The sequence below is a fragment of the Streptomyces noursei ATCC 11455 genome, from assembly GCF_001704275.1.
In the GTDB taxonomy this organism is placed as follows: domain Bacteria; phylum Actinomycetota; class Actinomycetes; order Streptomycetales; family Streptomycetaceae; genus Streptomyces; species Streptomyces noursei.
This window is the reverse complement of record NZ_CP011533.1, coordinates 5,522,995-5,578,850: the sequence shown is the minus strand read 5'-3', so window position 1 is coordinate 5,578,850 and position 55,856 is coordinate 5,522,995. Positions and strand designations below refer to the sequence as shown.

The following is a 55,856-nucleotide window of genomic DNA, read 5'->3' as shown; positions in this document are numbered from 1 at the left end:
CGCACCCGCGCCCGGGCCCCCGGCGCGTGCTTGTGCACGTTGGTCAGCGCCTCCTGCACGACCCGGTAGACGGCCCGCTCCACCCGCGCCGCATAGCGCGGCCCGGCGTCGTCCGCCGTGACCGACTCCCCCTCGTCGCCCTGCACCGAGAGTTCCACCGCCATCCCGGCGGCCCGGGACTGCTCGACCAGTTCGCCCAGTTCCACCAGCCACGGCCCGTCCGCCGCGGGCTCCACGGCGCCCGCCGGCGCACCGGCCGGGCCCGCCCCCGCGGCCGACTCCGCCGACTCCGGCGCGGCGCCCCCGGCCGCCTGCCGCGACACCCGCGAGGCCACCGCCGCCAACCGCTCCGGCTCGTCCGAACCCGCCGACCCGCGCCCCACCGCGCCCTCCGCGGTGCGCAGCACCCCGAGCATCTCCCGCAGCTCGGTCAGCGCCTGCCGCCCCATGTCCCCCACCAGGGCGGCGTTCCGCGACGCCTTCTCCGGGTCCTTCAACGCCACCGCCTGCAACGCCGCGGCATGCACCACCATCAGGCTCACCCGGTGGGCGACCACGTCGTGCATCTCCCGCGCGATCCGGGTCCGCTCCTCGTTACGGGCCCACTCAGCCCGTTCCTCGGCCCGGTCCGCCAGCAGCGACAGCTCCCGCTCCAGGCCGTCCGCCCGCTCCCGCAGGCTCTCCACCAGTCGCCGCCGCGCGCCGACGTACAGGCCCCACAGCACCGGCGGGGCGGTCAGCACCAGCCCGACCGCCAGCGCCATCACGACCACGAACCACACCGGCGGATGGAACTCCGGCTGCACCAGGACGTCCTGGCGCATGCTGAAGAACGTCGACACCACCGTGCCGGCCGCCGACATCCCGGCCAGCAGCCCGACGATCCGCCGCGGCACGTGCGACGCCGCGAGGGTGTAGAGCCCGACGATGCTCAGCAGCGCGCCCATCTCCGCGGGGATCACCGCGATCGACGTCAGCACCACCACGACCGGCCAGCGGCGGCGCACCAGCAGCACCGGCCCGGCCACCAGGCCGAGCAGCACCCCGACGGCCACCGGCATCCCCGAGGTGTGCGCGAAGGGGATCCCCTCCGCCATGCACTCGACCGTGGACGCCAGCGCCAGCAGTACGTCCAGCACCGCGCTGCGCCGCCGCGCCCACCACCAGGGACCGCCCCCCGGCCTCCCTCGTGCGGCCACGTTCTCACTTGCCCCCGTTGCGGTCATACCGACCAGCGTACGGGCGCCGGCCGGGCTTTCCCGGGCGCGCTCCCGGCCCGCCTCCGGCCCGTCACCGACCCTCACCATCCGTCATCGCGGGGGCCGTGGAATCTCCCGCGCCGACGGCCCGACGACCGTTGCGCGGCCCGAGATTCGCGCAGTGATGATCCATACCGTCGCATCGAAGGCGGGTGGTACGGCATAGTGTTGGGTGTCGAGCGGCCAGCCTGACGGAATGTCCGGTTTGGCTGTCTTCGCACTCCCCTGTGGTGTAATCGGCAGCACTGAGGTTTTTGGTACCTTAAGTCCGGGTTCGAGTCCTGGCGGGGGAGCGCAGCACTGCACGGGTCCTGGCCAGCCGGTCGGGACCCGCCCTCGTTTCCCCCGCAAAACGCCCCGGTATCCTTCGGATGACCACCACCCGAAGTAGCCAAGAAGCCGAAGGGCATCCCGTGAGCGCCAACCGCCCGGCCGCCGTCGTCGTTCTCGCAGCGGGTGAGGGAACCCGCATGAAGTCGACGACCCCCAAGGTCCTGCACGCGATCTGCGGCCGATCCCTCGTCGGCCACGTCGTCGCCGCATCCCGCGAGCTGGACCCCGAGCACCTCGTCGTGGTCGTCGGCCACGCCCGTGAGCAGGTGCGGGAACACCTCGCCGCCATCGACCCCACCGCACGCACCGCCGTGCAGTACGAGCAGAACGGCACCGGCCACGCCGTCCGCACCGCGCTGGAGGAGCTGAGCGGCGACGGCATCACGCTGGACGGCACCGTCGTCGTGGTGTGCGGCGACACCCCGCTGCTGACCGGCGAGACGCTGCGCAGGCTCAGCGAGACGCACGCCGAGGACGGCAACGCCGTGACCGTGCTGTCGGCCGAGGTGCCGGACGCGACGGGCTACGGGCGGATCGTGCGGGACCCGGCGTCCGGCGCGGTGACCGAGATCGTCGAGCACAAGGACGCGACCGAGGACCAGCGGGCGATCCGGGAGATCAACTCCGGGGTGTTCGCGTTCGACGCGCGGCTGCTGGTCGACGCGCTGGGCAAGGTGCGCACGGACAACAGCCAGGGCGAGGAGTACCTGACGGACGTGCTGGGCATCGTCCGCGAGGCCGGACACCGGGTGGGTGCCGCGGTGGCGGCCGACCACCGGGAGATCCTCGGGATCAACAACCGCGTGCAACTGGCCGAGGCGCGGCGCCTGCTGAACGCGCGGCTGCTGGAGCAGGCGATGCTGGCCGGCGTGACGGTGGTCGATCCGGCCTCCACGTGGGTCGACGTGTCGGTGACGTTCGAGCAGGACGCGACGGTGCACCCGGGGACCCAGCTGCTGGGCTCCACGCATCTGGCGTCGGGCGCCGAGGTGGGGCCGCAGTCCCGGCTCAAGGACACGACCGTGGGCGCCGGGGCGACGGTGTCGTTCACGGTGGCGGACGGCGCGGAGGTCGGACCGGAGGCGACGGTGGGCCCGTACGCGTATCTGCGTCCGGGCGCGGTCCTGGGGCTGAAGTCGAAGGCCGGCACGTTCGTCGAGATGAAGAACTCGCAGATCGGCGAGGGCACCAAGGTGCCGCACCTGTCGTACGTCGGGGATGCGACGATCGGTGAGTACACCAACATCGGTGCGGCGAGCGTGTTCGTGAACTACGACGGCGAGGCCAAGCACCACACGACGGTCGGTTCGCACTGCAAGACGGGCTCGGACAACATGTTCGTGGCGCCCGTCACGATCGGGGACGGCGCGTACACCGCGGCCGGTTCGGTCATCACCAAGGATGTGCCCCCGGGTTCGCTGGCGGTCGCACGTGGCCAGCAGCGCAACATCGAGGGCTGGGTCGCGCGCAAGCGGCCCGGGAGCGCCGCCGCGCAGGCCGCTTCGTCCGCTCGTCCGGAATCGGAGTCGGGTCAGGGGTCTGGCCGGAAGCCCGAGGGCGAGCGGTGACTGTGCCGACGGGTACGCCGTGCGGGGCGTACCGTGATGAGCGCACGCAAACTGTGATGCAAGGAGATTTGCTGTGACCGGGATCAAGACGACCGGCGAGAAGAAGCTGATGCTCTTCTCCGGCCGCGCCCACCCCGAGCTTGCCGAGGAGGTCGCGCACCAGCTGGGTGTGGGCCTGGTCCCGACGAAGGCTTTCGACTTCGCCAACGGCGAGATCTACGTCCGCTACCAGGAGTCGGCGCGCGGCGCCGACTGCTTCCTGATCCAGAGCCACACGGCTCCGATCAACAAGTGGATCATGGAACAGCTGATCATGATCGATGCGCTGAAGCGGGCCTCGGCCCGGAGCATCACCGTGGTCGTGCCGTTCTACGGGTACGCGCGCCAGGACAAGAAGCACCGTGGGCGCGAGCCGATCTCGGCGCGGCTGATCGCGGACCTGATGAAGACCGCGGGCGCGGACCGCATCGTCACCGTGGACCTGCACACGGACCAGATCATGGGCTTCTTCGACGGCCCGGTGGACCACCTCTTCGCCCTGCCGGTGCTGGCGGACTACGTGGGCGCGAAGGTGGACCGCGACAAGCTGACGGTGGTCTCGCCGGACGCGGGTCGGGTGCGGGTGGCGGACCGCTGGTGCGACCGGCTGGGTGCGCCGCTGGCGATCGTCCACAAGCGCCGGGACAAGGACGTGGCGAACCAGGTCACCGTCCACGAGGTCGTCGGTGACGTCAAGGGCCGGGTCTGCGTCCTGGTCGACGACATGATCGACACCGGTGGCACGATCTGCGCGGCGGCCGAGGCGCTGTACGCCAACGGCGCGGCCGACGTGATCGTGACGGCGACGCACGGCGTGCTGTCCGGCCCGGCCGCGGACCGGCTGAAGAACTCCAAGGTCAGCGAGTTCGTGTTCACCAACACGCTGCCGACGCCTTCGGAGCTGGAGCTGGACAAGATCACGGTGCTGTCGATGGCGCCGACGATCGCGCGGGCGATCCGCGAGGTGTTCGAGGACGGCTCGGTGACGAGCCTGTTCGACGAGCAGTGAGCCGGCGGCCGGCGGTGGCCGGCTAGATCGACTTTGGGGCGGCCTTCCTGGCCGGGTAGACTCATCGAGTTGCTCGGCGAGGGAGGCCGCCTTCTCATGGCGGTGGTCCGTTATCGACGCGCTCTTCGTAGCAGGTCTGTCGTGGGCCGGGTGACGCCCCGCAGAGATTTCTTCCAGATACGAGGAGTGCGACATGGCCGAGATCAAGCTCGCCGCCGAGGCCCGGAACGACTTCGGCAAGGGCGCCGCGCGCCGCCTGCGCCGCGAGGCGAAGATTCCCGCGGTCGTCTACGGCCACGGCGCGGAGCCGAAGCACGTGGCGGTCGACAGCCACGCGCTGATGATGGCCCTGAAGACCCCGAACGCGCTGATCCGCCTTGAGGGCGAGGGCACCGACGAGCTGGTGATCCCGAAGGCCGTGCAGCGCGAGGCGATCCGTCGCTTCCTGGTCCACGTCGACTTCCTGGCCGTCAAGAAGGGCGAGAAGGTCGGCGTCGAGCTGCCGATCCAGACCGAGGGCGAGCTGGCCCCCGGCGGCAACCTGCTGGAGCACCTGCTCAACACCCTGCCGGTCGAGGCCGAGGCGACCCACATCCCCGAGTCCGTCACCGTGTCGATCGCGGGCCTGGACGCCGGTCACACCGTGCTCGCCAAGGACATCGAGCTGCCGGCCGGCGCGTCGCTGGCCGTCGACGGCGACACCCCGGTGCTGCAGGTCGTCGCCGCGCAGGCGGAGGCCCCGGCCGAGGCTGCCGAGGCCGAGGGCGCCGAGGGCTGAGCCCTCTCGCGGTAGTTTCTTCCCAACCGCTGTCGCGGCGCCGGGCGGCGCCGGGGCGGCGGTTGGGTCGTTTTTGAGGAGACGTGGACATGACCGATGCGGCGAGCCCCTGGCTCATCGTGGGGCTCGGCAATCCGGGCCCGGAGTACGCGGGCAACCGCCACAACGTGGGGTTCATGGTGGCGGATCTGCTGGCGGAGCGGATGGGGGGCCGTTTCAAGGCCCACAAGGCGCGGGCCCAGGTGGTGGAGGGGCGCATCGGTCCGCCGGGCCCGTCGAACCGTCGGGTGGTGGTGGCCAAGCCGTCGTCGTTCATGAACGTGTCGGGCGGGCCGACGACCGCGCTGCGGGACTTCTTCAAGGTGCCGGTGGCCAACGTCGTCGTGGTGCATGACGAGTTGGACATCGACTACGGCGCGCTGCGGTTGAAGCTGGGCGGCGGCGACAACGGGCACAACGGACTGAAGTCGATCACGAAGTCGTTGGGCGCGGAGTACCACCGGGTGCGGTTCGGGATCGGCCGGCCGCCGGGGCGGATGCAGGTGGCGGACTTCGTGTTGAAGGACTTCTCGTCGACCGAGCGCAAGGAGCTCGGGTACTTCGTGGACCGGGCGGCGGACGCGGTGGAGGCGTTGGTCGTGGAGGGTCTGGAGCGGGCGCAGAGCACCTACAACTCGTGAGCGGCGCCCCGACGTACGACGGCGGGCCCGTCCGGAGGTTTCTCCGGGCGGACCCGCCGTCGTACGTCGGGGCGGGGGCGGTCAGCCGGTGTTGCGGAGGCCGGCGGCCACGCCGTTGACGGTGAGGAGGAGGGCGCGGGAGAGCAGCGGGTCGGGCTGCTCCTCGGCCGCGGCGGCGTCGCGCTGGCGCTTGAGGAGAGTGACCTGGAGGTAGGAGATCGGGTCCAGGTAGGCGTCGCGGACGTGGAAGGTCTGCTGGAGCACCGGGTTGGAGTCGAGGAGTTCGGCCTCGCCGGTGACGCGCAGCACCTCGGCGACGGTCAGCTCGTGCTCGGCCCTGATGACGTCGAAGACGTGCCGGAGCTCGTCCGGGACGAGGGTGTCGACGTAGTGCTGGGCGATCCGCAGGTCGGTCTTGGCCAGCGTCATCTCGACGTTGGACAGGAAGTTGCGGAAGAAGTGCCAGTGCTCGTGCATCTCGTCGAGGACGGTGTCCAGGCCGGCCTCGCGGGCGGCCTTGAGGCCGGTGCCGACGCCGAACCAGCCGGGGACGATCTGCCGGGACTGGGTCCAGCCGAAGACCCACGGGATGGCGCGGAGGCCGTCGAGGCCGGCGCCGGAGTCGGGGCGGCGGGACGGGCGGGAGCCGAGGTGGAGCTCGGCGAGCTGGTCGACGGGGGTGGAGGCGAAGAAGTAGGCGGGCAGGTCGGGGTCCTCGACGAGCCGGCGGTAGGCGCCGTGGGCGGCTTCGGAGACGGTCTCCATCGCGGCGTCCCAGCGGGCCAGGGCCTCGTCGGACTGGCGGGGGGCGGTGTGCAGCGCGGACGCCTGGAGGGTCGCGGCGACCGTCAGCTCCAGGTTCTCCCGGGCGAGCGACGGCACGAGGTACTTGTCGGAGATGACCTCGCCCTGCTCGGTGACCTTGATCTCGCCTTCGAGGGTGCCGTAGGGCTGGGCGAGGATCGCGTCGTGGGAGGGGCCGCCGCCGCGGCCGACGGTGCCGCCGCGGCCGTGGAAGAGCCGCAGCCGGACGCCGTGCCGGTGGGCGACGTCGCGGAGCAGGCGCTGGGCGCGGTGGATCTCCCACTGGCTGGTGGTGATGCCGCCGAACTTGGAGGAGTCGGAGTAGCCGAGCATGACCTCCTGGACGTCGCCGCGCAGGGCGACCAGGCGGCGGTAGGAGGGGTCGGAGAGCATGTCGTCGAGGAGCTGGTCGGCGATCTTCAGCTCGTCGGTGGTCTCCAGCAGCGGGACGATGCCGATCTTGGCCCAGCCGGCGTGCAGGTCGATCAGACCGGCCTCGCGGGCGAGGACGGCGGCGGCGAAGACGTCGTCGGAGCCCTGGCACATCGAGATGATGTAGGACTCGATGACCTCGGGGCCGAAGGTCTTCTTGGCCTGGCGGATGGTGCGGAAGACGCCGAGGGTCTTGGCGCCGGCCTCGTCGAGGGGCGGCGGGGTGGGGGCGAGCGGCCGGCGGGAGCGGAGCTCCTTGGCGAGGAGCTTGCGGCGGTAGTCGCGCGGCATGTCCACGTAGCGCCAGGACTCCTCGCCGAGGCGGTCGAAGAGCTGGCCGAGGGCGTGGTGGTGGGCGTCGGCGTGCTCGCGGACGTCCATGGTGGCGAGCTGGAGGCCGAACGCGCCGATGGTGCGCAGGGTGCGCTCCAGGCGGCCGTCGGCGATCAGGCCGCCGCGGTGGGCGCGCAGCGAGGTCTGGATCAGGGTGAGGTCGTCGAGGAGTTCGCTGGTGCCGAGGTAGTCGCGGCCGGGGACGTGGGGGGTGTCGCTGGCCAGCCGCTCGCGGGTGTTGAGGAGCTTCTGGCGGATGCAGGTGGCCTTGAGGCGGTAGGGCTCTTCGCTGTTGAGGCGCTTGTAGCGGGGGCTGATCTCGGGGAGGAGGTCGAGGTCCCGCTGGAGGGAGGCGAGGAGTTCGTCGGTGGCGCCGCAGTTGCGGATGGAGTTGGAGAGGGCGCCGCGGAGTTCGTCGACGTGCTCCAGGGCGTCGGTGATGCCGTGCTCGTGCTGGAGGATCAGGACGTCCCAGGTGACCTGGGGGGTGACGTTGGGGTTGCCGTCGCGGTCGCCGCCGATCCAGGTGCCGAAGGTCAGCGGGCGGGTGCCGGCGGGCAGCTCGGTGCCGGCGCGTGCGAGTTCGGCGGCGAGGTCCTCCAGAACGTCGCCGACCGCGCCGCGGCCGAGCTCGTCGAGGTAGTAGATGGCGTTCCGGGCCTCGTCGGTGGGCTCGGGGCGGGCCACCCGCAGCTCGTCGGTCTGCCAGATGAGGTCGATGTTCTCGGCGAGGCGGAGATCCACCCGGCGGCGGTCGGCGGCGTCGATGCGGTCCAGCAGCTCGGCGATCTTGCGGAGCTTGGTGAGGACGGAGCGGCGGGCGGCCTCGGTGGGGTGGGCGGTGAAGACCGGGCGGACGCCGAGGTTGCGGGCGGTCTCCCGCAGGTGCTCGGGGTCGGCGTCCTTGAGCATGTCGGCGGTGCGGGCGAGGATGCTGCCCTCGGCGGCGCGCCGGGCGCGCAGCTCGCGACCGCGGTGGACCTGCTCGGTGACGTTCGCCAGGTGGAAGTAGGTGGAGAAGGCGCGGACCAGCTTGGCGGCGGTGGCCAGGTCGGTCTCGCCGAGGAGCCGGGCGGCGGCCTCGCCGTCGGTGCGGGTCAGGGCGCGGACCTGTTCGACGAGGTCGAGGAGGTCCTGACCTTCCTGCCGGACGAGGGTCTCGCCGAGGAGGTCGCCGAGGCGGCGGATGTCGGCGCGCAGGGCACCGTTGTCACCGCTGGTGCCCTGGGGAGTTCCGGAGGTGGCGGGCTCGGCGGGGGTGTTGTCGGCACTGCTCACAGGTGCGGCTCCTTGCAGGGATGGTGCAGTCGTTGAGCACGTCTGGGCGGGTGGCGGACCGCGCTGTCCGACGTCCCCAGGATAGGTGTCCCCGTCCCGGGGGAATCACACCGTCCGCAGGGTGGGCACCCGGCCCGGGAGGGCGGGGGCGTGGCCTGTCACGGCCTTGCTCGGAGCGGCGTCGCTGCCATACTTACGAAACCGTAGGTTACGGTCCCGTAGGCCGTAGCCGTGCCCCCGAGCCCCCGACGAGGGACACCACATGACCGCTGGTCCGAAAGCCGTGGAAGAGTCACCCATGCCGCTCGACACTCCCGCCGGTTCTTCTGCCGCCTCCGCCCTGCCGTCCGCGACGCTGGGCGGCGAGCAGCGCAGATCGCTGGAACAGATCACCCTGCTGTTGTTCATCACCGTGCCGTTCCTGGCCCTGGTCGCCGCGGTGCCACTGGCCTGGGGCTGGGGCGTGAGCTGGCTGGACCTCGGGCTGATGACCGCGATGTACTACATCGGTTGTCACGGCATCACCATCGGCTTCCACCGTCACTTCACACACGGCGCCTTCAAGGCGAAGCGTCCGCTGCGGATCGCGCTGGCGATCATGGGGTCGATGGCGGTGGAGGGGCCGCTGGTCCGCTGGGTCGCCGATCACCGCAAGCACCACAAGTTCTCCGACGCGGAGGGTGATCCGCACTCGCCGTGGCGGTACGGCGAGACGGTCCCGGCCCTGATGAAGGGCCTGTGGTGGGCACACGTCGGCTGGATGTTCGACGAGGAGCAGACGCCGCAGCACAAGTACGCGCCGGACCTGATCAAGGACCGGGCGATCCGCACGGTCTCCCGCCAGTTCGTCCTGTGGACGACGGTGTCCCTGCTGATCCCGCCGCTGGTCGGCGGGCTGGTGACATGGTCCTGGCAGGGCGCGCTGACCGCGTTCTTCTGGGGTTCCCTGGTCCGGGTGGCGCTGCTGCACCACGTCACGTGGTCGATCAACTCCATCTGCCACGCGGTCGGCAAGCGCCCCTTCAAGTCCCGCGACCGCTCCGGCAACGTCTGGTGGCTCGCGGTCCTGTCCTGCGGCGAGTCCTGGCACAACCTGCACCACGCCGACCCGACCTGCGCCCGGCACGGCGTGCTGAAGGGGCAGCTGGACTCCAGCGCCCGGCTGATCCGCTGGTGCGAGCTTGCGGGATGGGCGTACGACGTGCGGTGGCCCACCGCGGACCGGCTCGACGCCCGCCGCCAGGACGGCGCCCGGGGCGAGGAGAGGGCCCCGCTGGGGGCATGATTGACGAGTGGCGATCGACAGCAGTGCGAACAACGGCAGCAAGGGAAAGTCCTCCGGGTCCGCGTCCTCGGGGGGCCGGCGGGCCCGGCGGGTGCGGATGACCGGCGCGGAGCGCCGTGAGCAGTTGCTGGACATCGGCCGCACGCTCTTCGCCGAGCGCGGCTACGAGGGCACGTCGGTGGAGGAGATCGCGGCGAAGGCCGGGGTCTCCAAGCCGGTGGTCTACGAGCACTTCGGCGGCAAGGAGGGGCTGTACGCGGTGGTCGTGGACCGCGAGATGCGGCAGCTGCTGGACATGGTGACCGGCGCGCTGACCGCGGGGCATCCGCGGGAGCTCCTCGAACAGGCGGCGTTCGCGCTGCTCGACTACATCGAGACGTTCACCGACGGCTTCCGGATCCTCGTCCGCGACTCCCCCGTCGCCCAGTCGACGGGCACCTTCGCGTCGCTGATCAGCGATATCGCCACGCAGGTCGAGGACATCCTGGGCCTGGAGTTCAAGGCCCGCGGCTTCGATCCGAAGCTGGCGCCGCTGTACGCGCAGGCCCTGGTCGGCATGGTGGCCCTGACCGGCCAGTGGTGGGTCGACACCCGCAAGCCGAAGAAGGCGGAGGTGGCGGCGCACCTGGTGAACCTGGCGTGGCACGGGCTGGGGAATCTGGAGCCCAAGCCGCGGTTGATAGGGCACCGCAAGAACTGAGGTCGCCCCGCCGAGGGGCCGCGCCGTACCGGCGCGCAGGGCGCCGCGCGGATCCGCGCCGGCCTCGAACCAGCAGCCTTCTCCTGCCTCCCCAGGCCGGCGGCGAGCTGGATGTGGTCGAGGCCGGTGCTCATTGCGGAGCGTCCGGTCAGTGGGTGGTCTTCTGGGCTACGGCGAAGATGCGGCGGAACGGGAAGACCGTGCCGTGGCGGCCGGTCGGGTAGGCGCGGCGCAGGGCGTCGCGGTATTCGGCGAGGAAGGCGTCGCGGGCCTCCGGATCGTCTTCGAGGGCGGTGAGGACGGGGCGCAGGGCCGTGCCCTTGACCCAGTCGAGGACCGGGTCGTCGCCCTGGAGCAGTTGGACGTAGGTGGTCTCCCACACGTCGGTGGAGCAGCCGAGGTCGGTCAGGCGCCGCAGGTAGTCGGCGGGTTCGAGGATGTGGACGAAGCGGCGGCCGTGCCGGTCGAGCCGGTCGCGCCACTGGGGCGAGTCGCACAGTTCGCCCAGGAGGGCGTGGCTGGGCGAGGTGAAGTTGCCCGGGACCTGGAAGGCGAAGGTGCCGCCGGGGGTGAGGGCGTCGATCCAGCGGGCGAAGGAATCCGGGTGGTTGGGGACCCATTGCAGGGCCGCGTTGGAGACGATCAGGTCGTAGGGCTCTTCGGGAGTCCAGGTGGCGGCGTCGCCGGGGGCGAAGTCCAGGTGGCCGCCACCGGGGGTCGGGCCGGCGTAGGACTCGGCCTCCTTGAGCATCTCGGGAGAGTTGTCGAAGCCGGTGATGTGCGCGTCCGGCCAGCGGTCGGCGATCTGGACGGTGACATTGCCGGGGCCGCAGCCGAGATCGGCGATCCGGGCGGGGCGGTCGGGGCGGGGAAGTTGCGGTATCCGGGGGAGCAGGTCGTGGAAGGGCCGGGTGCGGTGACCGGAGTGGTGGAGATACTGCTGCGGATCCCAGGTCGGTACGTCGTGCATGTTCGATAACCCCTTTGCTCGTACAGGGCCGGCACGGGTTTGCGGTGCATCGATCCGAACAGTGTTCGGTCGACTTCTGGCCATCTCGAATGGATTCCGAGCTCGCGGCCACGATGCCCAGTAGTCCAGTAAAATATATCTCGACGTCGAGATGCTTGCCATCAAGAGACTTTACGTCGACAGACCCTTTACACTGATCGCCATGGAGGACGAGGTCGATCGACTGGTCGCAGCATGGCGCCGCGAGCGCCCGGACCTCGACGTGGAGCCACTGGAGGTCCTCAGTCGCGTCTCCAGGCTGGCCAGGCACCTCGACCGGGCCCGCCGTCTCGCGTTCTCCGAGGTGGGCCTGGAGCCCTGGGAGTTCGACGTGCTGACCGCGCTGCGGCGCGCCGGCGCGCCCTACCAGCTCTCCCCCGGCGCACTGCTCACCCAGACGCTGGTCACCTCCGGCACGATGACCAACCGCATCGACCGGCTCGCCAAGAAGGAGTTGGTGGAGCGTCTGCCGGACCCCAGCGACCGGCGCGGCGTGCTGGTCCGCCTGACGGCCAACGGCCGTGACAAGGCCGACGAGTCGCTGGCCGCGCTGCTGACACAGGAGCGCGCCATTCTGGCCGAGCTGTCGCGCACGCAGCGCCACGAATTGGCCGGTCTGCTGCGTCGGTTGACCGGACCGTTTGACAACGTGCCGAGTTAAGGCCATAGGGCCATAAGGCCATAGGTCCACGCGACCGGCGTCCTCTTGCCGGGCCGGCCCGGGGTGGGCTTGGATCATGGCATGAGCCAGCAGGGGACGGACGGGGCGCCAGTAGGTCCGTACTACGGCGGCGGGGGCAGACGGAGGCGGCGGTTCGCGGGGCGGACGGTGCTGGTGACCGGGGCCGCCGGCGGCATCGGAGCGGCGACCGCGGACCGGTTGGCGGCCGAGGGCGCCGCGGTGCTGCTGCTGGACATCGACGACGCCCGCGGGGAACGCACCGCGCGACGCATCCGGGCGGCCGGTGGACGGGCCTCCTACGAGCACTGCGACGTGGCCGGCGAGGACGACTGGCGGCGGGCCGTGGCCGCGGCACACACCCGCTACGGGCCGGTCGACGGCCTGGTCAGCAACGCCTACCTGCCGCACATGGCACCGGCCGACCGGACCTCGCCGGAGGACTGGGACCGGCAGTTGGGGGTGAATCTGACCGGGGCGTTCCTGGGCGTGCGGGCGGTCCTGGCGGACCTGCGGGCGCGCGGCGGCGCGGTGGTGCTGACGTCGTCGGTGCACGCGCTGGTGGGGCTGCCGGGGCGGCCGGCGTACGCGGCGTCCAAGGCGGGCCTGACCGGTCTGGGGCGGCAGCTGGCGGTGGAGTACGGGCCCGAGGTGCGGGTCAACTGCGTGCTGCCGGGGCCGGTGCTGACCGCCGCGTGGGACGGCATCGACGAGGAGCAGCGGCGGGCCAGCGCGGCGGAGACGGCGGCCCGGCGGCTGGGGCGGCCCGAGGAGGTCGCGGCGGCCATCGCGTTCCTGCTGTCCGAGGAGGCGTCGTTCGTGACGGGGGCGAGCCTGGTCGTGGACGGCGGCTGGAGTGTGTACAAGAACTCCTCGTGAGGCAGACCTGAAGGGGACGGCGCTCCACGGGCGGTCGTGGCGGGCGGCGCCCGTGACGTGGCGCCGCGGTGTGCCCCAGGGCCGCCCGGCGCCGGAATCCCGTATGCGAGCCAGGGGGTCCGATGGGCATCCGATTCGGCGGCGACTACAACCCCGAGCAGTGGCCGGAGGAGGTGTGGGCCGAGGACCTGGAGCTGATGAAGGCGGCCCACGTCACCATGGTCACGGCCGGGATCTTCTCCTGGGCGAAGGTCGAACCCCGGCCGGGGGAATGGGACTTCGGGTGGTTCGACCGGGTGCTGGACGGGCTGGCGGGCGCCGGGATCGAGGTGTGTCTGGCGACCATGACCGCGTCGCCGCCGCCGTGGTTGAGCCGGGCGCACCCGGAGATCCTGCCGGAGGGGCCGGACGGGCAGCGCCGCTGGCCGGGCGCGCGGCAGCACTTCTGCCCGTCCAGCCCGGTGTACCGGGCGCACGCGGTGCGGCTGGTGGAGCAGTTGGCGACCCGGTACGCCGACCATCCGGCGCTGGCCATGTGGCACGTGGGCAACGAGTACGGGTGCCACACCCGGCAGTGCTTCTGCGACGTGTCGGCGCAGGACTTCCGGCGCTGGCTGCGGGAGCGCTACGGGACCGTCGCGGCGCTCAACGACGCCTGGTCGACGTCGTTCTGGTCGCAGGCGTACGGGGACTTCGCGGAGGTGCTGCCGCCGCGGACCGCGCCGACGTTCGCCAATCCGGCGCAGCAGCTGGACTATCTGCGGTTCGGCGACCAGGCGCTGAAGGACTGCTATCTGGCCGAGCGGGCGGTGCTCGACCGGCTGACGCCGGGGGTGCCGGTGACCACCAATCTGATGCCGCAGCACAAACCGGTGGACGCGTTCGGCTGGGCGCCGTCGATGGACGTGGTGGCGCTGGACTTCTACCAGGACCCGTACGTGCCGGACGACCACGTCCGGGCGGGTTACGTCTTCGACCTGATGCGGTCGGCGCGCGGCGGGCAGCCGTGGCTGCTGCTGGAGCAGGCGGCCGGCGCGGTCAACTGGCGGCCCCGCAACGGGCCCAAGCCGCCCGGCGCGATGCGGCTGTGGAGCTGGCAGGCGGTGGCGCAGGGCGCGGACGCGGTGCTGTTCTTCCAGTGGCGGCAGTCGAGGGGCGGGGCGGAGAAGTTCCACTCGGCGATGCTGCCGCACGGCGGGACGGACACCCGGATCTTCCGTGAGGTGTGCGAGCTGGGGCGGGAGTTGGCGGCGGTGCCGGGGATCGAGGGGACCCGGTCGCGGGCTTCGGTGGCGCTGCTGGCGGACTGGCAGAGCTGGTGGGCCCTGGAGCTGGACTCCCGGCCGTCCGCCGCGCTGGACCACTCGCACAGCGCGCTGGCGCACTACCGCCCGCTGTTCGAGGCGGGGGTGGCGTGCGACGTGGTGCCGCCGGACCGGGACCTCACGCCGTACCCGATGGTGGTGGTGCCCAACCTGTACCTGCTGACGGCCGACCACGCGGCGCGGCTGGCGGCGTACGTCCGGGGCGGCGGCCACCTGGTGGTGTCGTTCTTCTCGGGGATCGTCGACGCGTGCGACCGGGTGCACCCCGGGGGCTATCCGGGCCCGCTGCGGGAACTCCTGGGGCTGCGGGTGGCGGAGTTCTGGCCGCTGGCGGAGGGGGCGTCGGTGGCGGTGGGGGGTGCGGGAGCCCACGGCGGGCGGGCCGACCTGTGGACGGAGGAGATCGTGCCGGCGGGCGCGGAGGTGGTGGCGCGGTTCCTGGACGGGGAGCTGGCCGGGCGGCCCGCGGTGACCCGGCACGACTACGGGCGGGGCACGGCCTGGTACCTGGGCACCCGGCTCGAACCGGCGCTGCTGCGGGCCCTGTTGGACGACGTGCGGGCCGCGGCGGGAGTGGCGCCGGTGCTGCCGGGGCTGCCGGCAAGGGTGCAGGCGACGGTGCGGGAGGGCGCCGGGGGCCGGTATGTGTTCCTGCTCAACCACGGGTGCCGGGCGGTGGAGGTGCCGCTGCCGGAGCCGCTGCGGGACGCTCTGGCGCCCCGGGCGGCGGCGGTGACGCGGGTGGAGCTGGCCGCCCGGGGCGTGGCCGTGCTGACCGGTCCGGGTCCGGAGGGCGGTGGGGGCGCCGCGGGGTGATCCGTCCGGGCCGTCGGGCCGGGGCCGGGGGTCAGGGCACCGTCAGCGGGCCCGCCGCGGCCCCTTCGAGCTCGGCGGGGCCGACGCCGGCCCGGCGCGCCAGGGCGACCGCGGCGAGGGTGGAGTGCACGCCGAGCTTGCCCAGCACGTTCTGCATGTGGGTGCGGACGGTGTGCGGGGAGAGGAAGAGCCGCTCGGCGACCGCCTTGCGGCCCAGCCCCGCGACCATGCAGCGCAGCACCTCGCGTTCGCGCGGGGTCAGCGACTCCACCAGCCGTTCGCTCTCGGTGCGGTGCTTGCGGGCCGCGGTCAGCTCCCGCAGGACGCCGGTGAGCAGGGCGGGCGGCAGATGCGTCTCGTCGCGCAGGACGCCGCGGATGACGGCCAGCAGCCGGGAGAGCGAGGAGTCCTTGGCGACCCAGCCGGAGGCACCGGCCTGGAGGGCGGCGGCGGCCCGGCGCGGGTCGTCGCGGTCGGCGAGGACCACGGTCCGCAGGTACGGGTGGCTGGTGCGCAGGCCGGAGACGAGCGCGATGCCGTCCATCGGGCCGCCGCGGGGCGGGCTCTCACGGGGCGCGCCGTCGCGGGCGGTCCCCTGGGCGGGCACCGCGAGCAGCGGTGCGGCCAGGTCGGCGTCGGCGAGCAGGACATCGAAGCGGCGGCCGTCGGAGGCGGCCCGGTCCAGTGTGCGCAGCGCCGCCGGGGCGCTGCCCGCCGCGGCGACGTCCACGTCCACCTCCGCGGCCAGTGCGGCCGCCAGGGATTCGGCGAAGATGCGGTGGTCGTCGACCACCAGAACCCGGATTCGTTGCACAGAGACCCCCTGTCTCGGTGAACGGACCATAGCGGGCCCGGCGCCCGGTTTGAAGATCGCCTCAGCCGCACGGCTGACGCCGCGGCCCCGGCCACCCGCCCCGGGCGTGCTCCCCCACGGTCTCGCCCCCTGGTCGACACCGGCCCCCACCGGCGCTGGTGACAGCGTACGGACGGGGTGCGGCGGGGGAAGGTGATTGACGAAAGTGGCGGGGGCGCACGGCGGCAGGCGGGAGGTTGACGGGGCCTACACCGCCAGGCGGTGGGCGCCGGGGCCCGGGACGGCCGGGAAGATCCGCGGGGCGGTGTGGCCGGCGGCGGCGAACGCCGCGTACAGCGCCTCGGTGACCGCCGGTGCGGCGTCCTCGTCGACGAGGACGAGGGCGGAGCCGCCGAAGCCGCCACCGGTCATCCGGGCGCCGAGCGCGCCGGCGGCGCGGGCGGTGTCGACGGCGAGGTCGAGTTCGGCGCAGGAGATCTTGAAGTCGTCGCGGAGGGAGGCGTGTCCGGCGGTGAGCAGGGGGCCGATGGCACGGGGGTGACCGGCGTCGAGATGGGCGACGGTCTGTTCCACCCGGTGGTTCTCGGTGACGATGTGGCGGACCAGGGCCTGGACGACCGGGTCGCCGGCGAGCGTGTCCAGGGCCGCGGACAGATGCGCGTACGGGACGTCGCGCAGCGCACGCACGCCGAGCGCCCGCGCGCCGCGTTCGCATCCGGCGCGCCGCTCCGCGTATGCGCCGTCGCCCAGTTGATGGCGGACCCGGGTGTCGACGACGAGGAGGCACAGCCCCTCCGCCGCCAAATCGAACGGAACGTGGCGGCGGGTGAGGTCGCGGGTGTCGAGGAAGAGGGCGTGGCCGGCGGTGCAGCAGGCGGCGGCGGTCTGGTCCATGATCCCGCAGGGCACGCCGACGAAGGCGTTCTCGGCGCGCTGGGCGAGCCGGGCCAGCTCCTCGCGGGGCAGCCCCAGGCCGTGCAGGTCGTCGAGGGCGAGCGCGGTGGCGACCTCCAGGGCGGCCGAGGAGGAGAGGCCGGCGCCGAGCGGGACGGTGCTGGTGTAGTGCAGGTCGGCGCCGCCGACCGGCAGGCCGGCCGCCCGCATCGCCCAGGCCACGCCCGCCGGGTAGGCGGCCCAGCCGGCCCCGGCGGACGGCGGGCGGAGCTCGTCGAGGCGCAGCTCGACGACGCCGCCGTCGGCGCCGGCGGAGTGCAGCCGCAGCACCCCGTCGGTGCGGGGTGCGGCGGCGGCGAGGGTGGTGTGCGGGAGGGCCAGCGGCATCACGAAGCCGTCGTTGTAGTCGGTGTGTTCACCGATCAGGTTGACCCGGCCGGGGGCCGCCCAGATGCCGGTGGGCTCCGCCCCGTACACGGCGCGGAAGGCCGCCGCCGTTTGCCGTGCGCCGTGCGCCGTGTCTGTCACGTGGGTTCCTTCGTGCTGTCGGCTCGGGGCTCCGCCCCGGCCCTTGGTCCTCAAACGCCGGACGGGCGGGAGTTTTCCGGATGGGAGGTCTCCGGGCCGGCGGTGGCCTGCGCGAACTCCCAGGCGTCGGCGACGATTCCGGCCAGGTCGGTGCGGGTGGGGCGCCAGCCGAGGCGGTCGGTGGCGGTCCGTGCGGAGGCGACCAGGACGGCGGGGTCCCCGGGGCGGCGCGGGGCGGCGACCTCGGGGACGGGGTGGCCGGTGACCTTGCGGACGGTCTCGATCACCTCGCGGACCGAGAAGCCGTTGCCGTTGCCGAGGTTGCAGATGAGGTGTTCGCCCGGGCGGGCCGCCTCAAGGGCGAGGAGGTGGGCCTCGGCGAGGTCGGCGACGTGGATGTAGTCGCGCACGCAGGTGCCGTCCGGGGTCGGGTAGTCGTCGCCGTAGACGGAGATCGCCTCGCGGCGGCCCTGGGCGACCTGGAGGACCAGCGGGATGAGGTGCGACTCGGGGTCGTGGCGCTCGCCGCAGCCGCGGTAGGCGCCGGCGACGTTGAAGTAGCGCAGCGAGACGGCGGCCAGGCCGTGCGCGGCGGCCTCGCCGCCGATCATGTGGTCGACGGCGAGCTTGCTGGCGCCGTAGGGCGAGGTGGGGGCGGTCGGGTCGGTCTCGGTGATCGGGGTGCCGACCGGCTCGCCGTAGGTCGCGGCGGTGGAGGAGAAGACGAGGGTGCGCACGCCGGCGGTGCGCATCGCGGCGAGCAGCGCCATGCTGCCGCCGACGTTGTTCTGCCAGTACTTCTCGGGCTTGGCCACGGACTCGCCGACCTGGGAGAACGCCGCGAAGTGCAGGACCGCGTCGTAGGAGGCGTCGAGCCAGCGGGCGGCGTCGTGGAGGTCGCCCTCGACGAACGCGGCGCCGGCCGGGACGGCGGCGCGGAAGCCGGTGCTGAGGTTGTCGAGGACCGTGACGGTGTGTCCGGCCTCCAGCAGGTGCTGGGCCACCACGCTGCCCACGTAGCCCGCTCCGCCCGTCACCAGGTACTTGCTCATGGCTTGCTCGCTGCCTCTCGCAGTCGGTCGGCCGCGATCTCCGGCGGCACGTCGTTGATGAACACGTTCATGCCGGACTCGGAACCCGCGAGGAACTTCAGCTTGCCGGAAGTCCTGCGGACGGTGAAGAGCTCTAGGTGGAGCGCGAATTGGGAGCGGTCCGCGGCGTGTACGGGCGCCTGGTGCCAGGCGGAGATGTACGGCGTCGGGGGCGCTTCCGGGCCGAAGATCCGGTCGAACCGCCGCAAGACTTCCAGGTAGATCTGTGGGAACTCTGTGCGGGCGGGCTCGTCGAGGGCGACCAGGTCGGGGACCCGGCGCCTGGGGTAGAGGTGCACCTCGTAGGGCCAGTGGGCGGCGTACGGGACGAAGGCGACCCAGTGGTCGCCGTCGAGGACGACCCGGCGGCCGTCGGCGCGTTCGCGCGCGACGACGTCGTCGAAGAGGTTGCGGCCGGTGGCCTCGCGGTGCGCGGCGAGCGAGGCCAGCATCCGCTCGGTGCGCGGGGTGACGAAGGGATAGGCGTAGATCTGGCCGTGCGGGTGGCCGAGGGTGACGCCGATCTCGGCGCCGCGGTTCTCGAAGCAGAAGACCTGGGCGACGCCGGGGCGCCGGGAGAGCTCGGCGGTGCGGTCGGTCCAGGCGTCGAGGACGAGGGCGGCCTGGTCCTCGGTGAGGTCGGCGAACGAGGCGTCGTGGTCGGGGGTGAAGCAGACCACCTCGCAGCGGCCGTGCTCGCCAGCCAGGGAGGGGAAGCGGTTCTCGAAGACGGCGACGTCGTAGCCGTCGGCGGGGATCTCGGTGTGCCGGCCCTCGCGCGAGGGGCACAGCGGGCACTCGTCGGCCGGCGGGTGGTAGGTGCGGCCCTGGCGGTGGGAGGCGATCGCGACGGCGTCGCCGAGCAGCGGGTCGGCGCGGACCTCGGCGGCGGTGGCGACCGGGTCGAGGGGGCGGGGGTCGGTGGCGGTGCGGACGGTGTCGTCGGACGCGTCGTAGTAGATCAGCTCCCGGCCGTCCGCGAGCCGGGTCGTCGTCTTCTTCACCGGGAGCTCCTCACCATGGCGGCCACACCACCCAAACACAAACAAACACAATGAAGCACAATCGAACACCATCGTCAACGCGCGACGTTGATCGCTCCGTTGGGTTCATGGCGCGACCCCACGGCCTCAGATAACGGCCATAACGGATAAATAGCGACACATTCAAAAACCATCGCCCATGATCCAACAACTGAATCAAACAAAACTATTCAGTTTTCGGACGACTGTGCGTACGTTTTTGTGCGTTCGCTTCGCGCACACCGCTGCGCCCCCCGAAAAGGCAGTACTCCCCGGAAAGAGGGCCCATGATCACTCTGGCCGACGGGCTACGACTCCCGACCAACGGGCTCGACTACGCGATCTTGGCCATCTACTTCGTCGTCGTCCTCGGCATCGGCTTCGCCGCCCGGCGCAGCGTGAAGACGAGCCTGGACTTCTTCCTGTCCGGGCGGTCGCTGCCCGCCTGGGTCACCGGGCTCGCCTTCGTCGCCGCCAACCTCGGCGCCACCGAGATCCTCGGGATGGCGGCCACCGGCGCGCAGTACGGCGTCGCGGTCGTCCACTGGTACTGGATCGGCGCCATCCCGGCCATGGTCTTCCTCGGCCTGGTCATGATGCCCTTCTACTACCGCTCGAAGGTCCGCTCCGTACCGGAGTTCCTGCTCCAGCGCTTCGACAGGTCGGCGCACCTGCTCAGCTCGATACTCTTCGCCTTCGCCGCCGTCCTGATCGCGGGCGTCAACCTCTACGCCCTGTCGATCGTCGTCGAGGCGCTGCTCGGCTGGCCGCAGTGGGTGGCCATCGTCGTCGCCGGGCTCTTCGTCCTCGCCTACATCACCGTCGGCGGACTCTCCTCGGCGATCTACAACGAGGTGCTGCAGTTCTTCGTGATCCTCGCCGCGCTCATCCCGCTGGTCGTCCTCGGCCTCAAGCGGGTCGGCGGCTGGGGCGGCCTGAGCCACTCGCTCACCTCGTCGCACGGCCACAACTTCCTGACGGCCTGGGGCGGTACGGGCATCGGCCAGGCCAACCCGCTGGGCGCCAACTGGCTGACGATCATCCTCGGCCTGGGCTTCGTGCTCTCCTTCGGCTACTGGACCACCAACTTCGCCGAAGTGCAGCGCGCGCTGTCCGCGAAGAACCTCTCCGCCGCCCAGCGCACCCCCCTCATCGCCGCCTTCCCGAAGATGTTCATCGTCTTCCTGGTGATGATCCCGGGCCTGGTCGCCGCCGTCCTCGTCCCGAAGATCGGCGCCCCGGGCGGCCTGCAGTACAACGACGCGATCCCCTACCTCATGCAGGAGCTGCTGCCCAACGGCGTACTGGGCATCGCCGTCACCGGCCTGCTCGCCGCCTTCATGGCCGGCATGGCCGCCAACGTCTCGTCCTTCAACACCGTCTTCACGTACGACATCTGGGCCAAGTACGTGAAGCCGGGCCGGCCCGACGGGTACTACCTGCGCTTCGGCCGGCTGATCACCGCCATCGGCGTACTGGCCTCGATCGGCACCGCCTTCATCGCCTCGTCGTTCTCCAACATCATGGGCTACCTCCAGACCCTGTTCTCCTTCTTCAACGTGCCGATGTTCGTGGTCTTCATCATCGGCATGTTCTGGAAGCGGGCCTCGGTGAAGTCCGGTGTCTGGGGCCTGCTCGCCGGCACCACCGCCGCGATGCTCAACTACTTCTGGATCTACAAGCAGGGCATCATCGCCATCCCCACCGACCAGGGCGCCAACTTCGTCTCCGCGATCGTCGGCTTCGTCGCGGGCGCGCTCGTCATGGTCGTCGTCACGCTCTTCACCGAGCCCAAGCCGGAGGCCGAGCTGGCCGGGCTGGTGTGGGGAACGACCACGCCGGGCCTTGAGGAGCCTTCCCCAAGCTCTCGACTTCGTTCGAGCAGGGGATACCCCATCGCCGAGGGTGACGCCGCCTGGTACCGCAAGCCCGCGCTGCTCGGCTGGGGAGCCGTCGTCCTCGCCGCACTCTGCTACCTGCCCTACTCGCTCTGACCGGAGACCACGCCATGTCCGAACTGCACAACGAAGTGAGCGAGTTGGAGCGCACGTCGGCCACCGCGACCCGGCTCTTCGACATCCGGCGCGTCATCGGCGGCCTGTTCGTCGTCTACGGCGTGCTGGTCACCATCGCCGGACTCACCGCCTCCGACGCCGACCTGCGCAAGGCCCAGGGCATCAACATCAACCTCTGGACCGGCCTGGGCATGCTCGCGCTCGGCCTGTCCTTCCTGGTGTGGCTGAAGCTGCGGCCCACCGTCCCAACCGCCGCGGAGGACCTTCCGGACCTCCCGGAGAAGCCCGGCGCCCGGTCCTAGGACCGGGTGGACCGCTCCGGCCCCGACCCGCCCGACGGGCCCTGGCCCGACCGGGACCGCTGGACGCGTTCCAGCAGGCCGGTCCGGGCGGCCAGCGCGGCCGCCTCCAACCGGGAGCCCACCTCCAGCTTCATCAGCACCCGCTGGACGTGGGTGCGGGCGGTGCTCGGGGCGATCGCCATGCCGGCCGCGATCACCCGGGTGTCCTCGCCCTCCGCGACCCGGATCAGCACCTCCACCTCGCGCGGGGTGAGGAGCTGGAGCAGCCGCGCCCCCTCGTCGTCGGGCTGGACGGCGGGGTGCAGCAGCTCCCCGAACGCCTGCTGGAGCAGTTGCGGGGCGACCGCCGCCTCGCCCGCCCGCGCCTTGAGCATCGCCCGCTCGACGCCCTCGATGCGCTCGTCGTTGCGGACGTAACCGGAGGCCCCGGCGGCGAAGGCGGCGGCGATCCCGCGCGGGCTGGGCACCGGCCCGAGCACCACCACCGCGATCTGCGGCCGTTCCTTCTTGATCCGGACGACCGGGTCGAAGACACCCGGCTCGGCCGGCCCCGCGGTGCCCAGCAGACACACCTCCGGCGACCGGCTGACCACCAGTTCCGCGGCCCCGGCGCTGGGCGCGGCGGCCGCCAGCACCCGGTGCCCCCGCAGCTTCAGGGCCGAGGCGAGCGCCTCGGCGAGCAGGCGGTGATCGTCGACGACCATGAGCCGCACGCCCATCGAGCGGACCCCCTCAACTCCCCGACTGCCCAGTCTCGCTCCGTGTGTTCCCGGGAAGCTACACGCTCGGCCGCCGATGCGCGCCCCTTAGGGGGGAGAAGACCACCGGAACGCGGGAATCCCGTCCAATCGGGGCCGATTGCCGCCCCTGTCCCGGACCCCGGACCGGTGGCCGACAAGGGCCTACGCGTCCTCGGCCAGCTCCAGCCAGCGCAGCTCCAACTCCTCGCGCTGCCCACCCAGTTCGCGCAGCTGCGCGTCCAGTCCGGCGATCTTCTCGAAGTCGGTGGCGTGCTCGGCCATCTGCGCGTGCAGCGCCGCCTCCTTCTCCCCGATCTTGTCCAGTTGGCGCTCGATCCGCTGGAGCTCCTTCTGCGCCGCGCGGTTGACGGCGGCCGGCTTCTTGGGCGCCGCGGCGGCCGGCTGGGCGGGCGCCGGCGTCGCCGCCTCGATCACCTTCTGCCGGCGCTCCAGGTACTCGTCCAGGCCGCGCGGCAGCATCCGCAGCGCCGCGTCGCCCAGCAGCGCGAACACCCGGTCCGTCGTCCGCTCCACGAAGTACCGGTCGTGGCTGATGACGATCATCGAGCCGGGCCAGCCGTCGAGCAGGTCCTCCAGCTGCGTCAGCGTCTCGATGTCGAGATCGTTGGTCGGCTCGTCCAGGAACAGGACGTTCGGCTCGTCCATCAGCAGCCGCAGGATCTGCAACCGCCGCCGCTCACCGCCGGAGAGGTCTCCGACCGGCGTCCACTGCTTCTCCTTCGTGAACCCGAACTTCTCGCACAGCTGCCCCGCCGTCATCTCCCGGCCCTTGCCGAGGTCGACCCGGTCGCGGACCTGCTGGACGGCCTCCAGCACCCGCAGCGCGGGGTTGAGCTCGGCGACCTCCTGCGAGAGGTAGGCGAGCTTGACGGTCTTGCCGACCACGACCTTGCCGGCCGCCGGCTGCTGCTCGCCCCCACTGCGGGCGGCGGCCTCCAGCGTCCGCAGCAGCGAGGTCTTGCCCGCGCCGTTGACACCGACCAGACCGATCCGGTCACCCGGGCCCAGCTGCCACGTCAGGTGCTTGAGCAGCACCTTCGGCCCGGCCTGGACGGTGACGCCCTCCAACTCGAAGACCGTCTTGCCCAACCTTGAACTGGCGAACTTCATCAGCTCGGCGTTGTCCCGCGGCGGCGGCACGTCCGCGATCAGCTCGTTGGCCGCCTCGATCCGGAACCGCGGCTTGCTGGTCCGCGCCGGCGCACCACGCCGCAGCCACGCCAATTCCTTCCGCATCAGGTTCTGCCGCTTGGCCTCCTCGGAGGCGGCGATCCGCTCCCGCTCGGCCCGCGCGAAGACGTAGTCGGAGTAGCCGCCCTCGTACTCGTGGACGGCACCGCGCTGGACGTCCCACATCCGCGTCGCGACCTGGTCCAGGAACCACCGGTCGTGGGTGACGACGACGAGCGCGGAACGCCGCGCCGCCAGATGCCGGGCCAGCCAGGAGATCCCCTCGACATCGAGGTGGTTGGTCGGCTCGTCCAGCACGATCAGGTCCTGCTCGGCGATCAGCAGCTTGGCCAGCGCGATCCGCCGCCGCTCACCACCGGACAGCGGCCCGATGACGGTGTCCAGGCCCTGCGTGAACCCCGGCAGGTGCAGATCCCCGAACAGCCCGGTCAGCACGTCCCGGATCTTGGCGTTGCCGGCCCACTCGTGATCGGCGAGATCACCGATCACCTCGTGCCGGATGGTGGCGGCCGGGTCCAGCGAATCGTGCTGGGTCAGCACGCCCAACCGCAGGTCACCGGCGTGCGTGACCCGACCGGTGTCGGCGGACTCCAGCTTGGCGAGGATCCGGATCAGCGTGGTCTTGCCGTCGCCGTTACGACCCACGACGCCGATCCGGTCGCCCTCGTTGACGCCGAGGGACACGCCGTCGAGCAGCGCACGCGTCCCGTACACCTTGTCGACGGCTTCCAGATTGACGAGGTTGGCGGCCATCTCACTCCTGCTCTGTGCATCCCCGGGTCGGGGCTCGGTCGGCCTCCAAGCGTAGTCGCCAAGGGGCGGGGGCCTTCGGGCGAGGAGGGCAGCTACCACTGCCGGGGGGCAGGGGCGGGTCGGTCACCCTTTGTGATGACGTGATCGGGATATCGCCGTTACCGTGGACTGGCAGGCCGAAAAATCCCGCCCATGGGAGGAATCATGACCGCCGAGTCCATCGAGCAGAGCCGCTGACGCATGCCCCCGCTGGACGGGTACACGGTGGACGACCTGTTCACACTGCCGAATCTCCCGCCGCACACCGACTCGACCCGATGACCAAGGCGTACGTACACATGGGCGTCCACGGCGATCGCAGCTCGGCGCCGTAGAAGCACGGGACACTGGCCGAGGGGTCGGCGTCCTTGCGAGGGGGCACAACTCACCACCGCTGCTTGCTGGTTGCCCGGTACAACGCGATTCCTCGGCACGCTACGCGCGCACGAAGATGCCGCGGGCACGATTCGCCGCAATGCGCACATGTGGGTGGCTCGCTCGGGTGCCACCGGGTCGTGCGTTCCCGCGACCCGGCGAGCCACGTCGCGGCCCGGCACGACGTAAAGGCTTAAAGGCTTGAAGACTCAGGGAAAGTACCCCTCCCAACCCCTCCGACCTCCCCGTCGTCCCGCCACCCACACGGGTGACTTGGGCCAACTCGACTGGATTTGAAGAGGGTTGACCGGCATATGCTCGCCGCGTCAAGTGCACCACCGCACACGTCCAGTGCACACATACTTCGGCCCCCGGCCGGGACGGCAATCCCGAACGAGGGCCTAACCAACTAGGAAGTCAGACCCTTCCCGATGGCTCTCAAGAACCCTAGCGCGCCTTCGCGCACCGCGTCCCGCGTTCCCGCGACGACTCCCTCGTCCGGCGTCATTCACGCCAACTCCCGTCACACCAGCCACTTCACGGTGGTCGGCAACCACCTCGCCCAGCACCGTGGACTGACGCTCGTCGCGATCGGGCTGGCCCTGCACATCCAGTCGCTGCCCGCCGGGGCGCGCATCGGCATCAAGTGCCTGGCCGCCCGCTTTCCGGAGAGCGAGGCCCGCATCGCGGCCGCGCTGCGGGAGTTGGAGGCGGCCGGGTACCTGAAGCGCACGCGGGAGCGGCTGCCGAGCGGGCGGGTGGTGACGCGCACGGTCTCGTACAACAAGCCGGGGGCAGCGCCCCACCCCATGCCCCGTCCCGCCCAACGAGCCCCGAGGCCGACACGGGAACACGCGGCGAAGCCGACGCCGAAACCCGCACCCGCAGCGGCACCAGCACCAGCACCAGCACCGGCACCGGCACCGGCACCGGCACCGCAAGCGAAACCGGCACGTGCACCGCTTCCCGCGCCGCGTCACCCCAGCCCGGACGGGACCCGCCTGGCCCACCGCATCCTCGTGGAGCTGCGGCGTGACGATCCCCGCCTGCTGCTCTCCGAGGCGGACGTGGCGCGCCTCGCCCCGGCCGTGAGCGCCTGGCTCGAACGCGAGGCGCCACCCGACGCCGTACGCCGCACCCTCAGCGCCAACCTGCCGGACGGACTCCGCAATCCGGCGGCCCTGCTCGCGCACCGCCTCACGGCGTTACTGCCGCCACCCCTCCCGGCCGCCGCCCCGCCACCCGCACGCCCGGACCCCCTCCAGACCTGCGACGGCTGCGAGCGCGCCTTCCGCGCGCCGCAACCGGGACTCTGCCGCGACTGCCGCCCCGGTCTCATGGAGGCCGCCTAGGGCGCTTCTGATGGATCTCCGTGGAAGAAGGAGCGGCGCCTGGTGCGTGCGATCGCAAGGCGCCGGGATGTCTTCATAGCGGAGCTATGGGGGCATTTCGGCAACGCCGCGAGCGTGCGTGGCAGGCGCCGCGACGCCGCGGAGATCCATCAGAAGCGCCCTAGGGCCTGTCCGATGGGTCAGGTCCTAGCATGAACGTGACGACCCTTGCCCCTGGGCACGGACGACGAGGAGCGCGCGCCATGACCATCGCCCCGGACAACGCGCAGCAGGGTGCCTCCCACCTGTACCTGACCATGCGAGATGTCATTCAGTCGATGGACGACGTCATCCCGGGGAAATTCGAGATCACCAAGGAAGGGATCGTTCACGACATGATGTCGCCGGGAGGGCCCCACGAGGTCACGGCCGCACACGTCAGCCGCCGTCTGGAGAAGCTGATGCCGGACGAGTTGCTGGCTCACAACGGCACCCCCGACGTGGAAGACGCACCCGAGGGCATCATGCGGCACCCTGACGTGATGGTGATCGCCTGGACCGATCTCGATGTCGAGGGCTCCATCGACCCCCATACGATCGTCGCCGCCATCGAGGTCGTTTCTCGGTCCAACCCGGACAACGACTGGGTGGGCAAGGTTCGCGACTACCCCTTGATCGGCATTCCGATCTACGCGGTCTTCGACCCCCGCACCGGGACCGGCGCCGTCTTCACGGACATCCACTCCACCCCCGAGGGCCCCCGCTACGCCACCCGCAAGGACTTCGTGTACGGCGAGGACGTCACCATCGCCGAGTGGACGATCTCAACGGACAAACTGCCGCGCTACCCGTGACGCCGCGCCCGCACCGCCTCCTCAGCCGACGTACTCCATCGTGATCGGGGCCGTGTTGTTCGTCAGGTCCGGGTCCGGGTGCTCCGAGTCGGGTTTCACGGAGATCGTGCCCCGCGCGCCGTCGACCCGTTTGTCGATGCGGACGCGCAGTACGGGGAGGGGGTTGTCGGGTGCCGGGCACTCGACCTTCCGGTTCTTCTCGTCGGTGTACTCGCAGAAGAGCAGTTCGCCCGCCTCGCCCTCCTGGTGCCCGATCAGGCTGACGCCCTCCGGCAGGGTCAGGTACGAGGTGCCTTCGAAGTAGCCCCCCGCGTCCATCACGCCGATCTCCCTGGTCTGGCCCACCCTGCCCTTGATGGCGAACCCGTTGACCTGCCGGTCGTATCTGCGGGTGGTGGCGAACCGCACTTCACCGGTGGCGAGTTCCCTCTCGACCTTCTTGAAGTGACTGCCGTCGGTCGGGTGGAACGCGAGCGGCGCGCCGGTTCCCCGCGGGGCCGAGTCGGGCAGCAGGTCGCGGCTCGGCGTGTTCGGGGCCGGGTACACGGTGGAAGTGATCCGGCCCTCGCTCCCGGTCCTGTCGATCGCCAGCGTGAACGGCCGGTCGGTCTCGTACGCGGCTCCCACCGGCAGGGGGCCGGGGATCGTGCACATCGCCTTCTTCGGTGCGTCGGCCCGGTCGTAACGGCAGTTGCTGTACTGCCTGTGCAGCGTCGCCTGCCCCGTGACCTCCACCACGACGTTGAGGTCGCCTTCGACGTCGGCCTCTCCCTCGTTGCCGAAGGCGGGCCTCAGCTTCAGCTCGGAGCCGGGGTCCATCCGATCGGGCGCCGCGTCCCACAGGTCCCAGCCGTCGCGTGCGGTCAAGCGCGGTGCCCCGATGACCAGTTGGGTGGTCTGCTGGACGGTGGGGGCGTTGCTGCTGCTCACGGTGATCTTCAAGGACCCGGCCGGGCCCTTCGGCGCATGGTCTCTCGGAATCAAGTGGAAGCCGACGACATCGTCGTGCGCGCCCGAGGCGATGTCCTTGGCCTTCCCCGATTCGGCGTCCTTCGGGGTGCAGGTGATGAGGGCACCGGACCACCTGCATCCCTTGCGCCTGTCCACGGCGTCGAGTGACGCCGTCACCGCCTTGGTGCCGGACAGGTCGACGGTGACCTTGAGGTTCTCGGCCTTCGCCGGCTCCCGGCCCGGGGAACGCCTGCTCGCCCCCAGGGTGACGCCGTACGGCTCGGGCCCGCCGCCCCAGGACAGCTGGCCGTCCGACGTGTCGAGCGCCCGGAGGTAGAAGGTGCCCGGCGTGTCCTGGAACGCCAGCGTCACCCCCGGGGAAGGCTTGTCCGCCCGCCCGGAGCCCCCCGCGCCGCAGGAGGTCACCGCCCCGCCGAGCACGACCAGCAGGGCGACCGCCCAGGCCGTGGTCGCGCGTCGACGCCGGCTGCCCGCTCGTGAATCCTTCATGCAAGATCAGACTCGAACACCGTGTCGAACGGTTGCCGGGCGGCGGACACGGTACGGACACGGATCGGACACGGCCCGGACGGCCTGGCGACGTCTGAATGCCCTCTGCCGAGACGGCCGTTGGGGGTCAGCCGTTGGTGACGACCGTCGCGCCCGGGGCCGGGCCGGACGTGGCACGGGCCGTGCGGCAGGTGCCCGAGGCGCGCAGGGCGGCGGCGACGTGGTCGGCCCGGTCGGCGTCGGCCACCAGGAACGCGGTGGTCGGGCCGGAGCCGGAGACCAGGGCGGCCAGCGCCCCGGCGTCGGTGCCGGCGGCGAGGGCGGCGGCCAGCGACGGACGGAGGGAGACCGCGGCGGCCTGGAGGTCGTTGCCCATCGACGCGGCCAGGGCGGTGGCGTCGCCGGTGCGCAGGGCGTCCAGGAGGGCGGGGGACGGCTCGGGGTCGGGGATGTCGGCGGTGGTCGCGCCGCGGCCGGTCGCGTCGCGGAGGCGGTCGCACTCCTTGTAGACGGCGGGGGTGGACAGGCCGCCGTCGGCGACCGCGAAGACCCAGTGGAAGGTGCCGCCGACGGGCAGCGGCTCCAGCAGTTCGCCGCGGCCGCGGCCCAGCGCCGCGCCGCCGACCAGGCTGAACGGCACGTCGCTGCCCAACTCCGCGCAGATGGCGAGGAGTTCGTCCCGGGTGGCACCGGTGCCCCACAGGGTGTCGCAGGCCAGCAGGGCGCCGGCGGCGTCCGCGCTGCCGCCGGCCATGCCGCCGGCGACCGGGATGTCCTTGGCGATGTGCAGGTGGACGGCGGGGTCCAGGCCGTGGCGGGCGGCCAGCGCGCGGGCCGCGCGGGCGGCGAGGTTGGTGTCGTCCAGCGGGACCTGGTCGGCGTCCGGGCCGGTGCAGGTGAGCGTCAGGGCGTCCGCGGGGGTGGCGGTGACCTCGTCGTACAGGCCGACGGCCAGGAAGACGTTGGCCAGGTCGTGGAAGCCGTCGGGGCGGCGCCCGCCGACGGCGAGCTGGACGTTGACCTTGGCGGGCACCCGGACGGTGACGCCGGGGGCGGCGGGGCGGCTCATCGGGTGGGCTCCTGGTCGGAGGCGGCGCCGGCGGCCGGAACCTTGTTCTCGGCGATGGCGATGAACGACTCGACGGTCAGCGACTCGCCGCGGGCCTGCGGCGAGACGCCGGCCGCGACCAGGGCCGCCTCGGCCGCCGCGGCCGAGCCCGCCCAGCCGGCGAGGGCGGCCCGCAGGGTCTTGCGGCGCTGGGCGAAGGCCGCGTCGACCACGGCGAAGACCTCTTCGCGGGAGACCCGGGACGGCAGCGGCGTGGCGCGCCGGACGAGCGAGACCAGGCCGGACTCGACGTTGGGCGCGGGCCAGAAGACGTTGCGGCCGATCGCGCCGGCCCGCTTGACCTCGGCGTACCAGTTGGCCTTGACCGACGGGACGCCGTAGACCTTGTTGCCGGGCCCGGCGGCGAGCCGGTCGGCGACCTCGGCCTGGACCATGACCAGGGTCCGCTCGATGGTCGGGAACCGCTCCAGCATGTGGAGGAGGACCGGGACGGCGACGTTGTACGGGAGGTTGGCGACCAGCGCGGTGGGCGCCGGTCCGGGGAGTTCGGTGACGTGCAGGGCGTCGCTGTGGACCAGCGTGAAGCGGTCGGCGCGCTCGGGCAGCCGGGCGGCGACGGTGTCGGGCAGCGCCGCGGCGAGCACGTCGTCGATCTCGACGGCGGTGACCCGGTCGGCGGCCTCCAGCAGCGCCAGGGTCAACGAGCCCAGGCCGGGGCCGACCTCGACGACCACGTCGTCGGGGCGGACCTCCGCGGTCCGGACGATCCGGCGGACGGTGTTGGCGTCGATGACGAAGTTCTGGCCGCGCTGCTTGGTGGGGCGTACGCCCAGCGCTGCGGCCAGTTCCCGGACATCGGCGGGGCCCAGCAGCGGGCCGGTTTCGTCAGTGGTCTTGCGGTCGCTCACCCGTGAAGCTTACGGCCGCAGGCCGGCCAGGGGCTCGCGCCCCGGGTGACGTAGAGCTTCTTGGCCCGGAAGGTCTGCTCCTCGGCGGGTGCGTCCTGGGGGCGACCGCTGCCGCCGAGCCGGCGCCAGGTGCCGACGTCGAACTGGTAGAGCCCGCCGTAGGTGCCGGAGGCGTCGACCGCGTCCGGCCGGCCACCGGCCTCGCACGCGGCCAGTGCGCCCCAGGCGAGGCCGTCGGCGCCGCGGACGGAGGTGGGCAGCGCCCGGGTGCCGACGTGGACGATCTGCGGGCGCGGCGCCTGGACCGTCTCGGTCGCGACCTTGCGGGGCTTGCGGCGCACGCCGTTGACGGTGTCCAGGCGGTAGGTGACCCGCCGCAGGCCGGGGACGCCGGGGCGGACCACGGCCTCGGTGCCGACGGTCAGCTGCGGGTCGGGCCGCTTGACGGTGCGGAACGGGACGGTCTCCTCGCGGACCTCGGTGGTGCCGGTGATCCGCAGCACCGAGACGGTCTGGTCCTCGCGGGGGAAGCTGTCCGGCGGCACCGAGGTGGTGTCGTGGTCGCGCAGCGCCAGCCCGGCCTCGGCGAGGGCCTCGCGGACGGTGGCCGCGTTGGTGCGGACCCGGTACTCGCGGCCGTCGGCGACGAAGACCAGGGAGCGCTCGGTGCGGACGTGCAGTTCCAGGCCGTGCCGGCCGATGGGCTGGGAGCGGGCGGTGGAGAGGTAGGCGCCCTCGGCGCGGACGCCGAGCTGGTGCAGCGCGCCGGCGACGGTGTCGGCGGTGGTCCACACCTGGCGGCGCTCCCCGTCGAGGGTGAGCATGACCGGCCGGCCGTGGCGGACCACGACCTCGTCGCCGCTTCTGAGGTCGGAGCCGGGGGCCGGCGCGACGATGTCGTGGTCGCCGATCGCGAGGTTCTGGTCGGCGAGGAGTTCATCGACGTCGTCGGCGAAGGTGTGCAGCGTGTGGGGGTCGCCGTCGACGCTGAGCTTGACGGCCTTGTCGTGCGCGACGAAGGCCGTGGTGCCGCCGGCGAGGAAGGCGACGACCAGGGCCCGGGGCACCAGCCGACGCAGTTGTTCGGGCCTCTCGCGGGTGCGCCGGCGGCGGCCCCGGCCGCGCCCGGCTCGGTGGCCACTGGGCGAAGGAGTCACGCTGCACCTGCCACGGGTCGTCCGGTAACCGCTCAACCGCGGAATGTAGCGGAGGGCGGGCGGCGAGGGCGAACTCGCGCCACGGCGGGGCGGGTCCGCCGGGCGCGGTGCGGCGGCCGTCAGTAGTCGAACGCGCGGGCGGTGTTGGCGGCGACGGCCGAGGCCAGCGCGTCCTCCGTCATGCCCTTGACGTCGGCCATGGCCCGCAGGGTGAGCGGGATGAGGTAGGGCGCGTTGGCCCGTCCGCGGTACGGCGCGGGGGTGAGGAAGGGCGCGTCGGTCTCGACGAGCAGCAGTTCGGGCGGGGCGATCGCGAGGGCGTCGCGCAGCGGCTGGGCGTTCTTGAAGGTGACGTTGCCGGCGAACGACATGAAGTAGCCGGCCGCGGCGCAGACCTCGGCCATCGCGGCGTCGCCGGAGTAGCAGTGGAAGACGACCCGGTCGGGCGCGCCCTCCTCGCGCAGGATGCGCAGCACGTCGTCGTGGGCCTCGCGGTCGTGGATGACCAGGGCCTTGCCGTGCCGCTTGGCGATCTCGATGTGGGCGCGGAAGGACCGCTCCTGGGCGGCCATGCCCTCGGGGCCGGTGCGGAAGCGGTCCAGGCCGGTCTCGCCGACGCCGCGGACCTCGGGGCGGGCGGCGAGCGCGTCGATCTCGGCGAGGGCGGCGTCCAGCGCGGCGTCGCCGCCCGGCTCGCGGGCGCCCTGCCGGGACCAGCCCGCCCGTCGCCCACCACCACCCTCCCCGGAGTCGCTTCGCGACGCCCCCTCGATGGGCTCGCCGAGGACGATCCGCGGGGCCTCGTTGGGGTGCAGGGCGACGGTGGCGTGCACGGCCTCGTGGGCGGCGGCGGTGTCCGCCGCCCAGCGGGAGCCGTTCAGGTCGCAGCCGACCTGGACGAGGGTGGTCACGCCGACCGACGCGGCCGTGGCCAGGGCCTCCTCGACGGTGACCCCCTGCATGTCCAGGTGGGTGTGCGAGTCCGCGACCGGAACCCGGAGCGGTTCGGGCAGCGGCGGCGGGGTGTCTTTGTCCTGCTTGGCCATGACCGCGATCCTACGAGGACCGCGGTCGACGCCTCACTTGCGGTGGTGCTGGAAGGGGTGCAGCAGGTCGGAGAGGTGCCAGTGGTGCCGTCCCGACTCGGCGGCGGGGTCGCCGTCCGCGCCCTGGTGGGAGTTCTTCCGGTGATGCGGGCGCTGGTGCATGTTCGCGATCGCGTCGGAGACCATCGAGACCTGACCGGAGCGCATGATGCGGACGACGTGGCCGCCGCAGTTGAGGCACGTCGGACGGGTCAGGGGGGACGGGACCCGCTCGCCGTCCGTGAAGTAGACGGCGTGCGTGACGCCCTTGGCATCCACCTGGTGCTCGATCTCGTACGCCTGCTCCCAGCCGTGGCCGCAGCCCATGCAGCAGAACGCGTACGCCTCGCGGGCGGCGGGCTCGGACGGTCGGGGGCGGGGCGGGAGGGGGCTCGCAGGGGCCGCACCGGGGATGCCGGCGGTGGTCTTCGTGATGTCGCTCATGTGCGCTCCTCTTGTCCGCTGGACAAGCTCTCCGGGGACCGGACGTCCCGGTACCCAGGGAACGCCTTTCGCGGCCGGAGCGCAGCCGAGCTGCTACCTATTGGCCCAGATTTGGCAGGTCGTAGGAAAAACGGACCGCAAGGGGGCGAATCGCTTTACCTTCGATGCCGGCCATTTACCTTCCTGTGGGTCGGTTCAAGGCTGTGGCCTGGGCTTTTACGCTCTACCGAGCACGGTCGCGCTCAGCAGGGCGCAGCGGGACCCGGCGGGGCGCACCGGGGCCGGCCGACCGATCACGACTTCCCGGCGGCACCCCGCTCGGCGTTCTTCGCCGCCACCACCGCGTCGAAGACCTCCCGCTTGGGCAGCCCGGCCTCCGCCGCCACCGCCGCGATCGCCTCCTTGCGACGCTCCCCGGCCTCCTCGCGGACCCGCACCCGGCGCACCAGCTCCGCGGCGTCCAGCTCCGCGGGCCCGCTCTCCGGCGCCCCCTCGACGACGATCGTGATCTCCCCGCGGACGCCCTCGGCGGCCCATGCCGCCAACTCGCCCAGCCCGCCCCGCCGGACCTCCTCGTACGTCTTGGTCAGCTCCCGGCAGACCGCGGCCCGGCGGTCCGCGCCGAAGACCTCGGCCATCGCGGCGAGCGTGTCGTCCAGGCGGTGCGGCGCCTCGAAGTAGACCAGGGTGCGCCGCTCCCCGCCGACCTCCCGGAGCCGGGAGAGCCGCTCCCCCGCCTTGCGGGGCAGGAAGCCCTCGAAGCAGAACCGGTCCACCGGCAGCCCGGACACCGCGAGCGCGGTGAGCACCGCGCTCGGGCCGGGGACCGCGGTGACCTTGACGCCGCGCTCGACGGCCGCCGCCACCAGCCGGTAGCCGGGGTCGGAGACCGACGGCATCCCGGCGTCGGTGACCAGCAGCACCCGCGCACCGCCGGACAGCGCGTCCGCCAACTCGGGCGTCCGGGCCGCCTCGTTGCCCTCGAAGTACGACACGATCCGGCCGGTCGGCTGCACCTCCAGCGCCTGGGTGAGCCGGCGCAGCCGCCGGGTGTCCTCGGCGGCGATCACATCGGCGGCGGCCAGCTCGGCGGCGAGTCGCGGCGGGGCGTCCGCGACCTCGCCGATGGGCGTCCCTGCAAGTACCAGCGTTCCAGTCACCCTCCCATCCTCCCAGCCCCGCGCAGCTCCCCGGTCGGGCCCGTGCCGGTGACGCGCGGCGCCGGCCGGCGCCGCGGACCCCCGCCGCACAGGCCGCTTCCCTACGATGGGCCGGGTGAGAAGTGACACCACCGCGACGCACGCGGCCACCCTGCGCACCCCGGAGCCGACCGACCGGCCCCCCGTGTGGCAGCGGCGACTGCGCCGGTTCGGATACGTCGCCCGTCCCGGCGCCGACGTCCGGACGCGGCTGGTGGCGCCGTTCCCCGAGCCGGACGGGCGGCTGTGGGCGCTGCTCGGCGCCGGCCCGCGGCTCGCACCGCGCCTGGCGCGCTGGTCGGGCTGGCTCGGGCCGCTGCTGGTGACGCTGCTCGCGGGCGTGCTGACGTTCTGGAACCTCGGCAGCCCGCGCAAGGTGATATTCGACGAGACGTACTACCCCAAGGACGCCTGGTCGCTGCTCCAGTACGGCTACGAGGGCACCTGGGCGAAGAACGCCAACGACGCCCTGCTGGCCCACCCCCCGCAGATCCTGCTCTCGCCGGAGCACTCGTACGTCGTCCATCCACCGATGGGCAAGTGGCTGATCGCGCTGGGCGAGTGGGCGTTCGGGATGAACCCCTTCGGCTGGCGGTTCATGACCGCGCTGCTGGGCACCCTGTCGGTGCTGCTGGTCTGCCGGATCGGGCGGCGGCTGCTGCGCTCGACGGCGCTGGGCTGCCTGGCCGGCGGGCTGCTGGCGGTGGACGGCCTGCACTTCGTGATGAGCCGCACCGCGCTGCTCGACCTGATCGTGATGTTCTGGGTGCTGGCCGGCTTCGGCTGCCTGCTGGTGGACCGGGACCGCACCCGCGCCCGGCTGGCGGCGGCCCTGCCCACGAACCCCGAGGGGGTGGCCCGACCCGACGCGGAGGTCGGCGGCCGACTGCGGCTGGGCTGGCGCCCGTGGCGGATCGCGGCCGGGCTGTGCCTGGGCCTGTCGGCGGCGACGAAGTGGAACGGCCTGTACTTCCTGGCGGCGTTCGCGCTGATGTCGGTGCTGTGGGACATGGGGGCGCGGCGCACCGCCGGCGCCCGGCACCCGTTCCGGGCTGCGCTGCGGCGCGACGCGCTGCCCGCCTTCGTCTCCACCGTCGTGGTGGCGCTCGCCACCTACCTGGCGTCCTGGAGCGGATGGATCGCCACCAAGGGCGGCTACTACCGCGACTGGGCCACCTCGCCCGAGGGCCGGAACAGCTCCTTCACCTGGCTGCCGGACTGGCTGCGCAGCCTGTGGCACTACCAGACCGAGGTCTACGCCTTCCACACCGGACTGACCACACCGCACACCTACATGTCCAACCCGTGGAGCTGGCTGGTGCTGGGCCGCCCGGTCTCGTACTTCTACGAGGACCCCAAGGCCGGACAGGACGGCTGCACCGCCGCCGAGGGCTGCGCCCGCGAGGTACTGGCGCTGGGCACCCCGCTGCTGTGGTGGGCGGCCTGCTTCGCGCTGCTCTACGTGCTGTGGCGGTGGCTGTTCCGGCGGGACTGGCGGGCCGGGGCGATCGCCTGCGGCGTCGCCGCCGGCTACCTGCCGTGGTTCCTCTACCAGGAGCGGACCATCTTCCTCTTCTACGCGGTGGTCTTCGTCCCGTTCCTGTGTCTGGCGCTGGCGATGATGATCGGCGCGATCGTCGGGCCACCGCGGGCCAGTGAGCGGCGCCGCACCATCGGCGCGGTCGGCGCCGGTGTCCTCGTTCTGCTGATCGTGTGGAATTTCGTCTACTTCTATCCCCTGTATACGGGTCTGCCCATTCCCAAGAGCGCCTGGCACAACCGGATGTGGTTCGACAGCTGGGTCTAGGGCGGACCCGCCGCGGAGCCCCGACCTGGCCCCCGTGACGAACCTGTGACGATGGTTGAACAGTGCGTCACCGGACCGTGCCCTGATCGAGACTCACCGCTTGCCCGTGTCCCTTAGAGTGCGATGGGCGTTCTTGGGTGCGTACTCAAGGACTCAAGCTCCTGGGAGGGGATCGGTGGCATGCGCCGCGAGGTGAAATACGGACTGATCGGCGGTTCGGTGGCCCTGGTGGCCGGAGTCGTCGGCGGTTTCACGCTGTTCGGCGGCTCGGACGGGTCGGCACCGCAGGCGGTCAGGGCGGCGGATGCCAAGTCCGGCGACGGCGGCCCCACGGTGCCCACCGGCCCGCTGACCGCCAAAGAGGTGAACACCACCACACAGATGTTCCTGACGGCCTGGCAGTCCGGCGACATCGACAAGGCCGCCGCGCTGACCGACGACCCGGGCGCCGCCCGCAGCGCGCTCACCTCCTTCGCCCAGCAGGCGAAGTTCTCCAAGGTGACGCTGAAGCCGGGCACCCCGACCGGCTCCAAGGTGCCGTACACGGTCAACACCGAGATCGCGTACAAGTCCGTCAAGACCCCGTTCTCGTACGACAGCGCGTTGACGCTCCAGCGCGCCAAGGCCACCGGGAAGCCGCAGGTCGCCTGGCAGCCGTCGACGCTCTACCCGGGCCTGGCCAAGGGCGACGAGCTGCGCACCGGGGAGGCCGAGGCGCCGCCGATCAAGGCGGTGGACCGCAACGGCGTCGAGCTGACCGCCAAGGACCACCCGACGCTCGCCGCGGTGCTGGACAGCCTGCGCACCAAGTACGGCAACAAGACCAACGGCAAGCCCGGCGTGGAGCTCTACGTCCACCGCGCCAAGGCCGCCGACAGCAACAAGCAGCAGCCCGACAAGACCCTGAAGGTGCTCTCCCAGGGCACCCCCGGCACGCTGCGCACGACGCTGGACGCCAAGCTCCAGGCCGCGGCCGAGAACGCGGTCAAGGGCAAGAAGTCGGCGTCCGCCGCGGCCGTCAAGCCCAGCACCGGCGAGATCCTGGCGCTCGCCAACTCCCCCGCGAACGGCTTCAACCTCGCCGCCCAGGGGTCGCTGGCGCCCGGCTCGACGATGAAGATCGTCACCGCCGCGATGCTGATGGACAAGGGGCTGACGGCGCCGGACAAGAAGGACCCGTGCCCGAAGTTCGTCACGGTCGGCGGCTGGAAGTTCCAGAACCTCAACAAGTCCGAGATCCCGGACGGCACCTTCGCGCAGAGCTTCGCGGCGTCCTGCAACAACGCCTTCATCGGGCACGCCAAGGACCTCGGTGACGACGACCTGACCAACGAGGCCCGGGACGTCTTCGGCATCGGGCTGAACTGGGCGACCGGCATCCCCACCTTCGACGGCACCGTCCCGGTCCAGCACGACGCCCAGATGGCGGCCTCGCTGATCGGCCAGGGCGGGGTCCGGATGAACCCGCTGAACGTCGCCTCGATCGCCGCCACCGCCCAGTCCGGCTCGTTCCACCAGCCGTACATCGTCGCCGCGTCGCTGGACAACCGGACGTTCGCCAAGGCCGCCCGCACCATGAAGCCGGACACCGCGTCCAACCTCAAGGCCCTGATGAAGCTGACCGCGACCTCCGGGACGGCCGCCGAGGCGATGCAGGGGATCAGCGGCGACATCGGCGCCAAGACCGGCTCCGCCGAGGTCGACAACCAGGACAAGCCGAACGCCTGGTTCGCCGCCTACCGCGACGACCTGGCGGCCGCCGCGGTCGTCCCGGCCAGTGGTCACGGCGGCACCAACGCGGGCCCGTTGGTCCGCGCCATCCTGACCGCCAACTAAGGGCCCGCGGGCACCCGTTCACACCGGGTGCCCACCGGCCGGAAGTCGTTCGCATGGCCCGTACAGCTTTCGCTAGCGTGCGGGCCATGAGCGATTCCGGTACCGAGACCGCCCCTGCCGTCCGACCCCACCCCCGCTTCGCCGAGGCCCTCACCGCCCTCGGGCTGAGCGTGGAGGTGCGCCGGTTCCCCGAAGCCACCCCGAGCGCCGCGCAGGCCGCCGCCGCGATCGGCTGCGACCTCGACCAGATCGTCAAGTCACTGATCTTCACGGCACGGGGGTACCCCGATGCGTCGAGCCAGGGGGAAGAGGTACCCGTGCTGGTCCTGGTGGACGGCGCCTCGCGGGTGGACGTGGAGCGGGTCCGGGCCGAGCTGGGCGCCACCAAGGTCCGCCGGGCCGATGCCGCGCTCGTCCGGGAGGCCACCGGCTACGCCATCGGCGGCGTCCCCCCGTTCGGCCACCGCACCCGCACCACCGTGCTCGCCGACCGCGGCATCCTCGCCCACCACACCGTCTGGGCCGCGGCCGGCACCCCGCACACCGTCTTCCCGCTCGACCCGCAGAGCCTGATCGCCCACGCCGGCGGCCGGGTGGTCGACGTGCGCGAGCAGACCTCGTGACGCCGCTGGTCGTCGCGGCGGTGCTGCTGGCCGCCGTCACCCACGCCAGCTGGAACGCCCTCGCCCACGGCATACGCGACCAGTTGCTGGCCTTCACCCTGGTCGGGGGCGGCGGCGCGGTCTGCGGCGCGGTCCTGGCCTGCTTCACCCCGCTGCCGGCGGCCGGCGCCTGGCCGTACCTGCTGGCCTCCTCGGTGCTGCACATCGTCTACCAAGGGCTGCTGATGCAGTCGTTCCGCCTGGGCGACTTCGGGCAGATGTATCCGATCGCCCGGGGCACCGCGCCGCTCGTCGTCACCGTGCTCGCCGCGGTCTTCGTGCACGAGGTACCGGACGGCTGGGCGCTGGCCGGCGTGGCCCTGGCGTCCGCGGGACTGGTGGGCCTGGCGGTCTGGGGCATCCGGGGCTCCGGCGTCCGCCCGCACTGGCCGGCGATAGCCGCGGCGCTCGCCACCGGCCTGTCCATCGCCGCGTACACCACCGTCGACGGCCTGGGCGTCCGCGCCTCGGAGACCTCGCTGGGCTACATCGCCTGGCTGATGATCCTCGAAGGGCTGGTCATCCCGGCCTACGCGCTGGCCACCCGACGCGGCCGGCTCGCCGCCGAGCTGCGCCCCGTCGCACTGCGCGGCCTGGCCGGCGGGCTGCTCTCGGTGATCGCCTACGGGCTGGTGCTGTGGGCGCAGACCCGTGCACCGCTCGCCCCCATCGCGGCGCTCCGCGAGTCGTCGATCATCGTCGGGGCCGCCATGGGGACGCTCTTCTTCAAGGAGCGGTTCGGCCTGCCGAGGCTGGCGGCGGCGGGGGTGATGGTGGTGGGGATCGGCCTGATGATGGCCGGCTGAGGGCCGCGGAGCGGCCGGCGCTTCCCACGTTGTCGGGTCTCCCGCCGTGGGGCTGGCGCCGGGCGCTTCCCACGTTGTCGGGTCTCCCGCCGTGCGGGTTGCGGTGTTTTCCGCCTTCGGCGGGAGGGGTGTGGGGGGCGGGGCCCCGCGTCGTGCGTGGTGGCGGGTCCGGGGGCTCCGGGGCGGGTTGTCGGACTGCTGCGCTTGACGTCCGACAACCCGCCCCTCCGCCCCCGGACCCTCCCGCAGTGGGTGGGACCCCGCCCCCGTGGGGGGAATTCTCATCTGCCACGCAGGGCGTGGCGCAGTTCGGCGTTGGCGACCAGGATGCCGCCGTCGACGGGGAGGGTGATGCCGGTGACCCAGGAGGCGTCGGGGGAGGCGAGATAGGCGACGGCCGCGGCGATGTCCTCGGGGCGGCCGACCCGGCCCAGCGGGTAGGCGGCAGCCGCCCGCTCAAGGTGCTCCTCGCGGCCTGCCCAGTTGGGGGTGTCGACGGTGCCCGGTGCGACCAGGTTGACGCGGACGCCGCGGGGCGCGGCGTGGCCGGAGAGCGTGCGGGTCAGGCTGGCCAGGCCCGCCTTGGCGGCGCTGTAGGCGTGGTTACCGAAGTCCTGGATGCCGTTGACCGAGCCGATGTTGACGATCGAGCCGCGACCGCCGGCGGCGGCCAGGTGCGGCAGGGCGGCCCGGGCGCAGCGCATGGCGCCGCTCAGGGTGAGGTCGAGGTCGGCGGCCCACTCCCCGTCGGGGGTGTCCTCGAAGAGCGGAGGGTCGGGGTGGCAACCGAAGGCGTTGTTGACCAGGGTGTCCAGGCCGCCGAAGCGCGCCACGGCGTGGGCGACGGCCGCCTCCACCGCGGTCCGGTCACCGACGTCGCAGGCCCGTGCCTCGGCGACGCCGCCGGCCGCGCGGAGGGCGTCGGCCGCCCGCTCGGCACGCGCCCCGTCGATGTCGGTGAGCAGTACCCGCGCGCCCTCGTCGGCCAGCCGCCGGGCGGTGGCCTCGCCGATGCCCCGCCCGGCCGCCGTGATCAGTACCCGATATCCCTCGAATCGCCTCATGGCCCGCTACCTACCCACCGCCCACACTTCTGCGACGAGCCCGGTTCCGTCCCGCACCCCCACCGGCCCACACTTCTGCGACGAGCCCGGTTCCGTCCCGCTCCCCCACGGGGGCGGGGTCCCACCCACTGCGGGAGGGTCCGGGGGCGGAGGGGCGGGTTGTCGGACGTCAAGCGCAGCAGTCCGACAACCCGCCCCGGAGCCCCCGGACCCGCCACCACGCACGACGCGGGGCCCCGCCCCCCACACCCCTCCCGCCGAAGGCGGAAAACACCGCAACCCGCACGGCGGGGAACCCGACAACGTGGGGAGATTCAGCCGCCCACGGCGGCAACGGCGGCAACGGCGCGGACAAGCGCCTGCGCCCGCGGATCCGCGGTCACGTTCCGCTGCATGCCGTTGGTGACGTAGCCGAAGGCGATCCCGCTCTCCGGGTCGGCGAAGGCGAGCGCGCCGCCGCGGCCGGGGTGGCCGAACGAGCCGGGGCCGAGCAGCGGGGAGGCCGGGCCGTGCAGCATGAAGCCCAGGCCGAAGCGGGTGTTGACGAGGAGGGTGCGGTCGGGGCCTGCGGACTCCTCGGTGCGGGCGAGGGTCAGGGTGGCCGGCGCGAAGAGCCGCGGGTGGTCGTCGACCGGGCCGATCAGTGCGGCGTAGGCGCGGGCCAGCGCGGGGGCGGTGGCGATGCCGGCGGAGGCGGGGAGTTCGGCGGCGCGGTAGGCGTCGTCGTTCTCGTCGGGGGCCGGGGAGATCGCGGCGAAGGCGCGGCTGGTGAGGGAGTCCGGGTCGGCGTAGGCGTCGGCGACCGACCTCTTGGGGCGGACCCGCAGGCCGGCGGAGGCGGGGCGGGGCGGCGGCTCGACGGGCGCGAGGCGGCCGACGCGGGGGCGGGCCTCGTCCGGGAGGCCGATCCACAGGTCGAGGTCGAGCGGCCGGGATATCTCCTCGGCGACCCAGGCGCCGAGGGTGCGGCCGGTGACCCGCAGCACGAGTTCGCCCAGCAGCCAGCTGTAGGTCTGGGCGTGGTAGCCGTGGTCGGTGCCGGGTGTCCAGGCGGGGGCCTGGGCGGCGACCGCGGCCGGGCCGCTGACGCCGTCGATGGCCTGGGCGGGGGTGAGCGGGGTGTCCAGGGCCGGCAGGCCGGCGCGGTGCGCGAGCAGGTGGCGGACCAGGACGCGGTCCTTGCCGGCGGCCTTGAACTCGGGCCAGTACGTGCCGACCGGGGCGTCCAGGTCGAGCTGGCCGCGCTGGTGCAGCAGGAGCGGGACGGTGGCGGCGATGCCCTTGGTGGCGGAGCGGACGACCTGGGCGGTGCCAGGCTCCCAGGGGGCGGCCGTGGCGTCGTCGGGGTCGGCGTCGCCGTCCTTGGTGCCGGCCCGGAGGTCCACGACCTTGCGGCCATCCCGGTAGACGGTGACCGCCGCGCCGCGCTCGCCGCGCTCGGCGAAGTTGGCTGCGAAGGCGTCCCGGACCGGCTCGTAGCCGTCCTCCACCGTGCCCTGGACGTCCACCACTGACTCGCTTCCCACTCTTCCGTCGCGTTCGATGACCCATCAATGGTGCAACGCCGGGATCCATGCTCATGACCAGGGGGACCGCCAGGGGCCGGGGGCGTGGCGTTCCTCACATCGGGGCGCGGGGCGGCGGGCGGCGCCGCCCCGATCCGGGTCAGAGGTAGATCTGCCGCGCGCAGTCGCGGCAGTGGGTCTTACCGTCGCGCTTCGTCGTCCGCCGGTGCTCGCACGTCTCCGCCTTGGGCGTCTTGGGCGTCTTGGATGCCTTGGGTGCCTTCGTCACCGCGCCGCCCCGAGCCCGTCGGGCCGCACCGCCGCGGCGAGCGCGCGGGCCGTCGCCACGTTGCAGCGTCCCAGCTCGATGAGCGTGAGCGGTACGGGCCCGGTGCAGGAGGCGGCATCGAGCGACAAGGAGGGCAGGCACACCCCCGCCGCCCTGAGCGCATCGTTCAGTTCATCGCGCGCCTGCTCCGCGTCCCTGATCTTCTCCATCGCCGTCATCCACCGACCTGCCGTCGTCATGCCCGTCAACTCCCTACGTGCGTTCGCCTGATGCCCCGACCGGGGGCCTCTTACGTTGTGTGCTCCCAGAGTTACGCTGCATGACATCGACCCGCCAGGCCGTTCCTGTCCCCATATCCGCTTGGGGAGAAGGGAGTTGCACCGTGCCAGCACGCCCCCGTGAGCTGACGCCCGACCGCAGTGCCCGCCATCTCTTCGGCGCCAAGATGCGCGCCTATCGGGAACGGGGCGCCATAAGCCTTGAGGGGCTGTCCGACGTCGTGAAGATCAGCCGCAGTCACCTGTCCCGGATCGAGACCGCCGAGGCGATGCCGCCTCCTTCGCTCCCGGCCATGCTGGACGCGGCCTTCGGGACGGATGGGATCTTCGAGGAGCTGTATCGGCTCGCGAGCAAGGAGATCCATCCGGACAGGTACCGGCGCCGGATGGAGTTTGAGGCACGGGCCCGGGTCATCGACGAGTTCTCCGGTCAGCTCGTGACAGGACTGATCCAGACCGAGGAGTACGCCCGTGCGCTGTTCCAGACCTACGACCCGAGGCGGAGCCCGGACGAGATCGAGGAGCTGTGGACGGTCCGTCTGAGTCGGCAGGCTCATCTGCGGGCCGACCCTCAGCCGGATCTCTCGGTGATCCTTGACGAGGCAGTGCTCCGGCGGTCCTTCGGTGGACCGGCCGTCATGCGGGCGCAATTGGCCCGTCTCATCGAGGTGACACTGACTCCCACGACCACCTTGCAGGTTCTCCCATTCGCGCACGGGGGACATGCCCTGGCCGGGGGCTCGCTGTCGTTGTTCACCCTCGAAGACGGGACCCAGGTCGCCTGGGATGAGGGCTACGCGAGTGGGACGTTGCTAGAGGATCCGGAGACCGTCAGGCACCGTCGGCGGGCCTACGATCGGCTCAGGGCGTGCGCCCTGTCGCCGCGTGATTCGGCGGCGTTCATCCGGTCCGTCATGGAGGCACTACCGACATGAGCACCTCCCCCGACCTCGCCCGTGCGGAGTGGGTCAAGTCGAGCTACAGCAACGGTGACGGCGGCGGCTGCATCGAATGGGCCCCCGCCCACACCACCGCGGGCACCGTCCCCGTCCGCGACAGCAAGGACCCGCACGGCCCCGCGCTCCGCTTCGGCACGGCCGCCTGGTCCTCGTTCGTCACCGTCGTCAAGGGCGGGGAGCTCTCTGCCTGATCTCCGCGGAAGCCCCCGGACAGCTGGCCCCTGCTGATCAGCGGGGGCCGGTCGCCGTCTCCCTTGACTCTTGTGGCCCGCTCCCCCGCCGGGTTCGCCCCGTGCTCCGCGGAGAGCTGGCGCGCCCCGTGGGAGATGTACGGCGGCTGCGACATCGTCGCGGAGCTGTTCAAGCCGCTGCCGAGCTTCGTCGTCGGCCGCTATCTCGGGGTGCCGGAGGCGGACCGGGCCAGCGCCGCACCCTGCTCGACGCCCCGGCCCGGCTGCCGGCGGCCGTCGCGGAGCTGCTCCGGCTGACCTCCCCGGTGCAGTGCCTGGCCCGCACCGTCACCGCCGACACCACGCTGCACGCCCGCACCGTCCCGGCCGGCCGCAAGGTGCTGCGCGGGCGGCTCGTACGTGCGCCGGTACGCGTCGCTGCCGTTCGTCACCGGCCGGACGTGACCGTTTCCGTTCGCGGATGAGGCACGGGTGAGCGGAGCGGGGCCGTCCGGCCAGGCCGAGTTGCCGCCCACCCGCGGCGCCGAAACCATGGGGGCGTGAGCGATGCACCCGAGGCGTATCTGCGGTATCCGCATCTCCACGGCGACCTGCTCTGCTTCGCCGCCGAGGACGACCTGTGGCTGGCGCCGCTCGCGCCGGACGGCGCGGAGCCGGGCCGGGCCTGGCGGCTGACCGTGGACCGGACCCGGGTCGGGCACCCGCGGTTCTCCCCCGACGGCACCCGGATCGCCTTCACCAGCTGGCGCAGCCTCGACCCGGAGATCCACCTCGTGCCGGTGGCGGGCGGCCCGGCCCGGCGGCTGACGTACTGGGGCAGCACCGACGCCCGGGTCTGCGGCTGGACGCCGCCGGACCACGAGGGCCAGTCGCAGATCCTCGCGGTGTCCTCGCACGGCCAGCCGTTCTCGTACTACTCCTGGGCGTACAGCCTGCCCACCGACGGCAGCCCGGGCGGGCAGCTGCCCTGGGGGCCGGTCGCCCACATCGCGCTGGCCGACGTCGACGGGGAGCGCCGCACCCTGCTGCTCAGCGGCAAGCCGCCGCACGAGCCGGCGTCCTGGAAGCGCTATCGGGGCGGGGCGATGGGCCGGATGTGGCTGCACGGCACCCGGCTGCTGCCGGATCTGTGCGGGCACCTGGACTCGGTGATGTTCACCGGCGGCCGGATCGCCTTCCTCTCCGACCACGAGGGCGTCGGCAACGTCTACTCCTGCCTGCCGGACGGCACCGATCTGCGCCGGCACAGCGACCATCCCGACTTCTACGCCCGGCACGCCTCGACCGACGGTTCCCGGATCGTCTACCAGTGCGCCGGCGACCTCTGGCTGATCGACGACCTGGGCCCGGACGCGGTGCCGCGGAAGCTCGCGGTGCGGCTGGGCGGTCCGCGGGCCGGCCGCCGCGGCTACCAGGTCCCGGCCGCCTCGAACGTCACCGGGCTGGCGGTGGACACCACCGGGCGGGCCAGCGCGGTGGGGGTCCGCGGCAGCCTGTACTGGCTCACCCACCGCGACGGCCCGGCCCGCACGATCCACGACACCCCGGGCGTACGGGTCCGGCTGCCGGTGATGCTGGGCGCCACCGGGCGGATCGCGTATGTGACGGACGCCGAGGGCGAGGACGCCGTCGAGATCGCCAATCTGCCGCGGGCCAGCGGGCCGGGCACGCCGCGCCGGCTGGCGGCCGGGGCGCTGGGCCGGGTGCACGAGCTGGTCCCCGCGCCGGACGGCGAGCGGCTGGCGGTGGCCACCCACGACGGGCGGCTGCTGCTGGTGGAGACCGGCGCGCCGGAGGAACCGGGGAGCGGCCCGGCGGGCGGCCCGGCCGAACCGGTCACCGAGCTGACCCGGTCCGCCAACGGCCCGGTCCGCGACCTGGCCTTCTCCCCCGACTCCCGCTGGCTGACCTGGTCGCACCCGGGCATCGGCCGTTCACTGCGCAAGATCAGCATGGCCCGGCTGTCCGACGGGCACGTCGTGGACGTCACCAACGGCCGTTTCGAGGACGAGCAGCCGGTGTTCACCCGGGACGGCCGCTATCTCGCGTTCCTGTCCTGGCGCGGCTTCGACCCGGTCTACGACGTGCACACCGGCGATCTGTCGTTCCCGCTGGGCTGCCGCCCCTATCTCGTCCCGCTGTCGTCGGCGACGCCGTCCCCGTTCGCGCTGTCCCCGGAGGGGCGGCCGGCGGCCGGCGGGCTGGACCCGGACGAGAACCCTCCCCCGTCCGGGGAGGGGCCGGTGCTGGTGGAGGTCGAGGGGCTGGCCAACCGCGTCACGCCGTTCCCGGTCGCCGCCTCGAAGTACTCCTCGCTGCAGCCGGTCGGCGGCGGTGGGCTGGTGTGGCTGCGCTGGCCGATCTCCGGGGCGCTGGGCGAGACCTTCGCCAACCCGGCCGACACCTCGGGCCGGCCCACCCTGGAGCACTTCGACCTGGTCAAGGCGCGGCGCACCGAACTCAGCAGCTCCCTGGACGGGTTCGCGCTCAGCGGCGACGGCACCCGGCTGGTCGTCAACGACGAGGGCGAGCTGCGCGCGGTGCCCGCGACCGAGCCGGCGGACAGCGACTCCACGGTCTATCTGGACCTGCGGCGGATCCTGCACGACGTCGATCCCGGGGCGGAGTGGCGGCAGGCGTTCGAGGAGGCCGGCCGGATCGTCCGGGCGTACTTCTGGGACCCGAAGCTGTGCGGGATCGACTGGGACGAGGTGCTGGCGCAGTACCGGCCGCTGCTCGAACGGGTCGCCAGCCCCGACGAGTTCGCCGACCTGCTGCGCGAGGTGCTGGGCGAGCTGGGCACCTCGCACGCCTATGTCACCGGCGCCCGACGCAACGAGGGGCCGCCGCACTACCAGCGCCCGATCGGGCTGCTCGGCGCCAACTTCGTGCGCCGGGACGGCCGTTGGGTGGTCCGACGGATCCTGCCCGGCGAGTCCTCGGACTCCAAGGCCCGCTCGCCGCTGGCCGGCACGGGCGTCCGCGAGGGCAGCGCGCTCACCCATGTCGACGGGCGCCCGGTGGACCCGGTGGCCGGCCCGTACCCGCTGCTGGCCGCGGCCGGCGGCACGACCGTGGAACTGACCTTCGGCCCGCCCGTCGCCCACCGCCCTTCAGGGGAAGACCCGGGGGAAGACCCTTCGGGCCCCGTCGACGAGGTCGAGGGGACCGGCAACGGCCACGCCCGCCGGGTCGCGGTGGTCCCGCTGGTGGACGAGCGGCCGCTGCGCTACCAGGACTGGGTGGCCAAACGGCGCGCCGTGGTGCGGGAGTTGAGCGACGGCCGGTGCGGCTATCTCCACATCCCGGACATGGGCGGCTCGGGCTGGGCGCAGTTCAACCGCGACCTGCGGCGGGAGGTCGCGATGCCCGCGCTGATCGTGGACGTCCGCGGCAACGCCGGCGGCAACATCTCCGAGCTGGTCATCGAGAAGCTGACCCGGACCATCATGGGCTGGGACCTGACCCGGGACGCCGAGCCGGTGTCGTACACCAGCAACGCGCCGCGCGGCCCGGTGGTCGCCCTCGCCGACGAGATGACCTCGTCCGACGGCGACATGATCACCGCGGCGTTCAAACTGCAGGGCATCGGGCCGGTGGTCGGGACCCGGACGTGGGGCGGGGTGGTCGGCATGACCGGCCGGCACCGGCTCGCCGACGGCACCCAGATCACCGTGCCGATGAACGCCGCGTGGTTCCACCTCTACGGCTGGGGGGTGGAGAACCACGGCGTCGAGGTGGACATCGAGGCGCTGCGTTCGCCGCTGCACTGGGCGGAGGGCCAGCACCCGCAGCTCGGCGTCGCGGTGCGCACCGCGCTGGAACTCCTGGAGCGGCATCCCGCGGCGGACCCGCCGAACCTCTCCGACGTCCCGGACCGAAGGCGTCCGCCGCTCCCGCCGCGCGGCACCGACTGACCACTGCCCACGCCCCGTTGACCACACTCCGTCGAGGCCCCCGTTGGCGCCGGTACGAAGGCCGACGACGGCACGAAGGGGGCGCACGACGGCACGAAGGAGCGCACGACGAAGGGGCGCATCCGGATCCGGATGCGCCCCTCCACGAGGACGAACGACCCTCGTTCAGGACGTCGGACGCCCGTCACGCACGGACGGACGTCGTCGCGTCAGCTCTGGTAGCGGTCCTCCGCGTCGTCCAGCGACTGCTGGCCGCGCTCGCGGGCCTGCTGACCCCGCTCCTGGCCCTGCTTACCGCGCTCCTGGGCCTGCCGGCCGCGCTCCTGGCCCTGCTCGCGGCCGCGCTCCTGGCCCTGTTGGGCCCGCCGCTTGGCCTCGTCCTTGAGCTGCTGCGCCTTGTCCTTGAACTGGTCTTCGATGCCCATGCTGTTCACTCCTGTGGGGGTGTCGGGAATCGGGCTCGACAAGCGTGACACGAACCGACATTCGTCGCATTTCGATCACAATCGGGCACTCTCCGTGGCCGGCTCCCGGGCTCGATCCCACCCCGCCCCCGGCCCCGCTACCCGCTCACCCGGGCCCTCTCGTCCGCCTCGCCGCCCGCGCCGACCAGACCGGGCCGGAACCCGTCGAGCCGGCCCTCGAACCGCCGCATCTCGCGCTGCCCCACCGTCCCGATGAGCGACGGCAGACAGCCGCGCACCGACTGCATCCCGCGCAGCCACCACTGCGCGTAGACGTGCGCGGAGCGGCGCTCGATGCCGGCCACCAGCCGGTCCACCGCCGGGCCCAGCGGATAGGTCTTGTTGGCCGGCCAGGGCAGCCGGGCGCGCAACTCCCGCATCAGGTCCTCCCGGTCGGCGCCGCGCACCATGTCGGTGTCGGTCCAGCTCAGGTACCCGACGCCGACCCGGACGCCCTTGTAGCCGACCTCGGCGCGCAGGCTGTGCGCGAACGCCTCCACGCCCGACTTGGAGGCGCAGTACGCGCTCATCATCGGCGCCGGCGTGATCGCCGCGAGCGAGGCGATCTGCAGGAAGTAGCCGCGGGATTCCATCAGCACCGGCAGGAACGCCCGCCCGGTGACCGCGCCGCCGATCAGATTGACCTCGATGACCCGCCGCCAGGCCACCGGGTCGGAGTCCAGCAGCGGACCGCCGGTCGCCACGCCGGCGTTGGCGACCACCACATCGACCTTCCCGAAGCGGAGCTTGACCTCCTTCGCCACCCGGGCCATCGCCTCGTGGTCGGTGACGTCGGCGTGCCAGTGGTGGGCCGGGCCGTGCAACGAGGCCGCGACCTCGCGCAGTTCGTCGGGTTCCAGGCCGATCAGCGCCAGCGTCGCCCCGCGCGCCGAGAGCTTGCGGGCCAGCAGCGCCCCGACCCCGCGCGCCGCGCCGGTGACGACCACGACCTGCCCGTCGAGCTTGCTTCCGTTCATGCCGCCTTCTCCTTCTTCTGCCGCCTCGCCGGCCGCTCGTCCCGGGAGGACGGGGTGGCGGCCAGATGGTCGCGGACGAGTTCCCGCAGCCGCCCGGCGACCGCGTCGGGGGCCTCGACGGGGGTCATGTGGCCGAGCCCGGGCAGCTCGGTCAGCCCTTCGCACCGCGGGAGGACGGAGGCCAGCCGCCGGGCGTGCACGAACGGGGTGAGCCGGTCCGCGGTGCCCGCCAGGACCGCGGTCGGCACCTCCAACCGGCTGACGCCGCGGGTGAGTTGGAGGTGGTAGAGCACCATGCCCCAGCGGGCCCGGACGTCGATCGGGCAGGCGTGCACGATCCGCGCGCACGCCTCTATCTGCTCGGCGCTCGACCCGCCGCCCATCGTGGCGTAGCGCAGGGCCCACTTGGCGACCGGGGAGACCGGGCCGAGCGGGGCGCGCGAGCCCAGCAGCAGCCGGTGCGCCAGGCGGCGACCGCCGGGCGAGGGCAGCGGGAACACCCGGGACTCGGCGGCCAGGTCGGCGCAGCCGGTGCTGCACAGCAGGGCGGCCGCGGCCCGGGCGCGCAGCTCGGGCCGCTCGGCGGCGGCCATGATCGTCATCCCGCCCATGGAATGCCCGCCGACGACGGCCCGCTCACCGGGGGCCAGGCTCTGCTCCAGGACGGCGACCAGGTCGTCGGCGAGCGCGCGGGTGCTGTAGCCGGCGGGCGGGACGGCCGGGCTGCGCCCGTGCCCCCGCTGGTCGTAGACCACCACCTTGTGGGTGTCGGCCAGTTCCCGGACGACCGGCGCCCAGAACGCGGTCGAGCAGGTCCAGCCGTGCGAGAGGACCACCGCCGGGGCACCCTCGGGCCCGTGGACCTCGGCGTACAGCCGCGACCCGTCGGCGGAGGTGACGTCCAGCGTCCTGTGGGGCACCGGCGGGGCGTAGCGGCCCCGGGTGGCGTGTGCCGGCCGCTTCATGCCACCACCTCCTCGGCGGTGGCCCGGCCGGCGGCGGGGGTCGGCCCGTCGTCCGGTTGCCGCTGCGCCGGTCGGACCACCCGGTACTCGGCGAGGTCCACCTGCCGGGTCGCCCGGCGGAACTCCGAGGTGGTGCCCGGCCAGGCGGTGGTGTTCCGCCCGCTGGCGTCCAGGTACCAGCTGTCGCAGCCGCCGGTGTTCCACACCGTGCGCCGCATCCGCTCCTGGATGGTGCGGGTCCATCCGTCGACCGCGGACCGCCGGGCGTCCAGCGCGGTCCGGTCGCCGAGGACGTCCAGCTGGCGCATGAAGTCGACGAGGTAGTTCAGCTGCGCCTCGATCATCAGGATCATCGAGCTGTTCCCCAGGCCGGTGTTGGGCCCGATGATGGTGAGGAAGTTGGGGAAGCCGGCCGCGCTGGTGCCGCGCAGCGCCGCCATGCCGTCCTTCCACTCCTCCGCCAGGGTGGTGCCGCGCGCCCCGGTGACCCGCTGCGCGATCGGCATGTCCGTGACGTGGAAGCCGGTCCCGAAGATGACGGCGTCCACCTCGGCCTCGCTGCCGTCCGTCGCGACCAGGACGTTGCCGCGGATCTCGCGCAGTCCGGAGGTCACCACGTCCACGTTGGGCCGGGCCAGCGCCGGGTACCAGGCGTTGGACAGCAGGATCCGCTTGCAGCCGATGCGGTAGTCGGGCGTCAGCCGGGCCTGCAGCGCCGGGTCCTTAATCGCCTTGCGCATGTGCGACTTGGCGAGGGACTCGATCAGCCCCAGCTCGCCCGGCCGCTTGGTGAACGCGCCGACCTGCAACTCCCGTATTCCCCAAAGGAGTTGGCGGCGAAGCTGGCGGGTGGCCGGCACCCTGGTGTGCAGCCACCGCTCCGCCCCGGTGATCCGCCGGTCGGCCCGCGGCATCACCCACGGCGGCGTCCGCTGGAACACCGTCAGCCTGTCGACCTCCGGCTGGATCGCCGGCACGATCTGGATCGCCGAGGCACCGGTTCCCACCATGGCGACCCGCTTGCCCCGCAGGTCGTAGTCGTGGTCCCAGCGCGCCGAGTGGAAGACCTTGCCGGGGAAGTCCGCCAGCCCCGGGATGTCGGGGATCCGCGGGTCGGAGAGCGGCCCGGTGGCCGACACCACCACGTCGGCGGTGAACGACCCCGCGGCGGTGTCGATCTCCCACCGCAGCTCCTCGCCGTCCCAACGCATCGCGCGCACCTCGGCGTTGAAGCGGAGGTGCGGCCGCAGCCCGAAGGTGTCCGTCACCCGCTCCAGGTACGCCCGGATGTGCGGCTGCCCGCTGAAGTTGCGCGGCCACTGCGGATTGGGGGCGAACGAGAACGAGTACAGGTGCGAGGGCACGTCGCAGGCGCACCCCGGATAACTGTTGTCCCGCCAGGTTCCGCCCACCGAGTCCGCCCGCTCCAGGATCACGAAGTCGGTGATCCCCGCACGCCGCAGCCGTACGGCGGCCCCCAGGCCGCCGAACCCCGATCCGATCACCGCCACCCGCACATGCCGCTGCCCGTCGTCGGCCATGCCGCCGCCACCTCCCGAGTCGACGCTTCACCGTCCCCAAACCGTGCCAGCAATCACTGGCACGATTGGCACGGTTGGAGCGTAGGGCAGTTGCGTACCGAGCGGTAGGGGTCGGGCGACGGGAAGTTACCTTCGGTCATACGCGGCGCCCCCTCGCACCGCCCCGCATAGGCTGGCCCCGTGGCAGACCAGGCGGCAGCGCAGAACCCCCAGGACCACCCCCGGCCCGCGGACACCCGCGCCGAGCAGGGGGGCGGCACCCCCGTGCCTTCCGAAGGCCCCCTGAAGCAACGCGAGTTCCGCATGGCCGACCTGGCCCGGGAGGCCGGCATCACCGTCCGCACCCTGCGCTTCTACCGCGAGCGCAAGCTCCTCCCGCCGCCCCGCCGGGAGGGCCGGATCGCCTGGTACGACGAGCACCACCTCGCCCGCCTGCGCACCATCGCCGCCCTCCTGGAGCGCGGCCACACCCTCGGCGGGATCGCCGAGCTGCTCACCGCCTTCGAGACCGGCCGCGACGTCGGCGAACTCCTCGGCCTGCCCAGCCCGCTGCTGACCCCCTGGTCCGAGGAGACCCCGGTCCGCCTCACCCCCGAGGAGCTGGCCGACCACTTCAGCGGCGAGGTCACCCCGGAGAACCTCACGGCCTCGCTCGCCCTGGGCTATCTGGCCGTGGACGGCGACGAGTTCGTGCACATCAGCCGCCGCCTGCTGGACGCCTCCACCAACCTCATCGCCCAGGGCATCCCGCTCGCCGCGGTGCTGGAGGCCGGCGGCCGGGTCCGCGCCCACGCCGACGCCCTCGCCGACCTCTTCACCACCCTCATACGCAGCCACCTCGTCCCGACGCTCGGGGACCTCCCCCGGGCCACCGAGGCCGTCGAGAACCTCCGCCCGCTCGCCAAGGGCGTCGTCGAAGCCGAGCTCTCCATGGCCATGGACCGCCGCATCCGCGCGGAACTGGAGAGCCTGCTGGGCGGCGACCGGAACACCGGACCGAAGCCGGCACCGCGCCCGGAACAGGCGGAGTAGACGCCCGCGGCCCAGCGGGCGCGGCAGGCGGCTACGCCTCGTACACCACCGTCACCGGCGCATGGTCGCTCCAGCGCCGGTCGTACGCCGCCGCCCGCTCCACGTACGCCTTGACGGCGCGGGCCGCCAGCCCGGCGGTGGCCAGGTGGTCCCCCTCAGTAGGTGACCTCCCACTCATCGTCCGAAGCCTGCCTGTCGACGGCGCGCTTGCCGGAGGTGCGGTCGGCGCGCTTGCCGGAGGTACGGTCGGGGCGCTTGCCGGAGGTACGGTCGGGGCGCTTGCCGGTAGTGCCGTCCGCGCCCTTGCTGGAGGTGCCGTCGGTGCCCTTGCTGGAGGTGCCGTCGGTGCCCTTGCTGGAGGTGCCGTCCGCGCCCTTGCTGGAGGTGCCGTCGGTGCCCTTACCGGAGGTGGCGTCGGTGCCCTTGCTGGAGGCGTCGTCCGCGCCCTTGTCGGAGAGGCCGTCGCTCCCCCTGCCGGAGGCGTCACCGGCACCCTTGTCGGAGACGCCGTCGCTCCCCCTGCCGGAGGCGTCACCGGCACCCTTGTCGGAGACGCCTTCCGCCTCGTCCTTGCTGGAGGTGCCGCCGTCCGCCTCCTGGCACCACTCGACGTGCCCGGTGCCCTTGACGTACCGGGCCGGAATCCATGCATCCCGGTCACGGAGTCGGAACCAGAACCTGTTGCCTTCGACTTCCTCGGCTTTGGCCATGCAGCGCAAGCCGACCAGAGCGCCGTATCCGAGGCTGCCGATGATGGCGGAGTCGGTGCTGGGAGACTGGCGTTCGTTGACGCCGATGCGGCTGAGAACAGTGCCGTAGGGCTGCGAAGGCGTTGTATGCATCCTGAAGTTCGGGGCCTTGGGGCCGGCATCCGCAGATGCGGAGGAAGCCGTTCCCGCGCCGGCGGCCAGGATGGCAGCGGCCACAAAAGGGGCAGTAACGTACTTTTCGATGGTCACACCGAGGTAACGGTCAGGCTTGACGGAGGTCACGCAAGGCAGTGACCGCGATGCGCGGCTGATCCGCTTCGCGAACCACGCCTCCGTCGACCCCACGACCAGGTGAACCCGCCGATCGCCCCTCGCTCATCTCGCGCGGACACTCGCCCCCTACACGTCGAACGTCACCGTGACGGGCGCATGGTCGCTCCAGCGCTGGTCGTACGCCGCCGCCCGCTCCACGTACGCCTTGACGGCGCGGGCCGCCAGCCCGGCGGTGGCCAGGTGGTAGTCGATCCGCCAGCCCGCGTCGTTGTCGAAGGCCCGCCCGCGGTAGGACCACCACGAATAGGGCCCCTCGGTGTCGGGGTGCAGCCCGCGGACGACGTCCACGTAGCCGCCCCGGGCCTCGTCCAGCACGGCGGACAGCCAGTCCCGCTCCTCCGGCAGGAAGCCGGACTTCTTCTGGTTGGCCTTCCAGTTCTTCAGGTCGGCCTCCCGGTGGGCGATGTTCCAGTCGCCGCAGACGACCACCTCGCGGCCGTCCGCCGCGGCCCGCTCGCGCAGCCCGACGAGGTACGGCAGGAACTCCGCCATGAACCGTTCCTTCTCGTCCTGCCGCTCGGTGCCCACCTCACCGGACGGCAGATAGAGGCTGGCCACCGTCACCCCGGGGAGATCGGCCTCCACGTACCGCCCGCTGTCGTCGAACTCCGCCGACCCGAAGCCGACCCGCACCCGCTCCGGCTCCCGCCGGGTGTAGAGCGAGACGCCGGCCCGGCCCTTGGCGGCGGCCGGCGCGTGCACGACGTGCCAGCCGGCCGGCTCCCGCACCTCGGCCGGCAGCTGGGCGGTCTCGGCCCGCACCTCCTGGAGGCACAGCACATCGGCGGCGGTCCCGGCCAGCCACGGCACGAAGCCCTTCTTGGCCGCGGCCCGCAGCCCGTTCACGTTCACAGTGGTCACGGTCAGCATCCCGGCACCCTAACCCGGCATCCGCCGGCCGGGCCCACCGCGCCTGCGGCGAGACGGGCGGGGGTCCGGGCGCGTCGGCGCGTCACCGGGCGATCACGGGACCGCTCCGATTAGCCTTTCGTCACTCTATGAAGTCACCGGGCTTCAGAGCGCACCACAGCACCCCCTTGGAGATGACATGCACACGCTTCGCAAGGCCGCCACGGCCGCCGCCATCCTGGGCGGCGTCGGCCTCCTCGCCACCGGCACCTCCCACGCGGACAGCGGCCTGCTCGGGGTCAAGCAGTCCAGTTCGTGCCTCACGCAGGTCATCCCCGTCGACGCCCTCGGCGAGGTCGGGGTCGGCGGCGGCCTCCAGTCCACCCACCTGCTTCCCAACCTGGGGTGCGCCAACTCCGTCGGCAAGTGAAGGGCGTCCGCCCGGGGGCGGCACCTCTCCAGTCCCGTCGGCGCCGCCCCGCCCTCCCGTTCCGCCCGCCGCTTCCGTACGCTTCCTGAGATGGAGATACGCCCCGTCCGCTACGACCACCCCGACGCGGTCCGGCTCGACGAAGAGGTCCAGCGGGAGTACGTCCGGCGTTACGGCGACGGCGATCTGACGCGGCTGGAACCGGAGATGTTCGTCCCGCCGCTGGGGCTGTACCTGATCGCCTACGAGGACGGCGTGCCGTTGGCCACCGGCGGCTGGCGGGTCCAGGAGGACACCGCCGAGGGGTACGCCTCCGGCGACGCCGAGATCAAGCGGATGTTCGTGGTGCCGCACGCCCGCGGCCGCGGGCTGGCCCGGCGGATCCTGGCCACGCTCGAAGCGGACGCCCGGGCCGCGGGCCGCACCCGGATGGTGCTGGAGACCGGCACCGAGCAGCCCGAGGCGCTCTCCCTCTATGCCTCCAGCGGCTATGCGATGGTCGAGAAGTTCGGCTACTACCGGACCTACGAGTCCAGCCGCTGCATGGGAAAGCCGCTGGTCGGGGCCGAGTAGCCCGGCCGTAGGCCCGATCGCGGAACCCCCTTCGCCGGCCCCCGCGGGCCGCCGTCACCCCTTCCCGCTTTGACAGGCCCCTGACCTCTCTCCATACTCATTCCACTAATTAACTAGCTAAAGGGGGGATGCAGCGTGCGCGACGGGAGCCCGGGCCCCTGGGCGATCG

The 55,856-nt window shown here is 72.6% G+C and carries 52 protein-coding genes and 1 tRNA gene (2 of these 53 only partly in view); 26 read left to right on the top strand and 27 right to left on the bottom strand.

Going from position 1 to position 55,856, the window contains the following annotated elements; translation table 11 throughout:
* Positions 1-1,226, bottom strand: the 5' portion of a protein-coding gene (locus tag SNOUR_RS23745) for a sensor histidine kinase (protein ID WP_167739065.1). The gene continues 211 nt to the left of window position 1, outside the view; the window shows 1,226 of its 1,437 coding nt (coding positions 1-1,226); the start codon lies at positions 1,224-1,226; the stop codon falls past the left edge of the window.
* A gap of 254 nt (positions 1,227-1,480) precedes the next feature.
* Between SNOUR_RS23745 and SNOUR_RS23740 the strand changes: the two genes are divergently transcribed.
* From SNOUR_RS23740 to pth, 5 genes are all read left to right on the top strand, one after another.
* Positions 1,481-1,552: transfer RNA gene (locus SNOUR_RS23740), tRNA-Gln, on the top strand.
* Between the two features lie 120 nt (positions 1,553-1,672).
* Positions 1,673-3,160 (top strand): bifunctional UDP-N-acetylglucosamine diphosphorylase/glucosamine-1-phosphate N-acetyltransferase GlmU, encoded by a 1,488-nt coding sequence (gene glmU / locus SNOUR_RS23735; RefSeq protein WP_079142851.1) that lies wholly within the window; start codon positions 1,673-1,675, stop codon positions 3,158-3,160.
* 73 nt (positions 3,161-3,233) lie between these two features.
* A complete protein-coding gene (locus SNOUR_RS23730) occupies positions 3,234-4,208 on the top strand; it encodes a ribose-phosphate diphosphokinase (protein WP_067350598.1) in 975 nt (324 codons plus the stop codon).
* Positions 4,209-4,401: 193 nt separating this feature from the next.
* Positions 4,402-4,986 carry a 50S ribosomal protein L25/general stress protein Ctc gene (locus SNOUR_RS23725; protein WP_067350596.1) on the top strand — a complete coding sequence of 195 codons (585 nt, stop codon included), beginning with the start codon at positions 4,402-4,404 and terminating at the stop codon, positions 4,984-4,986.
* Between the two features lie 89 nt (positions 4,987-5,075).
* The gene (gene pth / locus SNOUR_RS23720; protein ID WP_067350593.1) at positions 5,076-5,666 is read left to right on the top strand and encodes an aminoacyl-tRNA hydrolase; all 591 of its coding nucleotides are present in this window, start codon (positions 5,076-5,078) and stop codon (positions 5,664-5,666) included.
* Positions 5,667-5,747: 81 nt separating this feature from the next.
* Here the strand turns inward: pth and ppc are convergent, their stop codons facing one another.
* Positions 5,748-8,513 (bottom strand): phosphoenolpyruvate carboxylase, encoded by a 2,766-nt coding sequence (gene ppc / locus SNOUR_RS23715; protein ID WP_067350591.1) that lies wholly within the window; start codon positions 8,511-8,513, stop codon positions 5,748-5,750.
* A 262-nt stretch (positions 8,514-8,775) separates the two neighbouring features.
* On the opposite strand from ppc, the gene SNOUR_RS23710 reads away from it, so the two are divergent.
* Entirely contained in the window at positions 8,776-9,798 is a 1,023-nt protein-coding gene (locus SNOUR_RS23710; protein WP_067350587.1) for an acyl-CoA desaturase, read from the top strand.
* Between the two features lie 13 nt (positions 9,799-9,811).
* Positions 9,812-10,498 carry a TetR family transcriptional regulator gene (locus SNOUR_RS23705; RefSeq protein WP_079143526.1) on the top strand — a complete coding sequence of 229 codons (687 nt, stop codon included), beginning with the start codon at positions 9,812-9,814 and terminating at the stop codon, positions 10,496-10,498.
* A 148-nt stretch (positions 10,499-10,646) separates the two neighbouring features.
* On the opposite strand, the gene SNOUR_RS23700 is transcribed toward SNOUR_RS23705, so the two are convergent.
* Entirely contained in the window at positions 10,647-11,468 is an 822-nt protein-coding gene (locus SNOUR_RS23700) for a trans-aconitate 2-methyltransferase (RefSeq protein ID WP_067350583.1), read from the bottom strand.
* A 202-nt stretch (positions 11,469-11,670) separates the two neighbouring features.
* Between SNOUR_RS23700 and SNOUR_RS23695 the strand changes: the two genes are divergently transcribed.
* From SNOUR_RS23695 to SNOUR_RS23685, 3 genes are all read left to right on the top strand, one after another.
* Positions 11,671-12,168: a MarR family winged helix-turn-helix transcriptional regulator gene (locus SNOUR_RS23695; RefSeq protein ID WP_067350580.1), complete on the top strand. Its 498-nt coding sequence runs from the start codon at positions 11,671-11,673 to the stop codon at positions 12,166-12,168.
* An 81-nt stretch (positions 12,169-12,249) separates the two neighbouring features.
* Entirely contained in the window at positions 12,250-13,065 is an 816-nt protein-coding gene (locus SNOUR_RS23690; RefSeq protein ID WP_107407306.1) for an SDR family NAD(P)-dependent oxidoreductase, read from the top strand.
* Positions 13,066-13,187: 122 nt separating this feature from the next.
* A complete protein-coding gene (locus SNOUR_RS23685) occupies positions 13,188-15,206 on the top strand; it encodes a beta-galactosidase (RefSeq protein WP_067350574.1) in 2,019 nt (672 codons plus the stop codon).
* 31 nt (positions 15,207-15,237) lie between these two features.
* Here SNOUR_RS23685 and SNOUR_RS23680 read toward each other — a convergent pair whose 3' ends face one another.
* From SNOUR_RS23680 to galT, 4 genes are all read right to left on the bottom strand, one after another.
* Positions 15,238-16,020, bottom strand: coding sequence for a response regulator transcription factor (locus tag SNOUR_RS23680; RefSeq protein WP_067350571.1), 783 nt, complete (start codon positions 16,018-16,020; stop codon positions 15,238-15,240).
* A 246-nt stretch (positions 16,021-16,266) separates the two neighbouring features.
* Positions 16,267-17,442, bottom strand: coding sequence for a galactokinase (galK, locus tag SNOUR_RS23675; protein WP_067350568.1), 1,176 nt, complete (start codon positions 17,440-17,442; stop codon positions 16,267-16,269).
* 50 nt (positions 17,443-17,492) lie between these two features.
* On the bottom strand, positions 17,493-18,494 hold the full coding sequence (gene galE, locus SNOUR_RS23670) for a UDP-glucose 4-epimerase GalE (protein WP_067350565.1): 1,002 nt from the start codon (positions 18,492-18,494) through the stop codon (positions 17,493-17,495).
* Entirely contained in the window at positions 18,491-19,537 is a 1,047-nt protein-coding gene (gene galT / locus SNOUR_RS23665) for a galactose-1-phosphate uridylyltransferase (protein WP_067350562.1), read from the bottom strand. The genes galE and galT overlap by 4 nt, the downstream gene beginning before the upstream one ends.
* Positions 19,538-19,842: 305 nt before the next feature.
* Here galT and SNOUR_RS23660 point away from each other — a divergent pair, with 305 nt between their 5' ends.
* Together SNOUR_RS23660 and SNOUR_RS23655 are read left to right on the top strand one after the other, a co-directional pair.
* The gene (locus SNOUR_RS23660) at positions 19,843-21,549 is read left to right on the top strand and encodes a sodium:solute symporter family protein (RefSeq protein ID WP_067350560.1); all 1,707 of its coding nucleotides are present in this window, start codon (positions 19,843-19,845) and stop codon (positions 21,547-21,549) included.
* A gap of 14 nt (positions 21,550-21,563) precedes the next feature.
* On the top strand, positions 21,564-21,872 hold the full coding sequence (locus tag SNOUR_RS23655; RefSeq protein ID WP_067350557.1) for a hypothetical protein: 309 nt from the start codon (positions 21,564-21,566) through the stop codon (positions 21,870-21,872).
* Here SNOUR_RS23655 and SNOUR_RS23650 read toward each other — a convergent pair.
* Together SNOUR_RS23650 and SNOUR_RS23645 are read right to left on the bottom strand one after the other, a co-directional pair.
* Positions 21,869-22,591, bottom strand: coding sequence for a response regulator transcription factor (locus SNOUR_RS23650; protein WP_067350555.1), 723 nt, complete (start codon positions 22,589-22,591; stop codon positions 21,869-21,871). The genes SNOUR_RS23655 and SNOUR_RS23650 overlap by 4 nt on opposite strands.
* Positions 22,592-22,774: 183 nt before the next feature.
* Positions 22,775-24,577: an ABC-F family ATP-binding cassette domain-containing protein gene (locus SNOUR_RS23645; RefSeq protein WP_067350552.1), complete on the bottom strand. Its 1,803-nt coding sequence runs from the start codon at positions 24,575-24,577 to the stop codon at positions 22,775-22,777.
* A gap of 845 nt (positions 24,578-25,422) precedes the next feature.
* Here SNOUR_RS23645 and SNOUR_RS23640 point away from each other — a divergent pair.
* Positions 25,423-26,343 carry a DNA-binding protein gene (locus SNOUR_RS23640; protein ID WP_067350549.1) on the top strand — a complete coding sequence of 307 codons (921 nt, stop codon included), beginning with the start codon at positions 25,423-25,425 and terminating at the stop codon, positions 26,341-26,343.
* A gap of 242 nt (positions 26,344-26,585) precedes the next feature.
* A complete protein-coding gene (locus tag SNOUR_RS23635) occupies positions 26,586-27,176 on the top strand; it encodes a Uma2 family endonuclease (RefSeq protein WP_067350546.1) in 591 nt (196 codons plus the stop codon).
* A gap of 21 nt (positions 27,177-27,197) precedes the next feature.
* Here the strand turns inward: SNOUR_RS23635 and SNOUR_RS23630 are convergent, their stop codons facing one another.
* The 7 genes from SNOUR_RS23630 to rsmI all read right to left on the bottom strand — a co-directional run bounded on the left by SNOUR_RS23630 (position 27,198) and on the right by rsmI (position 34,460).
* Complete coding sequence (locus SNOUR_RS23630; protein ID WP_067350544.1) at positions 27,198-28,637, bottom strand: hypothetical protein; 1,440 nt, start codon at positions 28,635-28,637, stop codon at positions 27,198-27,200.
* A gap of 127 nt (positions 28,638-28,764) precedes the next feature.
* On the bottom strand, positions 28,765-29,706 hold the full coding sequence (locus SNOUR_RS23625; protein ID WP_067350542.1) for a 4-(cytidine 5'-diphospho)-2-C-methyl-D-erythritol kinase: 942 nt from the start codon (positions 29,704-29,706) through the stop codon (positions 28,765-28,767).
* Positions 29,703-30,614, bottom strand: coding sequence for a 16S rRNA (adenine(1518)-N(6)/adenine(1519)-N(6))-dimethyltransferase RsmA (rsmA, locus tag SNOUR_RS23620; RefSeq protein ID WP_067350540.1), 912 nt, complete (start codon positions 30,612-30,614; stop codon positions 29,703-29,705). The genes SNOUR_RS23625 and rsmA overlap by 4 nt, the downstream gene beginning before the upstream one ends.
* Positions 30,611-31,771, bottom strand: a complete 1,161-nt coding sequence (locus SNOUR_RS23615) for a resuscitation-promoting factor (RefSeq protein WP_067350536.1) — start codon at positions 31,769-31,771, stop codon at positions 30,611-30,613. Before SNOUR_RS23615 ends, rsmA begins: the two co-directional genes overlap by 4 nt.
* 119 nt (positions 31,772-31,890) lie before the next feature.
* Entirely contained in the window at positions 31,891-32,817 is a 927-nt protein-coding gene (locus SNOUR_RS23610; protein WP_067350533.1) for a TatD family hydrolase, read from the bottom strand.
* Positions 32,818-32,850: 33 nt separating this feature from the next.
* Complete coding sequence (locus SNOUR_RS23605; RefSeq protein WP_067350530.1) at positions 32,851-33,300, bottom strand: hypothetical protein; 450 nt, start codon at positions 33,298-33,300, stop codon at positions 32,851-32,853.
* 293 nt (positions 33,301-33,593) lie between these two features.
* Positions 33,594-34,460, bottom strand: a complete 867-nt coding sequence (rsmI, locus tag SNOUR_RS23600) for a 16S rRNA (cytidine(1402)-2'-O)-methyltransferase (protein WP_067350529.1) — start codon at positions 34,458-34,460, stop codon at positions 33,594-33,596.
* 106 nt (positions 34,461-34,566) lie between these two features.
* Between rsmI and SNOUR_RS23595 the strand changes: the two genes are divergently transcribed.
* The 4 genes from SNOUR_RS23595 (at position 34,567) to SNOUR_RS23580 (ending at position 39,610) form a co-directional block, all read left to right on the top strand.
* Complete coding sequence (locus SNOUR_RS23595) at positions 34,567-36,306, top strand: dolichyl-phosphate-mannose--protein mannosyltransferase (protein WP_067350527.1); 1,740 nt, start codon at positions 34,567-34,569, stop codon at positions 36,304-36,306.
* A 180-nt stretch (positions 36,307-36,486) separates the two neighbouring features.
* Positions 36,487-38,142 (top strand): penicillin-binding transpeptidase domain-containing protein, encoded by a 1,656-nt coding sequence (locus SNOUR_RS23590; protein ID WP_067350525.1) that lies wholly within the window; start codon positions 36,487-36,489, stop codon positions 38,140-38,142.
* A gap of 86 nt (positions 38,143-38,228) precedes the next feature.
* Complete coding sequence (locus SNOUR_RS23585) at positions 38,229-38,765, top strand: YbaK/EbsC family protein (protein WP_067358677.1); 537 nt, start codon at positions 38,229-38,231, stop codon at positions 38,763-38,765.
* Complete coding sequence (locus SNOUR_RS23580; protein ID WP_067350522.1) at positions 38,762-39,610, top strand: EamA family transporter; 849 nt, start codon at positions 38,762-38,764, stop codon at positions 39,608-39,610. The genes SNOUR_RS23585 and SNOUR_RS23580 overlap by 4 nt, the downstream gene beginning before the upstream one ends.
* Positions 39,611-39,891: 281 nt before the next feature.
* On the opposite strand, the gene SNOUR_RS23575 is transcribed toward SNOUR_RS23580, so the two are convergent.
* From SNOUR_RS23575 to SNOUR_RS23565, 4 genes are all read right to left on the bottom strand, one after another.
* Positions 39,892-40,674 (bottom strand): SDR family NAD(P)-dependent oxidoreductase, encoded by a 783-nt coding sequence (locus SNOUR_RS23575; RefSeq protein ID WP_067350519.1) that lies wholly within the window; start codon positions 40,672-40,674, stop codon positions 39,892-39,894.
* A gap of 314 nt (positions 40,675-40,988) precedes the next feature.
* Entirely contained in the window at positions 40,989-42,185 is a 1,197-nt protein-coding gene (locus tag SNOUR_RS23570; RefSeq protein WP_067350518.1) for a serine hydrolase domain-containing protein, read from the bottom strand.
* Positions 42,186-42,339: 154 nt separating this feature from the next.
* On the bottom strand, positions 42,340-42,468 hold the full coding sequence (locus SNOUR_RS48455) for a hypothetical protein (protein WP_312633402.1): 129 nt from the start codon (positions 42,466-42,468) through the stop codon (positions 42,340-42,342).
* Positions 42,465-42,707 carry a hypothetical protein gene (locus tag SNOUR_RS23565; protein WP_067350516.1) on the bottom strand — a complete coding sequence of 81 codons (243 nt, stop codon included), beginning with the start codon at positions 42,705-42,707 and terminating at the stop codon, positions 42,465-42,467. The genes SNOUR_RS48455 and SNOUR_RS23565 overlap by 4 nt, the downstream gene beginning before the upstream one ends.
* Before the next feature lie 206 nt (positions 42,708-42,913).
* Between SNOUR_RS23565 and SNOUR_RS23560 the strand changes: the two genes are divergently transcribed.
* The 4 genes from SNOUR_RS23560 (at position 42,914) to SNOUR_RS23545 (ending at position 47,813) form a co-directional block, all read left to right on the top strand.
* Positions 42,914-43,681 carry a helix-turn-helix domain-containing protein gene (locus SNOUR_RS23560; RefSeq protein WP_376738539.1) on the top strand — a complete coding sequence of 256 codons (768 nt, stop codon included), beginning with the start codon at positions 42,914-42,916 and terminating at the stop codon, positions 43,679-43,681.
* Positions 43,678-43,896 (top strand): DUF397 domain-containing protein, encoded by a 219-nt coding sequence (locus SNOUR_RS23555; RefSeq protein ID WP_067350503.1) that lies wholly within the window; start codon positions 43,678-43,680, stop codon positions 43,894-43,896. Before SNOUR_RS23560 ends, SNOUR_RS23555 begins: the two co-directional genes overlap by 4 nt.
* A gap of 72 nt (positions 43,897-43,968) precedes the next feature.
* Positions 43,969-44,193 (top strand): hypothetical protein, encoded by a 225-nt coding sequence (locus SNOUR_RS43285; protein ID WP_067350501.1) that lies wholly within the window; start codon positions 43,969-43,971, stop codon positions 44,191-44,193.
* 242 nt (positions 44,194-44,435) lie between these two features.
* A complete protein-coding gene (locus SNOUR_RS23545) occupies positions 44,436-47,813 on the top strand; it encodes a S41 family peptidase (protein ID WP_067350498.1) in 3,378 nt (1,125 codons plus the stop codon).
* A 209-nt stretch (positions 47,814-48,022) separates the two neighbouring features.
* On the opposite strand, the gene SNOUR_RS23540 is transcribed toward SNOUR_RS23545, so the two are convergent.
* The 4 genes from SNOUR_RS23540 to SNOUR_RS23525 form a co-directional block, all read right to left on the bottom strand.
* Positions 48,023-48,238: a hypothetical protein gene (locus SNOUR_RS23540; RefSeq protein WP_067350496.1), complete on the bottom strand. Its 216-nt coding sequence runs from the start codon at positions 48,236-48,238 to the stop codon at positions 48,023-48,025.
* Positions 48,239-48,375: 137 nt separating this feature from the next.
* Entirely contained in the window at positions 48,376-49,254 is an 879-nt protein-coding gene (locus SNOUR_RS23535) for an SDR family oxidoreductase (RefSeq protein ID WP_067350493.1), read from the bottom strand.
* Positions 49,251-50,219, bottom strand: a complete 969-nt coding sequence (locus SNOUR_RS23530) for an alpha/beta fold hydrolase (RefSeq protein ID WP_067350485.1) — start codon at positions 50,217-50,219, stop codon at positions 49,251-49,253. The genes SNOUR_RS23535 and SNOUR_RS23530 overlap by 4 nt, the downstream gene beginning before the upstream one ends.
* A complete protein-coding gene (locus SNOUR_RS23525; RefSeq protein ID WP_067350482.1) occupies positions 50,216-51,760 on the bottom strand; it encodes a flavin-containing monooxygenase in 1,545 nt (514 codons plus the stop codon). Before SNOUR_RS23525 ends, SNOUR_RS23530 begins: the two co-directional genes overlap by 4 nt.
* Positions 51,761-52,063: 303 nt before the next feature.
* Between SNOUR_RS23525 and SNOUR_RS23520 the strand changes: the two genes are divergently transcribed.
* Positions 52,064-52,792 carry a MerR family transcriptional regulator gene (locus SNOUR_RS23520; RefSeq protein ID WP_067350479.1) on the top strand — a complete coding sequence of 243 codons (729 nt, stop codon included), beginning with the start codon at positions 52,064-52,066 and terminating at the stop codon, positions 52,790-52,792.
* 31 nt (positions 52,793-52,823) lie between these two features.
* On the opposite strand, the gene SNOUR_RS46305 is transcribed toward SNOUR_RS23520, so the two are convergent.
* The 3 genes from SNOUR_RS46305 to SNOUR_RS23510 form a co-directional block, all read right to left on the bottom strand.
* On the bottom strand, positions 52,824-52,970 hold the full coding sequence (locus SNOUR_RS46305) for a hypothetical protein (RefSeq protein WP_159425903.1): 147 nt from the start codon (positions 52,968-52,970) through the stop codon (positions 52,824-52,826).
* On the bottom strand, positions 52,948-53,634 hold the full coding sequence (locus SNOUR_RS47495) for an SH3 domain-containing protein (RefSeq protein WP_067350477.1): 687 nt from the start codon (positions 53,632-53,634) through the stop codon (positions 52,948-52,950). The genes SNOUR_RS46305 and SNOUR_RS47495 overlap by 23 nt, the downstream gene beginning before the upstream one ends.
* A gap of 267 nt (positions 53,635-53,901) precedes the next feature.
* Positions 53,902-54,705, bottom strand: a complete 804-nt coding sequence (locus SNOUR_RS23510; RefSeq protein WP_067350474.1) for an exodeoxyribonuclease III — start codon at positions 54,703-54,705, stop codon at positions 53,902-53,904.
* A 178-nt stretch (positions 54,706-54,883) separates the two neighbouring features.
* Here SNOUR_RS23510 and SNOUR_RS23505 point away from each other — a divergent pair, with 178 nt between their 5' ends.
* The 3 genes from SNOUR_RS23505 to SNOUR_RS23495 all read left to right on the top strand — a co-directional run.
* A complete protein-coding gene (locus tag SNOUR_RS23505) occupies positions 54,884-55,114 on the top strand; it encodes a hypothetical protein (protein WP_067350472.1) in 231 nt (76 codons plus the stop codon).
* Between the two features lie 90 nt (positions 55,115-55,204).
* The gene (locus tag SNOUR_RS23500; RefSeq protein ID WP_067350470.1) at positions 55,205-55,687 is read left to right on the top strand and encodes a GNAT family N-acetyltransferase; all 483 of its coding nucleotides are present in this window, start codon (positions 55,205-55,207) and stop codon (positions 55,685-55,687) included.
* Positions 55,688-55,822: 135 nt separating this feature from the next.
* Positions 55,823-55,856 carry the 5' end (the start) of an ABC transporter ATP-binding protein gene (locus SNOUR_RS23495; RefSeq protein ID WP_067350467.1) on the top strand. The gene runs 911 nt beyond the window's last position, so 34 of the gene's 945 nt are visible here — the first part of the coding sequence; its start codon is at positions 55,823-55,825; the stop codon falls past the right edge of the window.

Coding starts and splice junctions, on each gene's coding strand:
- SNOUR_RS23645 (WP_067350552.1), bottom strand. CDS start 24,577: ATGGCCGCCAACCTCGTCAATCTGGAAGCCGTCGACAAGGTGTACGGG.
- SNOUR_RS23530 (WP_067350485.1), bottom strand. CDS start 50,219: ATGAAGCGGCCGGCACACGCCACCCGGGGCCGCTACGCCCCGCCGGTG.
- SNOUR_RS23555 (WP_067350503.1), top strand. CDS start 43,678: ATGAGCACCTCCCCCGACCTCGCCCGTGCGGAGTGGGTCAAGTCGAGC.
- pth (WP_067350593.1), top strand. CDS start 5,076: ATGACCGATGCGGCGAGCCCCTGGCTCATCGTGGGGCTCGGCAATCCG.
- SNOUR_RS23655 (WP_067350557.1), top strand. CDS start 21,564: ATGTCCGAACTGCACAACGAAGTGAGCGAGTTGGAGCGCACGTCGGCC.
- SNOUR_RS23630 (WP_067350544.1), bottom strand. CDS start 28,637: ATGAAGGATTCACGAGCGGGCAGCCGGCGTCGACGCGCGACCACGGCC.
- SNOUR_RS23660 (WP_067350560.1), top strand. CDS start 19,843: ATGATCACTCTGGCCGACGGGCTACGACTCCCGACCAACGGGCTCGAC.
- SNOUR_RS23685 (WP_067350574.1), top strand. CDS start 13,188: ATGGGCATCCGATTCGGCGGCGACTACAACCCCGAGCAGTGGCCGGAG.
- SNOUR_RS23725 (WP_067350596.1), top strand. CDS start 4,402: ATGGCCGAGATCAAGCTCGCCGCCGAGGCCCGGAACGACTTCGGCAAG.
- SNOUR_RS23635 (WP_067350546.1), top strand. CDS start 26,586: ATGACCATCGCCCCGGACAACGCGCAGCAGGGTGCCTCCCACCTGTAC.
- SNOUR_RS23640 (WP_067350549.1), top strand. CDS start 25,423: ATGGCTCTCAAGAACCCTAGCGCGCCTTCGCGCACCGCGTCCCGCGTT.
- SNOUR_RS23525 (WP_067350482.1), bottom strand. CDS start 51,760: ATGGCCGACGACGGGCAGCGGCATGTGCGGGTGGCGGTGATCGGATCG.
- SNOUR_RS23540 (WP_067350496.1), bottom strand. CDS start 48,238: ATGGGCATCGAAGACCAGTTCAAGGACAAGGCGCAGCAGCTCAAGGAC.
- SNOUR_RS23690 (WP_107407306.1), top strand. CDS start 12,250: ATGAGCCAGCAGGGGACGGACGGGGCGCCAGTAGGTCCGTACTACGGC.
- SNOUR_RS47495 (WP_067350477.1), bottom strand. CDS start 53,634: ATGCATACAACGCCTTCGCAGCCCTACGGCACTGTTCTCAGCCGCATC.
- SNOUR_RS23575 (WP_067350519.1), bottom strand. CDS start 40,674: ATGAGGCGATTCGAGGGATATCGGGTACTGATCACGGCGGCCGGGCGG.
- galE (WP_067350565.1), bottom strand. CDS start 18,494: ATGAGCAAGTACCTGGTGACGGGCGGAGCGGGCTACGTGGGCAGCGTG.
- SNOUR_RS23650 (WP_067350555.1), bottom strand. CDS start 22,591: ATGGGCGTGCGGCTCATGGTCGTCGACGATCACCGCCTGCTCGCCGAG.
- SNOUR_RS23595 (WP_067350527.1), top strand. CDS start 34,567: ATGGGCCGGGTGAGAAGTGACACCACCGCGACGCACGCGGCCACCCTG.
- SNOUR_RS46305 (WP_159425903.1), bottom strand. CDS start 52,970: ATGAGTGGGAGGTCACCTACTGAGGGGGACCACCTGGCCACCGCCGGG.
- SNOUR_RS23605 (WP_067350530.1), bottom strand. CDS start 33,300: ATGAGCGACATCACGAAGACCACCGCCGGCATCCCCGGTGCGGCCCCT.
- SNOUR_RS23535 (WP_067350493.1), bottom strand. CDS start 49,254: ATGAACGGAAGCAAGCTCGACGGGCAGGTCGTGGTCGTCACCGGCGCG.
- SNOUR_RS23500 (WP_067350470.1), top strand. CDS start 55,205: ATGGAGATACGCCCCGTCCGCTACGACCACCCCGACGCGGTCCGGCTC.
- SNOUR_RS23590 (WP_067350525.1), top strand. CDS start 36,487: ATGCGCCGCGAGGTGAAATACGGACTGATCGGCGGTTCGGTGGCCCTG.
- SNOUR_RS23510 (WP_067350474.1), bottom strand. CDS start 54,705: ATGCTGACCGTGACCACTGTGAACGTGAACGGGCTGCGGGCCGCGGCC.
- SNOUR_RS23505 (WP_067350472.1), top strand. CDS start 54,884: ATGCACACGCTTCGCAAGGCCGCCACGGCCGCCGCCATCCTGGGCGGC.
- SNOUR_RS23610 (WP_067350533.1), bottom strand. CDS start 32,817: ATGGCCAAGCAGGACAAAGACACCCCGCCGCCGCTGCCCGAACCGCTC.
- SNOUR_RS23520 (WP_067350479.1), top strand. CDS start 52,064: ATGGCCGACCTGGCCCGGGAGGCCGGCATCACCGTCCGCACCCTGCGC.
- SNOUR_RS23695 (WP_067350580.1), top strand. CDS start 11,671: ATGGAGGACGAGGTCGATCGACTGGTCGCAGCATGGCGCCGCGAGCGC.
- SNOUR_RS23700 (WP_067350583.1), bottom strand. CDS start 11,468: ATGCACGACGTACCGACCTGGGATCCGCAGCAGTATCTCCACCACTCC.
- SNOUR_RS23565 (WP_067350516.1), bottom strand. CDS start 42,707: ATGACGACGGCAGGTCGGTGGATGACGGCGATGGAGAAGATCAGGGAC.
- SNOUR_RS23625 (WP_067350542.1), bottom strand. CDS start 29,706: ATGAGCCGCCCCGCCGCCCCCGGCGTCACCGTCCGGGTGCCCGCCAAG.
- SNOUR_RS23585 (WP_067358677.1), top strand. CDS start 38,229: ATGAGCGATTCCGGTACCGAGACCGCCCCTGCCGTCCGACCCCACCCC.
- SNOUR_RS23560 (WP_376738539.1), top strand. CDS start 42,914: ATGCGCGCCTATCGGGAACGGGGCGCCATAAGCCTTGAGGGGCTGTCC.
- SNOUR_RS23710 (WP_067350587.1), top strand. CDS start 8,776: ATGACCGCTGGTCCGAAAGCCGTGGAAGAGTCACCCATGCCGCTCGAC.